This window comes from Vibrio sp. B183 (genome assembly GCF_000740665.1).
GTDB lineage: Bacteria > Pseudomonadota > Gammaproteobacteria > Enterobacterales > Vibrionaceae > Vibrio > Vibrio coralliilyticus.
The window spans coordinates 57,672-115,342 of sequence record NZ_JPQB01000010.1 but is presented as its reverse complement, the minus strand read 5'-3'; the positions used below and the strand labels follow the sequence as shown (position 1 = coordinate 115,342).

Sequence of the window (57,671 nt, the reverse complement as noted above, 5' to 3'; positions counted from 1 at the left end):
ATTCAGTCTCTCGAATCTTTGATGGGAGTGAGCTTGTTTTATCGCCGCGCTCGAGGGCTCGCCCTGACGCCTGAAGGGAGTATGTTCATTCCACTCGCGCAGGACATCATCAAGCGCTTACAAAGATCGGTGAGAGAAGTGTCCGAAAGTGCCAACCGTGTGAAACTGCTGGCACCAAGCTGTATTACCACCTGGTTACTGGCGCGCTTAGCTAATTTTCAGCAGGCTAACCCTGAAGTGAATGTCGAACTGACTTCAACTACTAAGCACCAGTTTCATCCGGACTTTGACAGTTTTGATATGGTGATCGTTTATGGTAAGCCAGTGCGAAGCAAGCAGGTCTCCCAAACCTTGTTGTTTGACGAAATTCTCGCGCCCGTTTGTTCTCCTCAGTTGTGGTCACAATTCGTTGAGCCAGATGAATCTATACACGACAATTTGGTTAATCGCTTTACTTGGTTACATGCAAACCCAGAGCAGTCTGACTGGATGCTTTGGTGCAACAGTTGTGACGAATCTACACTTAAAGGAAAAGGGAATCAGACGTTTGCTACGTTAGATCAGGCGATGAACGCGGCTCAGCAGGGGTTTGGGATGACCGTGGGGGACGTGACCTTGGCGGAGCTGGACATAAAGTCAAATCGCTTGCTCTGCCCGTTTGATAAACGTATCCGATCTGGCAATAGTTACTTTTTGCTTTCGGCTAATCAAGAGCCTAATGAATCGGTCAAAGCGTTATCTGACTGGCTGGAGCAACAATAAGGTAAGTTATGGAAATCTGTTTATTAGGGACGTCATCAGGGACTCCAACCAAAGCAAGAAATGTCTCTGCCACGGCTGTAATGGAAAGCAAGGGTAAAGGCTGGTTTCTGGTTGATTGTGGTGAAGCGACCCAACACCAATTGCTACATACGCCCTTGTCTCTTAATTACCTTAAGGCGATTTTCATTACTCACTTACACGGTGACCATTGCTATGGTTTACCGGGACTACTTGCCAGCGCTGGCATGAATCGTCGTTCAGACCCATTAATCATTATTGCGCCGAAAGGAATTCGAGAGTGGCTTGAAGCGACAATGCAATTTACTAAGCTTCACCTGCCTTACGATCTTCAGTTTGTCTCTGCTGAATCTTTACCCTCAATGACGATCGGCCAATTCACCATTTCATTGTGTGAATTAGAGCATCGCGTGCCTTCCTTCGCCTATTGTTTTACGGAAAGTACGATTAAAGCCTATCTAGATTTTGACAAGCTGGCACAGCAAGGTGTTCCTAGAGGTCCGCTATGGGGGCAATTAGTCAAAGGGCAAAATGTCGAACATGAAGGCAAAACGCTGATCAGCGAAGAGTTCACCTACTTAGAACATGGGCCAAGAAAGCTTGTTATCGCCGGTGACAATGCCGATCCTGAGTTGCTCAAGCACTTATGTGAAGAGTGCCATTTGCTGGTACATGAGTCGACTTATGCCGAAGCTTTCGCCAAACAGGCGAAAGAGTTTGGCCATAGCTACGGAAAGTTGGTTGCGGAGTTTGCCGAAGTCGCTGGTATCCCTAACTTGATTCTCACCCATTTCAGCCCACGTTATCAGCTTCACCCTGAAGCAGAGCTGTCAGTCGAGATTATTCGCTCAGAGGCTGAGCAGGTATACTCTGGCAACTTATTCCTTGCACAAGACTTACTGCGCTATCGAATCGACAAACAGGGTAAAGTGACGTTAGTCGATCAACCTATTTCATCACCACCTGATTGAAGTCTATCCAACCGTTAGCAAGCAGTGCAGGCGCTGTCACGGTGTTTGAGATATTGAGGTCCTGTTCTACATGAAAGAGTGGTTGATAAATGCCTTTTCTGATTAAGATTTTCTCAATCTTTTCAAACTGTTTGAGTCTCGTAGCTAACTTAGGTTGTGCCATGGCTTGAGTACATTTCTGTTTGATCCAATGTTGCTCTTTATCGGTCAGGCAGGCGGTAAGAGCACTGGTGTTAAATAGCCATCCTAACCAAGACATTTCAGTATCTTCACCGAACACTTCGCCACAAATGATGACATCCGCTTCAGATAAGGTACTGAGTTGGTCAAACACGGGGTATTCATGAACGGTCAGTTTGGCATCTATGCCTAACTTTTCTAGCGATTCAACAACTAACCGAGCGGTTTCTATATGGGTTGCAAGTTGGTAGGTGACGACAGAGAGAGGCGCTTCCGGCATAGGGAGCGAACGAATATGTTCTGTAATTAAATCTAACGCTGATGGTTTGAGTGACTCGGGAGAAGACATCATGCCGCTCGCTACAGCGAGCGCTTCACACTGTTGTGAATGCGGTGCGCCCATATGAGATAAAACCTCTTGCAGCACAGCCCGATGAGCTCGTTTGGCCATCCATCCATTACGATTCACGATGAATGTTGCGTAGACACAACCTTCCTCCCATTGATTTTGCGCACGGAATCCAGATGCGTTTCCTTCACGTATGTGGCTGCCATGTACGACATGACTGTTAAGGTCAAAGTTCTTAGCTTTATCACCAATGTTCCAGATCTCAATACCGTCTATCCAAGGTCTGAATCCGTGATAGTGCGGGTTAATGGTCATCAGTGTTCGCCACTCAGTTTGCTCTTCTAAGCAGAATGGGCCAGTTCCGACGATTTCACCTTTGATTGCTTTGGTGATGCCCATAGCAGAGTGTGCCAGCAGTTTAGGCAGTAGACTCGGCATTGAATGGCTGACAAAGTGAATAGATAGGTCATCGATTACTACGACGTCATCGATAAATGCGAACAGAACTTTGCAACCAGCGTCTGAGCTCATCAAGCGCTCAAAGTGAGCTTTGATATCCTGAGCCAGCAAAGGACTGCCGTCCTGAAATTTAAGCCCTTTGCGTAATGTTATTTCAAGTGTGTGGCCGATCAGTTTCCATGAGTGTGCCAGATCGGCTTGTATATCGAGATGATCGGTATTGATGGTGAGCAGATTGGCATACAGATAGCTTGCAAGGTGGATTTCTGTTCGCCGCGTGATCAGAACGGGATCTAGGCAATGGGTGCCGCGGTAGAAAGGGATCTTTAGTATATGTTTTGACGCATCTTTCGGCTGAAACTGAGCGAGATAGTTTTCCAAAAAATTATCACGATGTGAATCCTTGACCAGCAATAGAGCCTGCGCGACTTTTCCTTCTTCTAATAGACGAAAAGCTTGTTGCTCCAATCGTTCGTTTGGGCACTTCAATAGCTTTGCATTGGGTAAATTACCTCGGCCTACCCCCGGCTGCCACTCCAGGAAGCGTTCTTTAATCAATCGCTTAATGAGCAATTGGGCATTGCGTCTTGTGCAGTCCAGTGATTGGCTGAAATTGTCCAAGGACATTGGCCGCCACTGCTCAAACTGCAGATTATCACGGCAGAACGCGAGGGATTTCCAGTAACGCATAAAGGTGAAATTCCTTTTTCTTATTTCTATTTTTCTTCATCTTTTGATTCGGATAATAGTGGATTCTTATCAGGAAGAAAGGATTATTCGATGGAGACGTTATCTCACCCTCAAAATTCAGTGTGGAAAAATAGATCGTTTGTGGTGCTCTTTTCCAGCGCATTGTTCGTGGCGTTTAGTGCCCAGATTTATAATTTGGCATTGCCTTTGTTGGTGTATGAATTGACTCAGTCATCTCAGATGATGGGCTGGATGCGAGCAGTTGAATTCCTACCTAATTTATTGCTGGCGCTGTTTATTGGTGTATGGGTCGATAGAGTCGACAAAAAGCGCTGGTCTCAAATGATGTTGTTAGGCCAGTTGCTGATGGTATTGAGTTGTTATTTTGCGGTGGAATGGTTGGATAACCCGCTCTGGGTTCTTTTTCCGTCGGCGTTTTTCATGATGGCGTGTAATTACGGTTATCACAATGCACGCATGGCGATGATGAAAAACGGTATTCCTCATGAACTGCAAAATACTGCTATTGCGCGCATGAGTTCGCTGAGTAGTTTTATGGAAACGGTTGGGCCGGTACTTTCTGGTGCGTTGATGCTCTTGTCAGCGATTCATAATGTATTTCTTGGAGTGGCGGCGATGCTGGTGCTGGCCTATTGGCAACTGGAAAAGTTAGCTTTAGTGAAACCAGAGCCGAAATCGCATCCCCCCGTGCTAAAAGCATTGGCGGAAGGGTGGGCGATACTGCGTGCTGAAACCAATATGTGGTACATCACCTTGGCCGTGATGGTGATTAACACTACAGGTGCAATATTCTGGATTCAGTCGATCTTCTATGCGAAATCCACTCTCAGTCTGAATTCAGTTGAAGTGAGCTACTTGATTGCCGCTTCGGGTGTGGGTGGCTTATTGGGTTCATTTACCGCAGATAAAATACGTACCAAGTTTGGTTTAGGCCAGTTATTGATTGCCTCAATTGCGTTGGAAGCGTTTGGTTTCCTTATTCCTCTGGCGCTTCCTGGAGTGTGGAGTCTGGTCTTTGCCTTCTTGTGGATCTCTGCAATTGGCTTATACAGCTCGATCTGTATCTGGAGTTACCGTCAGGAAGCGTTCGATGAGCAATGCCTCGGTAGGCTGACGGGAATTACGGGTTCGCTGTTTAAGTTACTCATGCCGTTTGGTTTAGCAGCGTCAGGGTATATGGTTGCTAGCTTTGGTGAGCAAGCGGTGTTCGTTTCATGCTTTATACTTCAGCTCTTGGTCGCACTAATATTATTATTCAGCCGAGTTCGATTTATTCAATAATCATCATTGTTGTGTGGTTTATATTTTGAATGCAGTATGCTATTTACGTGATTATAAATATTATTTCACTCATTTATTTTTAATGATATTAATATTCAAATGATTATCCCTTTATGATGGTTTGTCGTTTAATCTCTTACTGCATTCAATAATTTACTGATTTTATTGATTGAATTGGAATTAGATAATTCTATCTATAATGGTTATTTGTATTATACAAATAACCATTATTCTTATCGTGATGTTGTAATCTATATATTTAACACTATTTGTTTTAAGGTTGAATTTAATTAATTTATTTTATGATTGATAAAATAAATGCTAATCATATTGTGCGCTTGTTTGGTTTATTAAATAATTATTAAGAATAGTGAGTATTAATTCTAATTGTTAATGATATGTTTCTCCCCGGCATTTATAAAATGCCACGATAAGGAGAATCATAATGAAAATAGCCAAGCGTTTTTTGGCAGTAGCCGTGGCGAGTGCGATGTCACTATCTGCACATGCCGGTGAGTCAGTTTATTTAAGCAAACCAATCAACTTTACATCATTTTCTGGGCTGAATTCTCAGCTTGGTGTCGACAATGCTTCCAGCTTCAAAATGGTAAAAGAAGTGAATCTGAAGAAGCGCGGCATCTACAAAGTTAAAGTCCAGCAAAACATCTGGGGAGTGCCTGTTTGGGGCCACTACCTAAACGCAACGCAAAGTGCCAAAGGCGGCGCCCTAAAAGCTGTTCAGGGCAAATACGTTAAGATGGCCGGCGTTGATCGTAAGTTCGTAAAACCTTCTTTAAACCGCGCACAAGCACTAGAGTTAGCGAGCAAAGATCTTAAAGCTGGTGTTGCTGCGAGCCCATCTTTAGCGAACGCAAAAGACGATCTTTATGTATATCAAGACGGTGATAAAACTCGTCTGATTTACGTAATCTCTTATCTGATTGAAGGTAAAGCACACCCATCGCGTCCGTTTACTATGCTGGATGCACACAGCGGTGAAATCATCGACCGTTGGGAAGGTATTGCCCATGCTCAAATCGGTACTGGCCCTGGTGGTAACGAGAAAACGGGTCAATACGAATACGGTACCGATTACCACTATCTTGATGTGACGGAAAACGGCACTGAGTGTGTAATGGAATCCGATAACGTTGTGACTGTGGATCTAAACGGTGCAACATCAGGTACAACGCCTTATTCCTACGAATGTCCGCGCAACGAGCACAAAGAAATTAACGGTGCTTATTCTCCACTGAACGATGCGCATTACTTCGGTAACGTTGTATTCGACATGTACAAAGATTGGTTTGATACAGCGCCGCTGACATTCAAACTGATGATGCGTGTTCACTACGGCAACGGCTACGAAAACGCCTTCTGGGATGGTCAGGCGATGACCTTCGGTGACGGTGAAAGTTACTTCTACCCATTGGTGAGTCTGGATGTGTCTGCGCACGAAGTCAGCCATGGTTTCACTGAGCAAAACTCAGGTCTTATCTACGCGAATCAATCTGGTGGTATGAATGAAGCCTTCTCAGATATCGCTGGTGAAGCTGCTGAATACTACATGAAAGGGACCAACGACTGGATGGTCGGTCGTGACATCTTCAAAGCAGACGGCGCACTGCGCTACATGGACGATCCTTCACGTGACGGTTCTTCTATCAACCACGCTTCTGATTACTACGATGGGCTGAATGTTCACTACAGTTCTGGTGTATTCAATAAAGCTTTCTATCACATCGCTACCACTCAGGGTTGGGATACTAAGAAGGCGTTCGAACTGTTTGTTCTGGCTAACCAGATCTACTGGGCAGAAGACAGTGACTTCTGGCAAGGTGCATGTGGCGTGAAAAACGCAGCAGATGACCTAGGTTATAACTCTGAAGACGTCGTAGCAGCGTTTGGCGTTGTGGGTGTTGAGCCATGTGCAGAGCCACCGCTACCGCCAGAACCAGAGTATCAGCGTCTAGAAAATGGCCAAGCCGTTACTGTTGCCGGCGGTACAGGTTCGAAGACCTACTTCGACATCGAAGTGCCTGAAGGTAAAGATAAGCTAACAGTCGAACTTGGTGTTTCAACTGGTGACCCAGACATCTATGTTGGCCTTGACTATGCGCCAAGCTCGCAGGAAAACATCTGTAAGAGTGAGTCGGTGACTGATGAAGTTTGTGTCATCGAAAACCCAACGGCTGGTCGTTACACCGTCAACGTATTCGGTTACTCAGAATATGCTGATGCAAACCTAAAAGCATCGTTTGATTCTGGTAGCACTAACGTTCCACCAGTCGCTTCATTCGATCACGTTGTCACAGGCAAGAAAGTTGACCTAACCAGTACAAGTAGTGATAGCGATGGGGACATTGTTTCTTACCAGTGGAACCTTGGTGACGGTAACTCTCAGTCAGGTGCAGTGGTTAGCCACACTTACGCGGCAGCTGGTGATTACGTTGTGACTCTGACGGTAACGGATAATGCAGGTGCTGCAACGACTACCAACAAGACCATCACAATTGAAGATACGGCAACAGACGCATTCCCACTTAAGCTGAAATTTGGTAACAAACAGCCTAACGGTAAAGCACGCGTTAAGCTGGCTTGGGAATACCTAACAGACGACTACTTTGTTGTGAAACGTAACGGCAAAGTGGTGGGTGCAACTGAATTTACTTCTTACGTCGATAAGTTCCGTCACAACGGCACGATTGATGTTGAGTACCAAGTATGTACCTCAGGTGACGTTTGTTCTGAAACGAAGCGCTACCGCTTCATCAAAGCCAACTAATCCATTCTAAAAACGACAGGGCTCCGAATGGAGCCCTGCTTTGTATCGAATTTACAAGGAACTCAGTTCTGCTATGAAAAAGACATTATTAGCTTTAGCTCTATTTGGGAGCGCTTCTGCCTTTGCAGCATCAGATGCCAACGTATTGAAAGATGGGGAAGTATGGATTACCACGGATGCTGATGCTCAGCATTTGATCACCCAGCATGGTGCAGCGGTATTTAGCGGCTTTGCAGCAAATCCAAATGCTGTGGTTGCCAAAATCAATGAGAAGCAGCTGGCGGCACTCTCCAGTCATATGCATGAAGCGAAACACCGTTGTGGTGGTTACATGGTGCATGAGGACAAGGCAAGCGCAATGAAAGCGGCGGGTATGCCACTGTCGATGAGTACGTTTGAGAAGCCGGTGATCAGCCACCACGATACGGTCGAGTCGTTGATTGCGCAGGTTGAGCCAAACAACATGGTTACTACCATTGAAAACCTAACCAGCTTTACTAACCGTTTTTATACCACTTCTACGGGTATTGCTGCTTCGGACTGGTTGCTAGAGCGCTGGCAAGAAGAGATTAAGGATGTACCGTATGCCTCAGCTCAGCAAATCTCACACAGTGATTACCCACAGAAATCGGTTGAAGTAACTTTAGTCGGTGCCAAGCATCCAGACGAGATCGTTGTGGTGGGTGGTCACCTAGATTCAACAGTTGGGTCATGGACAACCGAAGGTACAATATCTCCGGGAGCCGATGATGACGCTTCGGGTATTGCAACCGTGACAGAAGCATTGCGTCTTATGATTGCTAGCGGTATCCAGCCAGATCGCACCATCAAGTTCTACGGCTATGCTGCAGAAGAAGTGGGCTTGCGAGGTTCTCAGGACATCGCTCAAACGCTGAAAGGCGAGCAGGCGGATGTTGTCTCTGCTTTGCAACTGGATATGACCAACTACAACGGTTCGGCTCATGATATTACTTTCATCAACGATTACACAGACGCGAATTTAACGGAATTTCTCAGCGAGTTGATTGATACCTACGCGAGTGAAATTACTTATGATTTTGACCGCTGTGGCTACGCCTGTTCTGACCACGCTTCATGGCATAACGCTGGTTACCCGTCAGCAATGCCGTTTGAAACCATGTTCAATGATTACAACCCGCATATCCACACTGAGCACGACACGTTGGAGAACTCCGACCCAACCGCAAGCCATGCGACTAAATTTGCTAAGTTAGCCATCGCATACTTGGTGGAAACCAGTTTGGATGACGCAGAGTCGCCAGTGAAGGAGCTGGAAAACGGTACACCAGTGGAGAACCTGACATCCGGTTATTTCGATGAACAGTTCTTTGTTTTCCGCACTACAGAGCCGGGCGAAGTAACGATTTCCATTACAGGCCCACGCAGTGGCGATGCGGATCTATACGTGACCTATGAAGGTCCGGTTTCGAAAACAGAATATGACTGTCGTCCGTTCCAGAATGGCAGCAACGAACAGTGCGTGTTTAACAAACCAGCGGGTGAGTTCAACATTATGATTCGTGGTTACCGCAACTTTGATGAAGTAGATATTGTGGCTAGCTTTAGCCCTGAGAACACTCAGGATCAGAAGCAATAGTAAGGTAAAGAAGTCCACCAATTGGTGGACTTCTTTTGATGATGAATCGTCACCGGATTTCGGTTTAAAGCAAGTTAATGGAAGATCTGGCTACTGAATCTCATCATTTTGCTCTGGCCCATTAATTGGCGAAAAGATTCCTGATCGAGTTTGATCAAGGTTTCATGATCGCCTGCTTCAAAGTAGACGTAGTTCTGGCGAGTCAACACTTCATCATAAGTGGTCGACATATGGTAGGCGCTACCAACAGGTGGTATGGCACCATTCTCACAATCGTCGAACATCTCATAAATCTGTCGCTCTTTAACAAGGTGGAAATTGGCATTTAGCTCGTCATTTAGCCGAGACAAGCTGATCTTATTGTTGGCGGGTAAAACAGCCATCATGTGATGACCATCGTGATCTTCCAGAACGATGCCCTTTGCCAGACACACTAAAGGTATACCCGCAGCAACGCCGCTCTGAAGTGAGCTTTGGCTGTGGCTATGCCTGACTGTCTGGAACGGGATATCGTGTTCGCTTAGATATTGGTCTAATCGTGTTGCAATACTCATACAAACCTCCATGTGCCTGGGGCCCATGTTGAGTATAGGTAACGAACGCTTAAGTCACCATTTGCGCTTTTCGAATCGTGCGAAGGCTGCTTCGCCGTAAACCAATCTGTTGAATTTGGATCTATATTTATACTCATATGCAATTACATGGATGTAAGTTAAGTTGCTTAATAAGGCGCTGAAAACATATAGGTGTTATGAATTCATTGTTCGTATTTTTGTGTACGTTGCTGGTCCTGCTGATGCAGGTCGGCTTCTTGCTGCTTGAAGCTGGCACTGTACGACGAAAAAATACGGTCAATGTAGCGGCTAAGAATTTAATCGACTTAGCTGTGGTTCTGGGACTGTATTGGCTGGTTGGTTACGGCATTATGTTTGGTGAATCTTGGCAAGGACTAGCAGGCACTAATCAGTTCATGATCCCGAAATTTGATGCTATTGATGAGGGTGCATTTTTCTTTTATCAAATGGTGTTTTGTGCCACATCGGTTACGATTATTTCCGGTGCTATCGCAGAGCGAGGTAGCCTCAAGGGCTATATTGCGATTTCTGTTCTGGTTGCTGCCTTTATTTACCCTGCTGTGGGTCACTGGGTGTGGGCGGAACAAGGTTGGTTATCGCAATACGGCTTTGTCGATTTTGCTGGTTCGACAACGGTGCATGCGGTGGGCGGCTGGGCGGCGTTAGCCGCAGTGATTGTGATTGGACCAAGGTTGAACCGTTTCAAAGACGGGCAGGCCTTTAATCACAGCAGTTTGGTACAGACGGTCGCAGGTGTCGTATTCCTATGGATTGGATGGTTGGGATTCAACGCGGGCAGCTCGCTTGCATTCAGTTCGAATACTTTCAATATAATCCTCAATACCATACTCGCTGGTGCGATGGGTGGATTAACGTCCGCATTGGTCTCACTCCACTTGATTAAGCGAGTGCATGTTCCTCATTTCTGCAACGGTATTCTTTCGGGGCTGGTAGCAATTACTGCGAACTGTAACTTAGTCAATGCACCTAGTGCGGTTGTGATAGGTATGGTTGCTGCGCTGATTTATACCTTGACCAACCACTTGTTAATTCGAAAGAAAATTGATGATGCAGTTGGAGCAATCCCTGTTCATTTGGCAAATGGTATCTGGGGGGCCTTGGCTGTCGCTTTATTCGCACCTCAAGACGCATTTTCTGGACTACTGATAGCAGAAGATAGAACCAGCCAGTTACTGATTCAGATATTCGGTATTAGCGCGACCAGTGCATTCGTCTTTCCTATCAGCTATTTGAGTTTCTACCTGCTTAACAAAGTAATTTCTTTGCGAGTGAAGCAGGAAGAAGAGGTTATCGGTCTTAATATCTCTTCTCATGAAGCGGGCAGTGATCTCTATGATCTCGTCGCTGTAATGCAGCATCAGGAGGCGAGCGGTGATTTTACACAGCGAGTCGATTACGATCCGACATCTGAGATTGGAATGATTGCCCGTCAATACAATCGGGTGTTGTCACGCTTCGAAGAAGCATTAGTTAAGGTCACAAAAAAGCATCATTCTCTTGTTGAGTCGAACCAACGTATCAAGGATATGGAAGCTAGGCTAGAGAGAGATGAGAAGCTGTCGAATCTCGGTCAGGTAAGCTCTGGGCTTCTCAGAGAAATCAATGAACCTATCAGCTATGTCTTGAGCAACATTAATACGCTTAAAGACTACAATCGCTTTTTCAAAGTCTTAGTGACAGAGTACAAAACCTTTGCTGCGGTTGCGTCGGCACATCCTGTTGTTGCGAAGGAAGTGTTGAGCCGAATTGATCGAATTTGTGAAGAAGAAGATCTCGACTTTGTCTTCGAAGACAGCGATGAGCTTATCAAGGCAACGTCGGAAGGGGCTTTGAAAATTGACAGCATACTTTCTAATATCAAGACGTTTTCAGATTACAGTGATGAGCAATTCGATTTAAGAGATATTAACGTCATTTTGTCATCATCAATTGAAAGCCTCTCAGAACGTATTGAGTCGAACTGTCGGATTATTGAGTCTTACGATGCTGAAAATGCTTTAGTTTCATGTAGTGCACATCAACTTGAGCAGCTCTTTGTTAATTTACTGCAGAATTCGTTACAGGCAATTGGCCGTGAACTCGGTGTAATCAAAGTGATGACGAGCCTTTGTGACAAAGACGTAGTCGTTCATATTGTGGATAGTGGGATCGGTATTGCTGAAGAAAATCTGTCTCAAATCTTTGATCCCTTTTTCACCACTCGCATGGACATGAGCAACACAGGGCTAGGGTTATCTATTTGCCATGGGGTGGTGAATAATCATGGAGGCAAAATCGATGTAGTGAGTAAAGTCGGTAAAGGCACCAAATTCACTGTGCGCTTACCTATATCAAACCATCACTAGTGGCAGGGAGCTCTTATGGATGGAGACACCGCAGTAAAACTCATTATCGTAGATAGTGAAGTTCAAATCACTCGTGCACTGTCACGACTGCTAAGGAAAGACTTCAGTGTTGTGACATTTAATGACCCGATTTCGGCCCTGACATATCTCAATGACTACGAAGTCTCCATCGTTATTGCGGATTCCAATATGCCGTCCATGAGTAGTTCCAAATTCTTTTATGAGGCTAGGTACGTCCAACCTGGGGCTATACGTGTCGCACTTTCAAGTAATGCGGAACAGAATGATTTAACAGCGTTTATCAACGAAGGGGATGTTAGCTATGTATTACCTAAACCATGGGAAAACGAAGAAGTAAAGAAAACGCTGCTTCGGCTCAAGTCCCAGTTTGAAATGACGGGAGGCATAGAAAAATATGCGAAACATCAGGAAGCCATCAACGCTAAGCTTCTCCGAGATAATGAAAGCTTGCAAGGGCAGATAGAGGAGAAGAATAAACATATTAAACAACTCGATCTAAAGTACAAAAGTGCGAGCCATAGACACAAAGAACTGATGAATAATACGTTGAGTTTGTTGGTGAACGTGATCTCTGAAAGTGTTCATGTTGAAAAGCAAGATTTGCTGAGAATCGCTGAACACGTCAAGGAGCTTGCAGGGCATATAACGTCATCTGAAGTATCAAATGATCAAGCTTATCAAGCGGCTCTGCTCCATCTTATTGGCATGGTCTCTTGTCAGTCTAAACAGCAGTTATCTTCAGCGTACACAGCCCATCACATTGGCCCGTGTGGCTCAGGTCATAAAGCCGCTGATTTACTTCTGCATAATGCGTCATTCCAACCACTTCTCGCGGGAATCCAATATCAGGATGAAAATATGGATGGAACAGGGTTTCCTGAAGGATTAAAAGGAGAGCAAATCCCTGTATTGTCGAGAATTATAAGAGTGGTGAAGGATTACGATTATCTAACGGTCAATCACGTTGATAGAACAAAGCTTCGTTTGCCTGCGGTTGCTGAAAGTTTAATGAAAGAAAAATCTAAGAGTCATTATGATCCGCTCATTCTGAATACTTATTTTCATATTCTAGAAGATAAGCGCAGAAATAATACAAGTGCACTTGAATATTGCGTCAGTATTGGCGATCTAAAACCAGGGATTGAAATAAAGCGTGATGTCTCCCTGCCAAACGGCAAAGTCTTAATTAAGAGAGGGAGCAGGCTTAATCAGGAGATGCTAGATCGGTTGTTCGAGCTTGAAGAATTCGAAAGCCAGAATTTTGTTTATGTCATCTAAATTAATTTTTCTAATCCAATAAAACCATACCATTTAATAAATATTACATATATTTCTGTTCTTCCTTGAACCAACTTTCGTTCTGAACTTCCATATTTTTGCAGTGGTCTGATGAGATACTGAGTAGTAGCACAAGTATTTCCCTTAATAATTGTGATGGTTCTTTTTAAATTGAAAATGCGTCTTTTTTGATCATTTCCCTTACTTTTTTTATGGGTATGATGCGTATGCGCTTTGTTGCATTGGAGAGGTATATGAATTCTATTACAAAAAGAAACCAAGATATTACTAAGGTGCTCGATAAGCCCTTCACCATAAATGTTGACGGAAAACCCATTCCGGCGGTTGAAGGTGAAAGTGTGCTAAGCGCTTTGTTGGCTTCAAATATTCGTCAGTTGATGACAAATGACTACGGTGCTGAATCCGGCCCATACTGCGGGATGGGGGTATGTCACTGTTGTTTGTTGCACATTGATGGTCGCCACAAGCAGAGAGCCTGTCAGACTATCGTCAAGCCAGATATGGAGGTTGAGACCAGCCGAAACTTGGTACTAGAGCAAGGGGGTGAGATATGACTAAGAAAGTCGTGATTGTAGGTGGTGGACCGGCAGGTATGTCGGCAGCAACTGAACTTGCACGCTTTGGTATTCATTCCACTGTGATTGATGAAGCACCTAAAGCTGGTGGTGTTATTTATCGAGGACCATGGCGAAAAACGGCGGACATGCCCCATCTGGACGAAAAGCTGACCACTGCGATGGACAAGCTTCAAGAGGACTATCAAAGCAATGCGTCTTTCATTGACTTGCGAACTCAGACACGAGTCCTAGGGCCTTTGGGTGACAACAATCTATTGGTTACCCATGACCACGAACTGTCTAATATCGAGTATGACCATTTGCTATTGGCGACAGGGTGTCAGGAACGAAGCATCCCTTTTCCGGGATGGCAGCTTCCGGGTGTGATGCTTTTAGGTGCGATACAGCTTCAGCTCAAAAGTGGGCTAGTCAGACCGGGTAACAAAGTCGTGATTACAGGGAGTGGCCCGCTGTTAGTTCTGGTCGCTTGCCAACTACATAAAGCGGGTTGTCAGGTCGAAGCTATTTATGAAGCTGCGAAGTTTTCGTCGGTAGCCAAAGAAACGCTGGCGATGCTCAACCGCCCTCAACAAGCGTTGGATGGGCTATCGATGATGTGGTACCTCAAGCAACATAATATCCCGCTCCACTATGGATGGGGATTGGTGAAAGCAGAAGGTGTCCGCCAGCTCAATGAAGTAACCGTTGCGCCTTACGATGACAACTGGTTCCCAGATCACTCTCAAGCTGTGACTCATGTTGTGGATACGCTAGGGGTGGGCTATGGCTTTGCGGCTCGCTCGCAACTCGCTCAGCTTATCGGCCTCGATATTGAATATGACCACATGAGTGGGGCAATCCCTGCTGTCGATAAATGGCAGCGAAGCAGTCAGGAGAACATTTTCTGTGCAGGTGACAGCGCTAAAATTGCGGGTGCCGATGCTGCCATGCTGGAAGGTAAGATCGCCGCAAAAGCTATTGCTTGTGAACTTGGCAAACTGGGTAGTGCAGACGCAGAGCAGTACATTGCTGCAATGCGGCGTAAGTTGTCACGTCTCTATCGTTTCCGTCAGGCCTTTGATAATGCGGGCTTCCGCGAACTCGGCCTGCTCTCTCTACCAGAGGAGGATACCGTGATTTGTCGCTGTGAACAGGTGAAGAAAAAAGCGATAGATGAAGCGATAGCTCAAGGTTGCCGAGACATTGTGACCTTAAAAATGCGCACCCGCGTGACAATGGGGGATTGTCAGGGCAAAACCTGTGCCCACTATTGTTACGACCGATTGAAGAAAGAAGGATTCAGTCAGGAACAAGGCCTAGTTCGCCCTAGATTCCCACTCGATCCAATCCCATTTGCAGCGCTGGAGGAAGAGTAATGAAAGCGTATGATGTAGTCATTTGTGGTGGTGGTGTTATAGGTGCGTCCATTGCGTACTTCCTGAGCCGTCAGAAAGATCTCAAGATTGCTGTTGTTGATTTTAAATATCCGGGAAATGCGTCTCGTGCATCTGCTGGTGGACTATGGGCAATGGGTGAATCGACTGGGCTTGGCTGTGGCGTCATTCTATTTAAAACATTATCGAAGCAAATGCAGGAGTCAGGAGCAAATGAAGCACCGGAAATGAACCCGCATATTATGCCAGAACCATTTTTTGATATGGCGATGATGTCGAATGCGATGTATCCGGCATTATATGAAGAGCTGGTTGAAAACCACGGCGTCGACTTCAAATTTGAACGCACTGGCCTGAAGTTTGTGATGTTCGATAAATATGACCGTATGTACGCTGAACAAATCGCAGCAGCGGTGCCTAATCGTCACAACCATGTTCGTTGGGTTTCTCAAGAAGAATTGCATGCTGAAGAGCCTAACGTATCCAAAGACGCCATTGGCGCGATGGAGTTTGATTGTGACCATCAAATTAATCCGTATCGCCTCAATGAAGCGTATTTGGAAGCCGCGCGCCAGAACGGGGTTGAACTTTATCTCAATACTAAAGTGACAGGAGTTGAGAGGCAGGGTAATCGCGTTACAGCAGTGAAAACAGAACAGGGTGTTTTACCTTGTAAAATGATGGTCAATGCTGCAGGTGCTTGGGCAGAAACTATCAGCCAATGGGCAACAGGTTATAAGCTGCCAGTCTTCCCGGTTAAAGGGCAGGTGATCATCACAGAGAAGCTACCGAAGTTACTTAACGGCTGTTTGACGACCAGTGATTGTTACATCGCGCAGAAAGACAACGGTGAGATCTTGATTGGTTCTACGACCGAAGAACGTGGATTTGATACCAGCAATGATATTAAGTACATCAAGCAGTTAGGTCAGGGGGCGATGAAATCCATTCCTGCACTCAAGGACATGAACATCAAGCGCTGTTGGGCGGGGTTGCGTCCTGGCTCACCAGATGAGTTACCGATTCTTGGTCCGGTTCCGGGTGTAGAAGGTTACCTCAATGCATGCGGCCATTTCCGTACCGGTATGCTGACCTCAGCGATTACGGGTCGAATTCTCGATGAGTTGGTGAGAAGTTTACCGACTTGTGTTGATATTTCACCTTTCTCCTACCAGCGTTTCCTAAATAACGAAGGGGAAATGATCGGTAAATACCAACTGGATCATGCGCTATAGACAGGTTTGCTTTTGAATACGACATGAGCCAGCGACTACGCTGGCTCTTTTTTAGCTCAGCACGTCACTCACTGAGGCCATTTCAGGAAGCAGTTCTACACCGAGTACTTTGCGTGGTGTCGGCAACGGGCATTCAATGCCGAGAGTATAGATGGCTTCTTCTTGGTGGAAAGGGGCAATCAACTCCCCATTAGGTGTGCAAATCCGGCTGTCGCCACGATATTCTCCAACCAACTCTTCAGTCACATCTTCGCCCACACGATTGCAGGTCACTATGTAGTAACCATTTTCGAGTGCTTTTGCTCTCGCGACATGCAAGCTGTATTCGCCACCAAAGTTCGCTGGATGCAGCAGTACATCAATACCTTGCTTGGCATATTCGCGAGTGATTTCTGGAAACCAGAGATCAAAGCAAATAGCGATACCAAACTTCACTCCCTTGTGTTCGAAACAGGTTAGCTGGTCACCTCGTGAGAAGTAACGCTTATCGATATTGGTTTGGCTGACCTTGCGAAAGCGAGTTTTTAGCCCATGTTCATCTACTACAGCCACACTGTTATAAAACTTATCGCCGTGCTTTTCCGCCAGCCCCGCAACAACCAAGGTATTGTGCCGCTTAGCCAGATTCTGCAGTGTGGCTATCGTTTCGCTGTCAGAAAAGTCCTCACAAAGCGCATGAATTTCTTCTGTGGTGTTAAAAATGTAACCTGTCGTTGAAAGCTCAGGAAGAAGCAGAATTTCACCAACCTCTTTTTGGTTAGCGACTAATGAGGAAATATGGTCAAGATTGCGTGCTTTGTCTTTATAAAACACCTTGTTCTGAACCAGAGTGATCTGCATAGAATGGTCTCTTTGTTTGAAGAACGAAAAGGTTTGAGGAAAATCGCTATCTGCTACGGACAGACGTAACTGACTTCATTTTCACCGCATGGAAAACAGCTTTTTCTTTCTGGTCCGATATAGGCGTGGCACACTTCACCGGTTTCAATGTTGACTAGAAAAGAATGGTTCAGGCTACTGTAAAAGTAGTGAGTAAACTCCATGCCCTGATCGTTGAATGTTTCAACGGTATCGGGAGTATCATCCAACTGAAACATCAAGTCGAGATCGGTCACCCATTCATACGCTTTTTCCGTTTCGGTGGAGTGTGCTGTGGAAAGAAACATCAATCCTGAAAGTAAAACCACAAACTTCATGTCATTGTCCGTCACTGTGAGAGCTGAATACAGAGTACAGCCTAAATTAAGAGAAGGTTTGTGAATCAATATCTCATTCTGTTAATGGTGATGTTCCATCTGGCAGTCAAATTTGACCCAGCCGTGTTGCCTTTCTTCGTAAACAGAGAAACTTGGGGTCTGAAAGTCCTGCTCTTGGAAAATACCGACAGGTATGACAATGAAATCTCGGGCGGCACTGAGTTTGAGTGACATTGTCGTGCTGCACCTAGGGCAAAAAGAGTAGGTGACTTCATTACCTGAATCACTGATACGAGTGTATTCGACAAGATCACCGCTGAAAGAAACTTGCTCTTGATTAAATCTAGCCTGGACTCCGAAAACGCTCCCGGTTCTCTTTTGACATTCAAAGCAGTGACAGACTGACGTTCTGACTGGTTCACCACGACAAACCAGATTGACCTGCCCACAACTGCAATCAGCCATACGTATTTTCTGCTCGTGTTCCATTTTATCTCCTTGTCCTTGCTGCTAACATGACGTCACTATGTTCATGTATCTGATAAGACATACTACAAGATGAAAAAGCGCCTTTTACCAATTCCTCTGATTCTTTTGATTCCGATCCTCTTATTAATAGTAGTCACGATCGCTGGCCTGTACCGATTCAGTCTTTCTGATGAAGAGATCATGGCAAAGTTTCCTAATCAAGCTGCAAGCAGTGATGCGGTTATGCAGTCTGTTTTTGGTCTTTCGACTACAAACCCTTGGACGGTGAAAGTGCCCGAAAGTCAGGCTTATACGTTTATGGAAGAGCTAAACCCAACGAAAGGTCTGGCAAGTGGCACGTATGAAGATGGTGAAGAGCGTGGCGTCGTCACTGTTGATACAAGCAAGTTGCTTCAGATTACCCCCACGATGTTTGCCTCGATTATGACTGTCTCAAATCAGGGCTCCGGCGTGTTCTACTATCTAGCCACGTTTCACTATGATGATTTTAGAAAACGCATGATTTCGAAAGAAGCTCAATTTCTGGGGGACCGGATCGTCGTCGATGCACTAGAAAAACAGCAGCACAATATTAGCGTGAGTATTAAACAACGTGATGCTGATCAACCCATGTCACAAGAGCCTACCATTTCAACGACTATACTTTTCGAGTTGACTGGGCAGGATAGCCTGGAACGTGTCGAATAATCAGTGTTCAATACGGTATTGTGCATGGGGTACGGATTGCTTATTATTTGGCCTGACAAGTTATGAGATGGATTTGTTTTTGTCGTTAATGGAGTTAAACATGATCAATAAGCGATTCTTTAAAACTAAAGATGAAGTAGAAGTAACGTTCGAACTTGCTGCGGAACAAGTTGGACAGTCAGTGGCTATCGTAGCGGATTTTCTGGATTGGCAACCAACCGAAATGAAGAAGGTAGCTAAGAGTAAATCCTACAAGTTTAAAACGCGTCTGCCGAAAGACAGCGAATTTGAATTTCGTTATTTGGTTGATAATGAAAAGTGGATAAACGATCCGAATGCTGACCAATATCAGCCAAATGGTTTCGGCTCAGATAATGGCTTAGTTTCCACTTATCAGTAATCTGAATGCATGTGAAAGTGGGTGATTACTATCAACCATAAGTCATATTTATAAAGGCGCGTTTGCGCCTTTTTTGATCCAAACCTGACATTCCATAGGTGACAAGCTAGGCATAAATTCGTACCCTTAGGCCTTTCTGAAATTCAAGCAATAAGGTCAAACTGTGCAATCCAAAAGATTGACATCTCGCTTTCGAGAGCTCTCCAAGTCGAGAAAAATGATGCTTTTGAGCCTTCCTGTTGTTGCCGCATTGGTTTTATCTGCAACAAACAAAAGCAACCAGTATCAGCGCACTATTGATCTTTCGCTTCCTGAATCCAGCATTGTGAATGACTTGCTTACTGATGTTGAAGTCATTCATGACATGCCAAACTATGAGTACGTGATTCAGAAAGGCGACAATCTGAGTTCCATTTTCAGCCAGCTGGGCTTTGGTTATAGCGAGCTGATGAAGATTATGGAAACAGATCTTAACTATCTTGCGCTGGATACTTTAAAACCTGGAAATACTCTAAGATTTTGGCGAGATGCTGAAACTAAGAACTTAGCGAAAATGGAGCTTGAGTTCAGCATTGTGGAACGCGCTGTTTATAATCGTCACGATGATGGCAGTTATACCTTTGAGGATGTGAAGATTCCTGGCACTTGGAAAGAACAAGCGCTAGTTGGGGAAATCGCAGGTAGCTTCTCTCAATCTCTGCACCGATTGGGGTTAGGAAGTAGTGAGAACGAACAGATCGTATCGCTGCTCAAAGACAAGCTTAACTTTGCCCGCGATCTCCGTGCTGGGGATGTGTTTGAAGTGGTCTTGTCGAAGCAACATGTTGGCGAGCAACTAACGGGTAACAAAGAGCTTCAAGCGGTGAAAATCTATAATCGCGGTAAAGAAGTGACGGCTTACCTTCACTCTGATGGGCAGTACTACGATAAGAATGGTAATAGCCTGCAACGCGCATTCCAACGTAAACCGCTCAACGCAAATTACCGACTAAGTTCTAACTTTAACCCAACGCGGAAACACCCAGTCACTGGGCGAATTGCTCCGCACAATGGTACTGACTGGGCTGCGCCAACAGGTACGCCGATTGTGTCAACTGGTGACGGTGTGGTTGTCATGACCCGCAAACACCCATATGCGGGTAACTATGTTGTGATCCAGCACGGTAGCCGCTACAAAACGCGTTATCTGCACCTGAGTAAAATCCTCGTTCGAAAAGGGCAGAAAGTATCACGTGGTGAAAGAATTGGTTTGTCTGGTGCGACTGGCCGTGTGACTGGTCCTCATATTCACTATGAATTGATTGACCGTGGCAGGCCTGTTAATGCCATGACGGCTAATATACCAATGGCGAGCTCAGTTCCGAAAAGTGAAATGACCGCATTTAAGGTACGTCGAGATGAACTTGACGCGATGCTGCGACAACAAGAAATTCAACTTGCCAAACAAAGTGAACCTGAAACCACAGGCTAACCGCAAACATATCTAAACAAAAAGCTCCTTCGGGAGCTTTTTTTGTCTGTGACACACGCAAAGGCTGCATTACATAAATGTCATTGTTTTGCATTGAAAAGGTGATCAAGTCGAAACAAATGTAAATCGCTAATCAATAAAATTCACAAATTGATTTCCATCAAAAGAGTAAGGTCTTTGTGTGTTAACTTGCACGCCACAATAAATAAGATTCCCTCAATCATTAATTAAAAGAAAGCCCTACGTAAGGAAATCAACAATGAAAAAAACAGTATGTGGTTTGGCAGTCGTTGCTGCCCTTGTTTCCGGTAATGTTCTAGCTCACCAAGAAGGTGATTTTATTGTCCGTGCGGGTATCGCAACCGTAGCACCAAATGACAGCAGCGGTGATGTACTAAATAACGCAGGTTCTGAGTTCGGTGTAGATTCCAACACTCAGCTTGGCCTGACTTTTGGTTATATGCTGACTGACAACATCAGTCTAGAAGTACTTGCTGCGACCCCTTTCTCACACAAAATTTCAACTAACTTTGGTAACTTAGGTGACATTGCTGAGACAAAGCATCTGCCGCCAACCTTTATGGTTCAGTATTACTTTGGTGACGCGAGTAGTGAGATTCGTCCGTATGTTGGTGCAGGTATCAATTACACAGTTTTCTTTGACGAAGAGCTAAATGGTACGGGGACTGGTGCGGGTTTGAGCGATCTTTCCTTAGATGACTCTTGGGGCCTAGCTGCAAACCTTGGTGTGGACTACATGCTTAACGAAGACTGGTTCCTGAATGCTTCTGTTTGGTATGCCGATATCGATACAACAGCGACGTACAAAGCTGGCTCTACGGAGTTCTCAACAGACGTACAAATTGACCCGTGGGTATTTATGATTGGTGGCGGTTACAAGTTCTAATGACTGGTTCGACATTATAAGTTGAATGGTTTACGCAAAGCCAGTGACGCGAGTCGCTGGCTTTTTTAGTTGTGTTTATCGGCCTTCAAACCACTCATTAGGCACTTTGACGGCTACAACTCGACTTTGACAGCAAAGTGTGTTTCCAGAAAACAGCTCGCATTGGAGCTCTATTTTGTTGTCTTTCGCTTCAATGATAGAAGCGATAAGTTGAACGTCATCGTCTATGGGAACCGGTCTGAGGAATTTGACATCTAAACTTCCGGTTGCAAACCAAATCGCTTCACCTGATCCAATCTCTCTGCCCTGCATGTAATAACCTTTCGCTATGGCAGTACAGACACAGTGGCAATCAATGATGGTAGAGATGATCCCACCATTGAGGAAATGCAAAGGTCCAGCACTGTGATGAGCAGAAGGAGTGAAAGTACAGACAGATTCATTGTCTCCATTCCAGTAGCTTTTGATTTGTAGCCCCATCGTATTTTCGGCTCCACAGCCAAAACAATGGTTATTGGGGATCTGTTCCTGAAAGGCGTTGTTCTGCTCCATACCTGCTCCTGAGACGTTAGTGTTTTTAGATTTCAAAGAGTTATACACAGTCTAGTTAAGCAGGAGATGACCAGACTTCAAGCTTATCTAGCAATTCTGTGAAGGCTTGCTCAATACTTTTTCCTGCGGTATCAATCCTGATGACGTCATCAGGCCATGCTTCATAATGGCGATTTTCAACTTGTTCCCAATTTGGCAAGACAAGGTTTTTAACCGTGTTAGGTCGTGTTTGAACACGATGTTTATGCTCTTCTTTATCCGAACACCAAATTTCAATGTCGACAAAGCGGGCGTCTACACTGGTGGCGACATCACGCCATTCACGTCGTGTGAGTTCTATGGGGTTACAAGAGTCTGCAATCGCGCTAATACCTAGTCGAAGATTGTCTTCAATGATTCTGTAGCTGAGCCGATAGCCTTCGCCTTCTACCTTAAAGCTACATAGGTCTCGCAAGCCTTGTTCGACCGTATCAATACGCACATACATTGATGATGTATGTTGTGCGAGGTGCTGAGCAAGTGTTGATTTACCAGAGGCTGGTAATCCAGAAAAAATGTATAAAATTGGACGGTTCAAAGAGTCTCCATACCAGTGTGGGACTGGACGTGCTTAAAGCTTGTTAGCCAGCTTCTTAATGTATTCTTTTGCTAAGGTAGTGTCATCACGACTCAACCATTTGATGCAGTCGAATAACTCCCAAATAAGCCCTTGATCACCGCTAGTATAAGCTGGGAAGTCTTTATGCTTGGGTGCTGGCGCATCAGTAAGGCGGGAGGTGACGATATCTGATTTATCAAATAGTACCTTATAAGGTTTTGAGAGCATGAAAGGTTCTTCTAGATCGAGACAGTGAATCTCTGCACTGGTCATATCGTTGAAGATATATTTCTTGAAAAAAGCATGGTCATTGTGGAAGCCCTCGAGACAGTAAAAGATCTCTTTGTTGCTTTCAAATGCTCGGTAAGCTAGATCCGATTTTCTATGAAAACCATTGGTCGTGAAGACAATAACATCGGCATCAGAAACCCTGTCACCTGTCTCAGCGGCCAAGGAACCTAGCAATACCGCAGCAAGAACATCTTCGTGGTCAATAAAGGCGTGGTAGATCGAATCGACTAGAGCTTGTTGCAGTGGCAGATGAGATAAGTTGAGTTGTGGCATTAGCTGGGACATGTCTCTTACCTATTAGTAATGATGAGCAACTAAAATAAATCAATAATCCAACGAATACCACAATGTCACACGTAGGTATTTTCTGAAGTTTTCAATTTTTCATGATCGGTGTTCCATTATTTATTGTGGATAATGACATTAATAAATATTGAGGTATCTCGGAATAAATAAGCTTTTAAATTATTAATGAGTTATTTGATAATAATTTATTGGATATTTATGAATAGATATCTATTTAATTAATGATCTTAAGTTTATGAATTAAAAGATTAAATTAATATACGTCATGCGTTATATAAATGTTGATATTATTAATAGAATTTATCTCAAGTTTTGAGCGATAAATATCTCTCTTAGTGAGATCTTATACTCATTTAATTGATTTTGTGAATGATCTTAATTGAGTTGCATTTTATCTTTTGTGCGCTTTGTAAGCGTATAATTAAATAGGATGTAACAGAATGATAAACGGATATAAGCTTTCCGCGCTTGCTGTCGCTATGATGGCTTCAGCGTCGGTTTCAGTCAGCGTCAGTGCTGAACCAGTTCCAGCAAACTCGCCTTTCATCAAAGATGTGAAAGGTAACATTGTTGAAGATTACTCGCCTAAGCCAGTTAAACCTTTCGCATTGTTCTCAATGCGCATGATGAGCAACCCGTCAGATGATCGTGGAGACTGGTTTAATGCTTCTGCAAACTACTCTAGCCTGCAGGGTGTGGGTGCCGATTATGTTTATGAATCACTACTGCCACCTTTAAAGCCACAGCCTGTGATTGTTGCGGTTCTTGACTCAGGTGTTGATGTTGACCATGAAGATCTGAAAAACAAACTTTGGACTAACGAAGACGAAATTCCAGGTAACGGCATCGATGATGACGGTAACGGATATATCGATGACGTTCACGGTTGGAACTTCCTTGGTAACTCTCTGGGTGTCAATGTGGATCAAGACACACTAGAAGTGACTCGTGAGTACAAAAAATATCTGAAGCTGAAAGAAGGTAATCACTGGATCCCGCGTAAGAAGCGTGAATACTACAAGGGCGTAGAAGCAGACTATCTAGAATCAGTTGAATACAACCAGACTTCTCTTGATCAAGTGACGGCAGCGACTGAGCAAGCGAATCAGTACAAAGATCAAATCACTCAGTTGACGGATCACAAAGACTTTACTGTCGACGGCCTACAAATTTTACTTGAGCACTCAAACCCTGAAGTGGTTGCAGCCGCTAAAGGTCTGCTTGGCGTATTTGAATCTTGGTACTCGTTTGATTACCTAGAATCACGCAGAAGCCGCTACCAAGAGTCTCTGGACTACCACTACAACCTAGAGCTAGACACGCGTCGTGACATCGTGATGGATAACATCAACAACCCTTGGGAAAAGGGTTACGGTAACAATGATGTGAAAGGTCCAGTTGGTGCGCATGGTACTCACGTAGCAGGTATTATTGCCGCGGAACGTCGCAATGGTATTGGTATTGATGGCCTTGCTGATTACGCTCAAATCATGGCGGTACGTATGGTACCAAATGGTGACGAAAGGGATAAAGATATCGCTAACGCGGTTCGCTACGCTGTTGATAACGGTGCGAAGATCATCAACATGAGCTTTGGTAAGAGCTACTCGCCACGTAAGTACATCGTGGACCACGCATTCCGTTACGCAGCACGTAAAGGCGTACTGATTGTGCATTCTGCCGGTAACAGCCGCAACGATAACGACATCAAGCCAAGCTTCCCGAACCGTTTCGCTAAGCACTCTTGGTCTAAGCCAATCTCAACATGGATGGATATCGGTGCATCAGCGAAATATGCGGATGACTCACTGGTTGCAAGCTTCAGTAACTTTGGTCAGGAGACGGTTGATGTCTTTGCTCCGGGTTACCGTGTTCTGTCTTCAACTCCAGACAACAACTACGCAGCGTACAGCGGCACAAGTATGGCAGCGCCAGTCGTTTCTGGTGTAGCTGCAATGGTATGGTCGCACTATCCAGACCTGTCTGCCGTTGAGCTTAAAGAGCTGCTGAAGAGTAAAGCGCGTACTTACCCAGAACTATTGGTTAAGAAACCTTCTACTCCAGAAGAACTTGTACCGTTCAGCACACTGTCAATCTCTGGTGGTGTTGTTGATGCGGAAGCGATTTTCGAAGAGCTAGAAAGTCGTTAATAAGTTAAAGGAAAATGCTAAGGGCTACCATTGGTAGCCCTTTTTTTATTGCTTCATCGCGAATCAGCTGTTTTCTAAGTCGATGACTTTACAACGAATAGGTAAGATCGACATCGCTGCACCTGTTGACAGGCTGCGGGCAAAATCTATCGCTTTTGCTAAATCTTCAGGTTCGATTTTTAGTTCGTTTTTGATTCGTCCGTCATTGGTCATATCTGTATCAACAACGCTTGGACACAGGCAACACACTTGAACATTGTGAGGTAGTAGTTCCTGATAGAGAGACTGACTATAGCTTACCATTGCTGCTTTAGTGGCTGAATAAGCCGCAATTTTTGGTACAGGGGATAGCCCTGCGGTCGACCCTAGATTATAGATTTCCCCGAACCCTTGTTGTTTCATTTTTTCTGCCACGCCATTACAAATTGTAATGGTAGAAATGAGGTTGACGTTCACTAACTCAGACAACTGTTGGAACGTCAGATCAATATGACCTGCTTTTAGGACACCAGCACTGTTTACCAAGACATCAATGGACTCATGCTGCTCTAAAATCTCCTTAAAAGAATTGGCAGTGACTTCAGGCTGCGCGAAATCTAGGCTGTGAGTTTTGATGTTGAGATGAGGAAACTCTTCACTTAACTCATCAAACACACGGTTAAGAGTTGCTTCATGCTTTGCAATCAATACCAAGTTGTAACCTTGTTTAGCAAAGTAGTGCGATAGTGCTTTACCAATCCCTCGACTGGCACCTGTGATTAAAGCCGTTTTTGTCATTGACGATGTCCTGTTTTTGTTTGTGCATACTGTACAGCGATTCTCAGTGCGGCGTAAGCGATGTCTCAGAGGTCGTAGCAGATTCTTAATTTTTTCGATCTTATAAAGTAACTCGTCCAATTGTTAATTACTTGTAAAATCGTGATGACCTTCTACGAATGACATTTCTATGTGACACTTTTTATGCAGCTAATTGTCTACTCATGCAACATCTAAAGGCAATTAGGCGTGCTTGCCAAAACATAACAGGATGTGTGAGGAGGACAATTTGCGACATTCAGCGATAACTCAGCAGCAAGCTCCAGCACTGGCTGCGTTACTTGATAGTGACTACCGACTTAATTTTCAGGAGCTTATGGAACAAATTAAGTTGTCTAACAAACCACTGTCGCTTGCAACGATAAGATTCATACTTGAAAACGTGGCTTTGAATGACACCGAAATAAAGGCATTAGCCAGCTTTGATGAAGACAGTTACTGTCGAAAGCGACTATTTAAAAATGACCACTGTGAAGTGCTCATCTTGAGTTGGCTAAATGGTCAGAGAAGCAAAATTCATGACCACTTAAATACCGCCTGTGGCGTGCGTGTGCTGCATGGTGAAGCGACAGAGACCTTATTTGAAACGGCAGCGAACGGTCATATTTACGCGTCTCAATCCTCCCATTACCAGCAAGGTAGCGTGACTGTCAGCAAAGACAACGATATTCACCAGATATCCAATTTGCAGGCTGATGATGAGCCTCTGGTTACGCTGCATGTCTACTCTCCGCCGTTACAACAGTTCCATTTGTATCAGCTTGAGGGTGGCGAGCCAGAACTCCTAGGTTTGCAGCAAGATTCTTGGTTCTATGAAATTTGATATCGAACTGATGGCTAATGCGAAAGGCGAGCAATGTTGCTCGCCTTTTCATTTCTACCGATATTCTGAAATCAACATTGCCCGTGTATCTTCTTCCAGCGCTTCAAACATATGCGGTAAGTCTCCAGGGTACGAAATGTAGTCCCCTTCCTCTAGTTCATGAGGGTCCGATTGCAACCCGAGTTTCGCTCGGCCTTTGACAATAACCACGTGCTCTACCACACCGGGATGATGAGGTTCCGAGATAAATGGCTGACCGGGTTTAACTTCAATCCAATAGATGTCGCGGCATGCATTCGCTGGGCTGGCTGCGAGTAACACGGCTTGGTAATCCTTTTGCTCCGAAAACACGCTGACTCCCTTACCGTAGCGAATGACTTTGGTCGTTGGAGCTGGTGTTTCGATTAGACGAGAAAAAGGAATATCAAGGACAACGCAGATGGACCAGAGCGTCTCAATACTAGGGTTTCCAATGCCATTTTCGAGTTGCGAGAGCGTCGATTTTGCGATGTTAGCGCGCCTTGCGACCTCGGCGATACTTAAGCCAGCATTCAATCTTTCGGCATTAAGAGTGGCAGCGATTTGTTCGATTGGCGGTTTACTTTGATCCACAACGCTCTCTCTGGTCAGTGTGTTTCCGTTCATTATAAAAAACGATGGCATGATTTGACAAACGTTTTTCTGGTGTTCATTATAAAATTCATTCGTTCATTATAATGTTTGTTTTCGGTTGCATTCGGTGGTGGTAACCAATAAACGTCGAGGCTTTTATTATGGAATATCTACTCTCCGTCGCTTTGTTTGCCGTTTCATCTTCAGTGACCCCGGGGCCAAATAACATCATGGTGATGACATCTGGACTGAATTTTGGAGTAAAACGCAGCCTGCCGCTGTTAACCGGTATTTGTGTCGGATTTACTTTGATGTTGTTATTGGTAGGGCTGGGCTTTGGCGAACTTTTTTCTTTGTTCCCTCAGCTTTCTTTGGCGGTCAAAGTCATGGGAACGCTTTATCTTTTATATCTCGCATTGCAGATCGCCATGGCTGACAGTGTGAGTGCTGAGATAGGTCGAAATCGACCGCTTGGTTTTCTAAACGGAGCTTTGTTTCAGTGGGTCAATGCCAAAGCTTGGGTGGTGGCAATTGGAGCGATATCTGCATTTACGACAATAGGTGAAGGGTATATGACTCAAAACCTGACCATAGCTTCGATGTTTTTTATTGCCTCGTTCCCTTGTGTTGGCGTGTGGTTGGTGTTTGGCTCTTCGTTACGCCGATACTTAGACAAACCAGCCTATTTGAAAGCCTTCAATAAGCTGATGGCGTTGCTACTCGTCGTATCCGTCTTACCTGTGGTTGGAGAGATTATTGGGCAATTCTGAATGAAAAGCGCCAAGCGAAAAGCTCGGCGCTATGACGACTATTGATGAGAGGCGTGAAGCAAGTGCGAGAATCCGTTGCCTTTTAGGCTTCGCTCCATGAGAGCAATCACCTGGCGACTGGTTTCATGAGGAACGAAGTCCGAGCTCGATTTACCATCAATGATCAGCTGGGATAAATGAGAAGCTTCAAACTCAAATCCACCGCCTGCAGGTAAGTGTGAGATCTGGGTATGTTCACCTTTGTAAGTGACATCAATGACGGTTGGATTCCACCACTTATCTTGGATAACAATTTCGACCTCGGGCCCACGTATTGTCGCGACACGTTTTAGGTCTTGGCTGATTGAAGCGCCAATCTTCCCCTTGATACCGTGAGTAAACGTAAACTCTACAGTTTCATCGACCTTGGATTCATTGTTGTGCTTCTGATAGGACACCGAAGGCGGTTGGATCTCACTTTGCTTGAGCTGGCAAAGATCCGCGTATAGCCAGAGCGCATAAACGCCGACATCTAAAGTCGCACCGCCGCATAAATTAGGGTTGAAAATCTGCTGTTGAACATCAAATTCATGCCAGTTGCCGAACGCTGCTTCGATTGATTCTATCTCAATACTGTTTTTTTGAATGAAATCCCGTAGCGCTCGGTAAGCTGGGAAAGTCACTGACTTCATTGCTTCCATGAGCACTAGGCCTTGTTTATCTGCCAGTGCCTTCATGTCGTCCCAGTCTTGGGTGTTAGTGAAAGCTGGCTTTTCAACCAGAACATGCTTGCCGTGGTTCAAGAACAGTTCAACCATGCTTTTGTGAAACGGATGGATAGTCGCAATGTATATGGCATCAACATTTGGGTCTTCTGCCATGGCTTGATAAGAAGAATAAGCGTGCTCAGCCTGATATTGCTGGGCAAAAGCATCAGCGCGTTGTTCATCTCTGGCTGCGACGGCATATAGACAAGCGTTGTCGACATGCTGAGTGAGATCGGCGGCAAATCGATGTGCAATTTTACCCAGTCCGGCAATGCCCCAACGTACTTTTTGTTCTGTCATATTAATTTTTATCATTCTAGTATTTGTGAGGCTGATACTAGCGATGAGCACGGGTTTGCGTCAAATAGAAGTGGTTGAACTGAATAAGAAAGCCGCCTTGAGTGGGCGGCTTTTGCTTAAAGAGTTTAACTTATCAATCTGAGAGCTATTCAATTCCCAGTTGTTGATTGATGAGAGCAATCTCATTACGCCACAAAGCCTGAAGCTTTGGCTTTTGATGTTTGGTTTTTCTCGATACATCTTCCTCCAGTTTTGCTTCGAGCTCATAGAGTTTTTCAATCAATTGCTCTTCATCAGCAAGCCCGTCCGTTAGAGGTAAATGAGACGCTACTCTCGCTTCCTCGGTTGCTGTTTTATTTGAGGTAAGAGATGACTCTGAGCTCATTGCTTGATACAGCTGTTGCGGGTCTAGCCATTCCTCCAGAGAGTTACCCTTGATATACCAAAAGCGATTGCAGCTTGCTTCAATTAACTCTCTGTCATGCGTGACGAGTAATAGTCCGCCTGCAAAATTAGTTAGCGTTTCTGCCAGTTCTTCTTTGCCTTTGAGATCCAAGTGATTGGTTGGCTCATCGAGCAGGAGAAGGTGGTAGTTCGCCAGAGTTAACCCGATAAGCAACAAGCGTGAGCGTTCACCACCACTCAGTTGATGAACTTTCTGATTGTGTCTAAGGTACGGGAATCCAGCGCTGATCAACGCCATCTTACGCTTTTCTTCTGGTGCAGAAGTGAAGCTCGCCAGAGCGTCCAATAGGGTTTTGTCATCGTCCAGTTGCTTAAGGCTCTGATCGTAAAAACCAACGTTCGCCCTAGGATGGAAAACAATACCTTGTTCCACCGCTTCTTCCTGCTGGTAGCTTTGCCATAGCGTTTTCAACAAGGTTGATTTGCCCCCTCCATTTTTGCCAACAATGGCCACCCGATCGCCACTTTTCAATTGGTTAGCCACGATATTGAATAAGCATGGAGCTTCGGACGATGGGGAGACATCCAGATCGGATATTTGCAGTAAGCGGTCCGCTTTTAAGCGTTCGCCTTTTAACTCCAACTTCCAGGGGGCCCCAGACGTGAGTGTCGTCTGATCGTCTTTGAGCTTCTCGACTCGCTTTTCCATGTTCTTGGCTTTTCGCGACAAGTCTTCATTGTCGTAAACATGCCCCCAAACAGCGAGGCGTTTCGCGCTCTTCTCAATACGGTCAATTTCTTTTTGCTCCGCTTGATGACGCTGCATGTCAGCTTCATCACGTGCTTCAAGCATTTCCAAAGCTTCGGAGCAGGGCAGTTGAAAGAAGTGCAGGCTATTGTCACGCATTATCCAGGTGCAATTGGTGGTGTTGTCTAGCAATCTTCGGTCGTGTGATACAAGGACAAAGCTGCCGTTCCAACCTAGCAAGAATTGCTCTAACCACAGCAATGTCGTCAGATCGAGGTGGTTACTAGGTTCATCCAGCAAGAGTAGGTCAGGCTCCACGATCAATGCTCTGGCTAACAGCAAACGGGTATGTTGGCCTCCACTTAAGCTAGAAGTGATTAATGCCCAATGTGATGAATCGAATCCCATATCTGAGAGGATGAGTTCAGCACGCCAGCGCTGGCTGGTTCGCTCATTGCCAGGTAAACGATCGAGTACAGCATCAATCATCGACCGGTGCATCAGAGATTGTGGAAGATGCTGCTCCACGCATTCTAACTGGCAATGACTGGCTGTTGTAATGGTTCCGGAATTTGCCTGAATCCCGCCATGAAGTAGATTTAGAAGGGTACTTTTACCGCAACCGTTGTGACCGACTAAGCCGATTCGGTCGCCTTTTTTTAGGGTGAATGAAATGTCTTCAAGCAAAGGAGCTGAAGTCGTTTGATAAGAAATAGATTGTGCAGATAGTAAAGTGCTCATAACTTACTCAAGAATTACAGGCATAAAGATGCCTTTCGTCAAACATTGCTGACGATAACCCGGTAAGCCAGAGAGAAGAGACTCTAGTCTGTATGTATTAATCTTCGCTCAAGCAAAGGTTATCGCAGCACGATACCAGTAAAACTTGAGCTTGCGTGATTGCTGAAGAAGCGCGCGAAATGTAATTCACACTTAGTCATGGGGTTCCTCCTTATATTAGTTTGATGGGCCCAATGCCGAGATTGTAGGGGAGCTTCTCCTTTGTGGTCTAGTGTAATCTCTCGAAAACATAGCCTGTCTGGCAATATTTTATGGCCCATCAGAGTAAAAACTATTGGTTTGGTGATTTTTGGAAGTACTGCTTAGCCGTTATACCGTAATACACTTTATCGTCGAATCCAGATTCAACCTTGTAGTAGTCAATTTGGCGACCTTCAAAGGTAAAACCGCATTTCTCCATCGTTTTGTACGAACCTGTGTTAGCGCCATAGCAGTCGGCACTGACTTTGTGGCTACCTAACTCGTTAAATGCAATATCGGTGAGCAAGCGACAGGCACGAGTAGCGATCCCTTTGCCCCATGCGTGGACGGGAAGTTGATACCCGAGTTCGTAGTTACCTTCGAGAAACATCACCTTAGATAATCCGCACATACCCATGTAGTGGCCTTGTTTGTCCCGAATGACAAATGTTGGGCTGTCTGGCCAATTACTTTTGTTTATTGCGTGTTCAGTGTTTTCAATGATTGGGGTAAAAAACGCGTGAAACATGCTTTCCTCTGCGGGAGCAAAGAACAAGTAGGCGTTGACCTCTTGGTCGTTAAGCATTGGGATGATGTCGTTTAAATCGTCGCGTTGAATCAGTTTGATGTTTAGTGAGTCGCCAAAGGAGATTGATTCACCACGTTTTAGTTTTTTGTATGTCATTGTGTACCTCTCAATTTGCTCAGCATGGTAGATCAACATCTGTGCCGAAAATTGGATATTTGCGACAAGTGTTATTCGAAGTCCCCGTAGATGTCGATGGTGAGGTCTCGGTCTTTGAGGTACTTGGCCGGTGTGCGATTTAGCTGATGTTTGAGTTGGCGGATTAAATGTGATTGATCACTAAAACCAAATGCTTGTGCAAATTCAGCCCAGTCGGGCTCTGCATCTTGCTCATAGATAGACAACACAATTTCTTCCAGTTTCATCATCATAAGGTATTGCTTTACGCTTAGCCCTGTAACTTGTTTGAAGTGCCTTTCTAAGGTTCTTCTAGAACATGCACATTGGCCGGCAATCTGCTCGATACTCCAGTCGGATCGGCGATTTTCTACTATTTTGGTCGCTTGGTGTGTAATAGAGAAAGCGCGGTCTTTTTTGCGGTTTAGGTTGAGCTGATGGAAATGATGATGAAACACATCAAGCAGGTGTGATTTGTCATTCGATTGCCATAGCTGGTTGTGGAGTGCGGGCCCGAAAAACGTATCCAACCAAGTAGGCCAGCCGCATTGGTTAAGATGATGACCGACAGAAGAATTGAGTCGGTACAGCCCCTCGGGCCTGAAAGTGACACCGATACGTTTTAGTGGAGCAGAGTCGTCTAATGACAGTAACTGATCGCTCACCGAAAGTAGGTGACTCCCTTTACCTTCAAATTTAGTTATGCCGCTGTCGTAACTGTACTTTTGTTCATCCGGCGTAAAGAGCAAATGAACCCTTGGATTGGGAATGAGCCTTGGTTGTTGCGTGATGACATCGTCAGCCTCTAGCTCCAGATACCAGACTTGATGTATTAACCATTCGAAATCTTGCAGCGGTTGTTTCCAAGTAATCATGGCATATTTAATTCAGGGGTTTACTAAACAGTCTACGTGATAACACGGCAACCTAGCAAAGTGCTCTTACTTATCAGTGTGGTATAAAAAGTCAATCATTCCGGATAGTTAAGCATTTCGTGTGTTGATCCTCATATCAGTAAAACATGTCGTTTTAGTGACACTTAAACGATAAGCAATAAAATTCATATCAATAGTTATTGTAAATCTGTCTTAGATCTCAAATTGTTAACATTTATGTGTTGTTTTTTTAACCTAGTGCAAAGGCTCTCATCGGATGAGTTGAATAAAAGAGAGCCGAAGACTAATCCTATTTAACGAGCAAAAGTGGTTTCGATGTTTGGAATTTTGCTCGCTGATGACAAAGCAAATAACGCTAATTTCAGGACGAAAAGGTTAATAACATCATGAAAATAATGACAAAGATTGCCTCCATTGCAGTGGCAATTGCGTTTTCTAGTTTCACACATGCTGCCATAGGAAACTACAAGGTCGTGCTGATTCACGGCTTTCAATCGGATCAATTGCAGTCCAAACCTGATGCTGGTCAGGTTGAGCTGGAAGGTGAAGACTACTGGAAAGAGTACTGGCTTCAATACGCTGACGCTCGGATTGACTGGCCTGCTTATGAACGTGTTGAAGGCAAAATCTCCAGCGAATACGCTTGGCCTAAACTCCAAGAGCTGTCCCGCAATAGAACCTGCCAGTCAGGGTGTATTTTTGTGACGCACTCCGCTGGTGACCTTGTTGCACGATATCTGTTAGACAATCAGGAAAACTGGCTGACTAACGCTGGGTTAGAGCCTCTCAATGTTGTCGCTACTTACGATTTTGCTGGTGCTGGTGGCGGCTCTGAGCTTGGGGATATTGTGGTCAACATCATCGAAGGGGGAGGCTGGGCAAACAGTGCGATGCGCTACGCTATTTCACTGTGGCTGGGGGAAATGCCTAATCAGGAAAACTCAGGCGTACTCAATGACCTAAAAGTCTCCAATGCACGCCAGATAGCGCGTCTGTCAGAGCACCGCATCCCACGAATTCGGTTTATTGGGAACGGGACTGACTATTTCAAAACGACGTCGGTTTTTCTTCCCGGCAATGATGACGGTGTTGTGGCGGCACATTCTGCTTGTGGCGCAGCAGAGTCAGGAAGTTACGACAGCTGTTCAACAAGTTTAGCGATGAACGGCAAGATAGCTTCTCAAAGCAAAGGCGTCTCTAACTTTATGCCTGAGCACTATCCGTTGATCATGGGAGACGACTACAGCCACAGTGATGTTGTGGGCCCTAAACACAAAGGGGAAGTCACCTCCAGTGTGACGGATGTGACGCTAGCCAATGGCCAATCTGTCGGGGTTACAACTTACAAGGAAAACGGCTGGTGGGGAACCAAATACCTGTACGTACAAGGGTCTAACAAAGACACCATGTCTGAAATTGCGGTTGGCCTAAACTGATCGTATGCAGGGCTGGGTAAGATGTCTCAGTCCTGATTTTCTGGAGAACCTTATGAAGACTAAGTTATGGGTATTCAGCTTCATCACTGCGTTGACAGCAGCAGGCTTCATTTTTTGGCCAAATCCCGTTGAGACATCCGAATACGCCAAGCTTAGAGGAGCAGTGAGTCATGATACTGTCCCCCCTCCTGAAGCGGATAATCGCTTTATTGTTTCAAAGCAGGCCTCGATAGGCGGGGGACCCCCCATCGAGACGAAGGCTGTGGCACTGAAGTTAAAGCAAGTAGCCATCAAACATCAACAAATTCTTCATTACCCATCATACTCTCAACCGATAGTTAATGAGAGCAGTCCCTACTTGAACTGGAATGCATTTGAAGTGGTTGAAACTCCGATACTGGATGGTAAATCAACAGCTTCGTTGGGCGTTAAAAAGTTCCGGTACTTCTACCCTGAACCGATACTGGTTGAGCTCAAAACGCAGCAAGCCGCACTTGGCGCTTCATTGGATGTCGTTTCTGTTGCCACGCAGCAAATCCTAACGACATTGCCTGCGGATGAAATGCAGTGGCAAATCACGCCGGGTAACGATTGGCCAGAAGAACTGAGACTAATAGCACGTGTCGACTTTGAACGAGGAGAAGATATTGTTAGTGCCGATGTGCGTTTATATCATTCAGTAGCGAGCGTGGTGTCAGTATCAGAAGGATATGCTCAGGGGGCTGATATGAAGATTCCGGTTACGTTACAAATCGATAAAGAAGGCATATTCAGACTCCGCGCGAACCTCTATCAGCAAGGCGGTAAAGCCATTGCGTCTTTAGTTGAGAAGCAACGATTGTCAGAGGGTGAGCAAACAGTGGAGTTAAAAGCGTTTAAACGAGTCTTGCCTGAGGGCGAGATCGATCTAGAACTACGTGATGTGGTGATTGAACGTATGTCAGGTCACCCTGGAGAAAAAGCAGGTTATGGACAGAGCGATGCCGAGAGTTATCCAGTTGGTCGATTTGATTCCGGTACGCTGACGGATGAAGAGTACCAAATGACAGAGCAGGAAAAGCAGCAACTGGCTTTTCTGCAGCAACTGCTGTGAGGTATTTGGTTAATACACTGGATAGAAAGCAATTGTTGCAATACAATTGAACGATGTTTTATTGCTATAGAGCCGCTATGTTTCGTACTAAGTTCTTTCTTTTGTTTAGTTTCTGTTGTACCGCTACAGCCTGTGCAAGTACTGAGGATATCTCTTCAGATAAAGTGACAGAAGAACATATCGTTGAAGAAACAACGGATATCAAAGAAGTAACGACCGCAGACAAATCTGAGTCAAAAGTCAAGGGTATTGATGGACAAGCTCTGCTTGATAATGAGCCGACTCGGCAAATTCTAAGTTCACTGGAAAGTGTGACCGATACGCTCAATGTTCTGACTTTTGGCATCTTCGCTGGTGAACATCGTTAACCTAGACTCTTTGGCGCTTTACCGCTGACTTGTGTACACAGCTCATTAGAATCAGGTCTATGCTTTATTAACCGATATGCCAATAGCGGATGGTTATGCAGCTGCTTCAGACCTTTTTTCGTAAACTTTCTATTAGAAACCGACTCATGTTCGGTTATCTGCTACTGTTTTTGCTCGTCCTTAACATCGCTAATCTCTCGAATTACGTCTTGATGCGAGATCTTGTAGAAAAAGGCGTAGAGAAAGAGCTCACAACGGCAACTGAGTCTATCACCAATAATATTGCGACTACGGTCGATATTACGATCAGGAATTACTTGCGAGGTATCTCAGAGTTCAATCTGCAATATGTAGAGCAGCAGTATCGTCAATATCAGTCAGGCAATCTGTCTGAGCAACAAGCTAAGCAACGCGCCGCTAATTTCCTACTAAATCAACAAATCGGTGTTACAGGGTACCCTTATGTTGTCGACTCCGAAGGGATCATCCGAGTCCATCCAAAGCAGCCATTGCTTGACGTGAGCTTGATGAAGTACGAATTTATTCAGAAGCAAATAGCGGCCAGACAAGGTTATCTTGAATATCAGTGGAAAAACCCTGATGAGCTCGTTGAGCGACCAAAGGCGCTGTACATGGTGTATTTTGAGCCGTGGGATTGGATCATCACTTCATCTTCTTATCGTGAAGAGTTTGCCAGTTTGGTGGATATCGAAGATTTCAGTGAGTCTATATCCAAGCTTCACTTTGATGAAACTGGATATTCTTATGTGCTCAACGATCGAGGAGACGCCATTGTTCACCCTTATTACGATGGCAACTTCTATAACGTGCGAGACTCAAGAGGTCAGCTGTTCGTTCAACAAATGCTTAAAGAAAAAAACGGCACGATCAAATATACGTGGAAGAACCCACAAGAGCCGGAACATCGTGAGAAAATCGCAGTTTTTCGATATTTACCCGAGTACAAATGGTACATCGTCTCCTCTACTTATGTTCAAGAACTTAACCAGCCGCTGTTCGACCTTAAGGTTATTCATGCCATTGTGCTGTTAGTCTCCATTTTGCTCATCGTACCGTCTAACTTACTTCTCAGTCGTTCTATCGTATTGCCGTTGAAAAATGTCATGCAGTGGATAGGTAAGGCCTCTGATGGTAACTATAGCGTGCGAGTGGAAGATAATTCGGGCTCGAATGATGAGTTAGCTCAGTTGGCAAATTACTTTAATCACTTTCTCTCGGAGCTGGAAAAATCAAACCAAGAGCTTTATCAGGAGATTCAAGAGAGGGTCAATGCTCAGAGTAAGCTAGAAAATCTCAATGAGACACTAGAAGAGAAAGTCGCAGAACGAACTCTGGCTTTAGAGCAAAGCATGGAGCAATTGAAGAGAACGCAAGAGCAGTTAATCGAATCAGAAAAGCTATCGGCGTTGGGTGGATTAGTCGCGGGGATTGCTCATGAAGTCAATACACCATTAGGTATCGCGATTACGTCATCGTCGCTAATCCATGAATCAAATACCAAGCTCAAGGCTGCCTTCGAAGCTCAGTCTCTGACCAGCGAACAGTTTGATAATTATGTGACGCAGCAGGCACAGGCTATCGAATTACTTATGGATAACTTGAATCGGGCTTCTAAACTGGTGCAGAGTTTTAAGCAAACGGCAGTGAATCAGGTTTCTGAAGATTGCACGGACTTCGAGGTTACTGAAGTGCTTCAAGCGCTTCTCGCAAGCCTACATCCAGAGACTCATAAAGCTGGGGTCGAGCCAAGACTGATTGTTGAACCAGGCCTTACGATGTTCAGTTTATCTGGTGCGTTGACACAAGTATTTTCTCATCTGATTCTCAATAGTATCCACCATGCGTTTGAACAGCAGCCTAATCCTCGGATTGACATAGATGTGCGGCTTGAAGGCGACATGGTGGTGTTTCAGTTTGACGATAATGGTTGCGGTGTGGAACCAGAGCTACACAAAAAGATATTTGAGCCTTTCTATACCAGCCGAAGAGCACGCGGCGGGACAGGCATTGGCTTGAATTTGGTGTTTAATCTGGTGACTCAGAAGCTCAAAGGAATGCTGGAATTTACCTCTAACCAAGGTGTGAGTTTTACGATCCGATTGCCAAAGCGGTTATCGAAAGGTGATTGAAAATTGTTATTGCAGTAATTCTTCATATCCAAACTGACTTCTAGTATTAGAAAGCTATTTTGTGATTTTAATCATGTTGCTTATCAATTTGTTGAATATCTTTTTATTGATGAATTTGTTTAGGTTATTATCCTTAGTGATTGATTTCCAATCAATATTGCCAATGTCTTCGCGTGTTCAACAGTGTATTGATTAGAGCAAACCACTGTTGAACGTTTAGGCATCTGAAGATCACACCATAAAAAGAAAACAAATAATGATAAAACCCGCAAAATCCACCTTGGGCCGACTTGCTCAATTGGGGTTGGTACTTGGCGTCAGTTCACAGGCTCAAGCGGTCAACCTAACATGGAATAATCACGATTTTTTAAACGACGAATTTACTACTTACCACTGCCAGCCCGGCTATGATAACTCGCGTGATCCAGAGCAGTGTCTATGGAGTGAGCCTGAGCCAGTGAATGCCCAATGCGGTGAGGGCTATGCGTTTGACACAGAACTAAACCTGTGCGCCATAGTCCAACCAGCAGTGAGTTGCCCACAAGGTTATAAACTAAAGGGCGAAAACACCTGTCTAGAGTCAAAGGGAACGCTTGCTGTCTATTACTTCCCAGCAGATAAAATGACAGCATTGAAAGAGGGGGTTCGTCAAATAACACATAATGTGGGGCCGACGGACAACTTCTCTTATGGTGGCTGGGACTACCTATACGTAAGAAACTTAAAGAAAGCGCCTGGACCAATGTTTGAGGTTTGGGAAAATGAATATGAGAAAACAAGATCCTTGTCTCTTGTCAGGCGCTGCCCAGCCGATTTTACTCTGCAAGGTGATTCTTGTGTTAAGTCAACTAACGCTTGTGAGTTAGGTTTTGAACTCGTCGATTATGATGGCACACTCCAATGTGGCCGCACGGCAAAGGCGAGGCGCTCCAATACTGTAGATGATGCACTCGACAGTTTATATTTCAGCAAAGCCGGTAACGAAGACGCCGCCTTTCGCTATTTGGATAAACTTTATCGCATAGACGAATCCACCGGACAGTTTGTCAGCACACGCTTTTCTTTAAACGGTGATTTCGATTTTGGCAGCTTGTTTACTGCAGCCGATAGGGCCAAAGTGGGTCAAGCGATTACTGCTTTTGAGGCTGCGTACCAAGCGCATCCCGATCAATCCATTCTTGCTCACTATATTCTCGATGCCGAATTGCACGAAGTGACTGCAGCGGTCATGCAGGCGCAAGGCTTAATGGATAGTGCGCGCATGCAACTGATTTATGCACAGGGTAATGTCGTCGACGAATTGAACTTAAATCAGGACGCCTTTCAATTACTTGAGCAAGCTGTCACTGATTATCTTGTGCGTATCCGGTCGCAAGGTGATGTCCTTATCGCCTTAAGTCAGGGGCGACATCAAGCATTGCCTTTCGCGTACAATCCACAGAGTGGTGAAAAAACTCTGTATTCCTCAAGCCAAGAAGGTTTCTTTAAAGGCTTTAAGGATGTGCGCTTTATTTATGGAGCTATGGAAAAAGCCTCACAAGCTTTGCTGAGGCAAGCTCGTTACATGACGGCGCACGGCTATGACCATTCGGACCGCCAAACATTGATGGAAAAAATCACTCTTTGGCAGCAAGATTTTGCTCAAAAAGACGCTGAAATTCAGGCTTTGTTCGAGCAAGGTGAGCGCAGATTTGTTGAATCTGAGGTGGCAAAAGAGGTGGGGGTAGACAAAGATATTCGCTCAGCCCAAACCGCAGCCTTGAGGTTAGAACAAGCTAAAGCCTGGCTGCGTGGGGACAGCAATCTGCTTAACCTAGAAGATAACGCTTTATTTATTGTTAACAACAACCCAGAGTTTGACTCCTTCGACTGGTTTTTAAAAAAACTAAAAGCGCCATTGGGAGAAATTGAACGTTTAACAAAAAGTTATCATGCTGCAAAGGAAAAGCAGAATAACATCAGTGTGAGCGCAGATGCAGTCGCGGCTAATTTTAATCTTCGCTCAGAACAGTACCAACAAAAACTGTTTAATTTAACCGGTTGGACAACCAAACTCTGCCCAAGTAACCAAGATGTTTGCCACACCTCAAGCAATATTGAAAAAGGGCTCCTTAAGCCTGAAAAAGGCAGCTTATTGTACAATCAAGTCAGTACAATCCATGCGGCTAAACTCAATATCGACAAAATGTTCAGTGAATATGATGATAAGCTAAGTTCGATTGACATTGAAATCGATCGCATGCTGTTAGTGAGCGATGTGTTTAACACCAAGGCTGATCTGATTATTGATTATGGCGAAAAGCAAGAGCAAATTGCGGTAAAAATTGCCAAACTGCAAGCCGAGGCGGCCAAGAAAAAAGGCAAAATTGGTGCTTTTTCTGGTGCGTTAAACGCTGTAGTTGGCGCGGCAACAGGTAACTCAGTGTCTGCGATGTCAGGCGTGACTTCTATGATCAGCGCAACAGCAATGGCTTCAGCTGATGCGAGCATGGCCAATAGCATTGGTGCGTTGCAGGGGCTAAGTCAGCGCCTCGCGGCTGAAGAGCGAGCGAAGTTGACTCTACTTGATGGAGATATTGCTTCCATCAACAGCGCTGCATTGATTGAAAATATGTGGCTGGATATCAATCGACTCGAATACGATATTGCTTTGGCTCAACATAATGCCCAACTTGAGATACAGCGTTACCTTGGTTTGCTCAACGACACCTTATTTACGCTTCAGCAACAACAAAGTTTTAACGCTGGGCTAGCAGAACGTTATTTTGCCGATCCGATCCACTCAGAAGCATTAAGCCAAGAGTTATTGGCGGCAGAAAAAGCGCTCCTCGATACACAGCGTCAACTGTTCTACGCCACCAATGCGTTAGAGTATAAATGGATGGAAAGCTTTGAGTTTGAAGGGCATCGTGGTCGTGATGTGTTGTTCTCCCTCACATCGCAGAGGCAGCTTGAAGGCTATTTAGTCGCGCTTGAAGATTTTGATAATACCCAAAATATGGGCTCGACCTCTGTGCAGCAGCATACTGATGTCTTTTCGCTAAAACGTGATGTGATGGGATATGAGGATATATTCGATGAATATGGTGCTGAATTGGCTGTATACCCGAACCCTAACCCAGAAGTGGGTGGTAAAGTCACGGCAAGCGAGGCATTTCGTTATCAACTGAGTCAAGAGCGCTCACAGCGATACCCGAGTTATTTGGACATCTCGTTTGCGACCAATAAAAACGCGGGAGATACCTTGCTGTTCAGAGGACCAGAAGTGCTCGAAGGGGCTAAAGACAACAATTGCCTCATCGATACCGGAACCTACATGGACAAAATTGAGTCAATTGCTATCAACATCAAAAATGACTCTGGTGCTTCGAACAAAAGAGCTTTACCAGCAACGCTCTACTATGGTGGTGTGAGTTTATTTAGAACTCGAACTGTGGGTAAAGTGTTTGACCAGGGACTCTTGGCAGAAAATGAGTTCCTGAACTTCCCAGTGCAGTTCTGGAATACTACCCAAGAGCCTTATAGTTATCGAAATAGTTCTAAGACGTCGATGATGGCGCGTGTTGATCAAAATGTGCCACTGACCTTTAACACTGCATTTCAAGAGCGCAGTGTAGCTGCGACCAATTGGCGTTTAAAGTTGGCGGTAGGTAGCGAGAGCCGTCCTGTGTTGAATCTTGATCAAGTGACCGACATTGAACTTGTGTTCAAACACCGCTTTGCCGATAGGGACTTCCCTGAAGACTGTACACCTGATGAAGAGTGGGGGGATGAAGATTGGTAAACCCTGATTCACTGCCCATTGGCCAGTGAAAGCAAACAAACCAGCACGCTCGTGCTGGTTTCTTTATGACTGCAAAATGTAAACAGACTTTTCGGAAAAATTATGTACCGACAATTTATTGCAGCTTGTCTTGTGGTGTGCTCGTTTTCAGCGTTTGCGATGGACAAGTCTGCTTTAAAACCAAACCTTTTATCTCTGCCTACGGGGCCGGGTTCAATCGAAGGGTTAGGTGAATCTTTTGTGCCTGATCTCAATACAGGCACAGCCAACCATGAGTTTCAATTTGATGTGCCCAAAGGACGCGGCAACACGGCACCTCAGTTGTCGCTGACCTATAATAGCGGACTTGGCAACAGTATTGTGGGGTTAGGTCGGCGATTATCTGTACCATACATCCAGCGCCAGACAGACAAGGGGTTGCCTCGTTATACAAAAGATGGAAAGGATGAGGACAGATTCCTTACGGAGATAGGGCAAGAGCTGGTTGCTATTGGTGACGGTCAATATCGGGCCAAATTTGCCACAGGCTTTGTAGTGTATAGACGTCTAGAAACAGGGTGGCAAGCGCTCTACCCCGATGGTACGGAATATGTGTTTGGCCAAAGTCCAGTTGATACCGTTCAGTCTCAATCTGGTGAGGTGTATCGTTGGCATTTATCACAAGTAAAACACTTAAATGGCGACGTTACTCAATACCATTATCAATTTTTGGACGATACGCGACAAATCTACTTGAGCAAGATTGAATACAGCCAAAGTGGTACTCTGTCGATGCAGGTGTTATTTGAATATCAAAAGCGCCCAGATGAGTTGGTCGATTATCGCCCGTCGTTTGAGTTGATCACAAAACAGCGGCTGAAAAAAGTGACCATGCGCGTTGCAGGGCAAAATGTGCGCCACTATCAATTGAATTACGCCAAGCAAACTCCGTGGCGCACGCAGTCTCAGCTTAGTGCTATTGCGCAGCTCGATAGCACTGGCGAGCAAACTCTGATGGCTCAGCGCTTTGGTTATACCTCGGCATCACCAAGTGAGAGAAAAGGATACCTGCCATCACTTGCCACTGCTCAACTGAATTCACCTAGTACTGACTTTATCGATCTCAATGGTGATGGTCTGGCTGATATGATCGATACCAGCAGCGCGCGACATCGATATTGGTTGCACCAAGGCATTGATCAAAACGGTGAGCCAAGTTGGTCAAGCTACAAGAATATGGCAGTCAACCTGCATGCTAATATAGGCTCTCCGGCGATAAAGTGGGCCGATATTAATGGTGATGGTCATAGTAATCTGGTGGTTTATGACAGTGGAAGAACCGTTTATTACGCCATAGACGAGCGTGGAAGTTGGCGGAAAAATGGCCAGTTTTACCGGGCTGGTCTGGATTTGCATAGCTCTCATGTTCGAATGATGGACATCAATAATGATAAGCGCATCGATGTCGTTCGAACCGTGTCCGGCTATGGGGGTAAAGTCACCAGTATTTCAGTTCGGCTAAATCTTGAAGGCGACCGATGGAGTGACAACATTGCCTTGCCGTTTAACCGTTCTCAGCATAGCGCGTCTTTTGCTAGCGACCGAGTCTACATCGCTGATATGAACGGTGACGCCCTACAAGATATCGTCTATGCGACCAATGGAGAGCTGACTTACTTTCCGAATAGGGGCTTAGAAGGTTTTGGTCGAGCGATTCGTTTTGACCATATGCCAGCCAATCTGTTCCAACAGTCTGCGATACATTTGGCTGACATGAACGGTGATGGTCTGTCGGATGTCTTATACATTCAGGGCAACAGTGTACGTCTAATGCTCAATCAGGGCATGCAAAATGGCCGCTTTAGACTGGCAAATCACGTTAAATTTAAAGGTAAACGTGACATTCTTGAAGATGCGGTTCGATTCGTAGACATCAATGGTAATGGTTCAATCGATATTGTTTGGTATTCAAGAGGATATAGGAAAGGGAGCTACACCTATTTAGAGTTGTTTGACAGTGAGCAGCCGAATCAACTGAAAACTATTGATAATGGCATTGGTGGTCATACGGCGCTGTCTTATCAATCAATAGTCATGCAGCAGTCTCTATCGCAGCAAGCAGGAAAACCTTGGCAATATAATGTACCCATTCCCATGCAAGTGGTGAATAAGGTTGAGACTCGTGATGGTGCCAGTGACCAGACTATGGTGACTGAGCTCAACTACCGCAATGGTTATTATCACCATTTGGATAAAGCGTTTCGCGGTTTTGAATACACTGAACAGCGCGAACATGGCAATAGTGACGTCGCTACATTAGTCACCAAACATCAATTTCATCTTGGAATAAGCGATGAAGTACTGGCTGGTAAACTAAAGCATGCAGAAGCTAGCAATGGCTCAGGCCATGTTTTTTGGCAAGATGATTACACTTGGCAAGCGCGTCATTTGTACCATGGTCAAGGCGGCGAACCACGTAGTGTTAGTTTTGCAGCCTTAACACAAAGAAAGCATCAAATTATTGAAGGTGGGCAGTATTCTCCAGTCACCTTAACCACGCAATTTGACTATGACCAGCATGGAAACAAAACGCTGGAGCGTCACTTAGGTCGCTCTGATAAACGATGGCAAATTGCTCATCGGATTGAGTGGCAATACAGTGGTGACGAGCCTACTAACGTTGCGCAAAACAAAGTCAATTACCCGATAGAAAAGCGCATTATTGGCGACAATGGTGAGCTCATCTACCGTGAACGTTGGCTCTATGATGATGAAAGCTTCGGCATCAATGGTGGTCGTAGTATTGGTGCAGGTTCACTTACAGCGCACTTAGAGTGGCGTGACCCAAGCAAAGAAGAGAGTTATCGCTACACATTGCGCCAGCGTTATGACCAATATGGAAATGTCATCGCCAAGTTTGATCCTATATGGGACGAAGAGCACGGTCATGCCCGTTACTTTGAATACGATGACACCTTCCATGCGTTTGCGACGACAGAGACGATTGATACAGGAAGCACTCGTTTAACCACCAAAGCCAGCTATGATTATCGCTTTGGAGCGATGACTCATGTGATTGACATGAATGGTCATCGAACGGAGTTTGGCTACGATGATTTTGGTCGATTGACTAAGATTGCGCGGCCTGGTGATTCCTTGTCTGCACCAACACTGAGCTACAGCTATGGCGTTAATCACTCTCTTGCCAATGGCAGTATTAACTGGATACACACTCAGCAGAAAGGCGGTAAAGATGGCGCTTTGATCAATACGCGCCGTTATTACGATGGGTTAAGTCGCTTACGTATGACTCGCAAACAATCTAAAACGGGTGTCGATGTTTTAGATGGCGTAGATTACAGTCCTCGTGGCTTTGCTGTGAGTCGTTATCTACCTTATTCTGCCAGTGGGTTTGCCTATGTTCCTCAAGCCGATAAAACCAGAACACAGGTCAGTTACGATGCACTAGGGCGAGAACTTCGCCTTATCCATCCAATGACTTCAGATGAGCCTATGGCGAGCTATCGCGTGAATGAATATCGCCCGCTTGCTATTTGGCGACAGAATGAAAGCCAAACCTCTTCGCTATTTGGGCAAGGAACGCTGCTTGAGTATGATGGCTTAGCTACGGATACAAGTCCGCTAGGCCGCTTACGTCAGGTGAATGAAGTGGTTGGAGTCGATGAGAAAGGTGAAGAAGTCGGTGCTCAGACATACATTACCCGCTACGATTATGATCTTCTGGGGAACTTTACTCGCTTAACCGATAGCCGAAATAACCAACGTATTATGGATTACGACAGCCTTGGTAATTTGCGCTATGCGAGCGACCCAAACCGAGGGGAACGTTGGTCTTTTTATGACGCGCAAGGTAAGGTGACGGCCATTCGAGATGGTCGTAATCAAGAGCAACATTTCGTCTATGATGGGGCTTCACGTGTTACTCATACCTATTACAAAACCTTAATACCAGAGGATGTCGATCAGCTTCCTTCATTAACTGGTGCTCGCCTTGTGCATCACTATCAATACGATAGTGCCGAAGATGTCAATCAAACCAATCTTGCAGGGCAAGTAGCGAACATTCGTGATGAATCGGGTGAGTCACGTTTTGGGTATGATGCTCGTGGACGCCAAATTCTGCATCAACGTAAAGTAACAGGTGATGGGATTGACACACCGTTCTATCAAATCCGCCAGAAGTTTGATAGTGCGGACAGATTAACCGAATATACCTATGCTGATGGTAGTACGTTGAATTATTCCTATGATGTGTCTGGCAAACTTGCATCGATTGCTGATGTGCTTGATACGATAGAATACCACCCAAGTGGTCAAGTCAGCGTTTTGGGCTTCAGCAATGGAGTGACAACGCAACGTGAGTTTGATGCACGGCACCGTCTCGCCGATCAAATCTCATCAACGGCTAGGATGACGTTTGAACGCCGCCATTACAGCTATGGTCCTAATTCAGACTTAGCGAGAATAGAGGACAATCGTAGTGACGCAGAGAAACGCGCGCTTGCTACTCAACTGGCAACAGATATTGTCAACCTCAATCAGAGTGCGACCTTCCTCTACGACGCGTATTCAAGGTTGATTGATGCCGACTACGGCTCTCGGAGTTTCCAATATCGCTACGACCAAATCGGTAATGTACTGAGTAAAAACCTTGCGAATAGTGGCCAAGATAAACTCACTTCCTTTAGTTATGGTGGGCGTGAAGACGGTACTGGTCGTGAAGGCCGAAGAGGCTATCAAGCTGAATTTGCAGCTGGGCCTAATGCTCTGACTTCAAACGGTGAAAGCATAGGTTATGACAGTGTCGGCAACAGGTTGTTTGATGGCACCCGCTTATACCATTGGAATACAGATAATCGTTTAGTTGGCATTGATACCGACATTGGGCGAGCTCAATACGGGTATGATTTTGATGGTCAGCGTCGCTACAAGAAGGTCAGCCTAAATGATGGTAAAACATCGCAAGTGATCTACCTTGACAGCTTAAACGAGATTCGTAATGGCAAGCTGGTCAAATATGTTGAACTCAATGGTAAAAAAGTGGCGTCGAGCCACAAAGGTAACGCTAAATTTACCGCTGAGCAGTTCTATATTAATGATCATATTGGCTCAACCTCTTTGATACTTGATAGACAGGCTACAGTGGTTACTGCTCAGCGCTTTACTCCATTTGGCGAACGCTTGGCCCAGTTTGGTAAATCTAGTGCTACTCCTTACGGGTTTACCGGTAAAGAGCAAGACGATGAGTCTGATCTTGGTTACTTCTCCCATCGTTATCTCGCCCATTCATCTGCGCAATTTATTACTCCTGATCCTGTCTTTGCACAAAGTGAACGTTTTGAAAATCCGCAGCAGTGGTCTCCCTATAGCTACGCAGCTAATAATCCGATTCGTTACACCGATCCAAGTGGTGAAATCCCGATAGATACCATTTTTGATGGGGTCAATATCGTTTATGACCTTGGCAAAATTGGTGTTGGCTATGTGACTAGCAATCCCGTTATGGTTAATGACGGTTTGGTCGACTTAGCTTGCGACACGACAGCGATCCTAATACCCTATGTTCCAGCTGGCAGCTCGAAAGTCGCCCGCTTATCGTCAGATGTAGCTGAGGTTGCGGATAAAACAACTGTGGGTAGGTGGATGGCACCGGATGAGTTGGCGAAAATGCAACAAACTAGAAAGGTTCAAGAAAGCTACACTGGAACCACTCATGTTGCGAATCCTGCGGATGCAGAGTCCTTTATTAAACAGACAAAAGTTGGGAATGTATATGTTGAGTTCGATGTTCCAACTAGCTCACTTAAACAAACAAGTCCCGGTTGGGCTCAAATTGCTGGACCTAACTCTGTAGCAGGTAGATTAGCGGCTAAAAAAGGACGCCCAATACCTGAGATGCCAACAGCTGAAAATATTATTCATAAAGCAACTAAATTTAGGTGATTACAATGCTCAAAAAGGTCGCTAATTGGTTAGAGTCAAATGAAAATATATTCAAGGAGCATGGCTGTCAGTTTGAAGTGTTGTATTCTCCTGAAGAATCAAAAACTAAGTCAATGACAATAGATTTTGAGTATGAAAGCTACTATTGTCGCTTAATCTTCTGGGATACAGGTCGCGGTCATGCAGAATTCGTTGATATAGAAACAGAAGTTTCCATAATAGATCAAAGTTTCGACGTTTCAGAGCAATTAGAAACGCCAAAACCATTCGAGAACTTTCTGACTAAAATGGATAAGTACTAATAAACGGATGCTGGTCACGCAAGTGAGCAGCATCGTTTTGTTTAGGGGCTTGCTTGGTTCTGCCCATCGAGGGGTGATCTTTCAGCTTCCTCTCTTCCCGAGCTGCATAAGTTTCTTAAATGAAGCTATATTAGCTGCTTTAAAATCGATTTTAACAACTTGTACTCGATTCGATTACCAAAATACGGGCTCCAATTGACAGTCTATTTCATCCTGCGCCAGATTTGATAACCGCTTTCTTTGGTTGCCTAACCAAGTAAATGTGCAGCGACAGGGGCAGTGATAAAAGCAATCAAATCAAGTGCGGCAACTCTGTCTGCTAGTGTTGAGCCTAAATTCAAACGGACGAAGGCCATCACGATGCTGAATAGCAATCTGACATACGCTATCGTGGTACTCACTTGGAGTAAGCCATCAATTTGCAATTACTCAGCTACGAGTCACTTCCAGAATCCGTTTTTTTCGGCCATCCTGCCTTTTCATTCTCTGGTGCGAACATGGAGTGCACTACCATATGTTTTTTATCTACGGTGATATTTAGGCTCAATGCAAGTGAGATCATTTTCGCCAGCACACAATTGTAATGGCTAATTAGGGTGATGATATTTTGTCGTTAGTCAGGTAGTTTTATCCATACTTAAGTGTTTTTTTATGCAAAAAAAGAATAGATTTTCAGAAGGGATATGACCAAATCATACGGGGTATGCGAATAAATGGTGGTTAATCGGAGAGATTGGTGATCTGGTGCTGAACTTAGTTACCTAGGTTAAAGGTATTGAATGATATCAATACCCAGTGGTAGTCTCAGCAACAGTTCTCTCGCAGAGTATGGTGAAAGCAGGTCTTTGCTTTTGACCTGAACTGCCCAATAACCAAGGCGTATTTATGCAAAGTGCTGAGCAGCATCAGACGGGTTCCACTCTTAATCAACAAACCAGCTCATCTTCTCAAGGAAAAAGTAAGAATCTCGGTATTCTTCTAGAACTGATTAAATTCATTAGGCCGTATCAGTGGAAAGTTATCGCCGCGCTGGTGGCGTTGGTTTTCACAGCGTCATTGACACTGTCTGTTGGCCAAGGTGTGCGCCTGTTGATCGATGAAGGTTTTGCTCAGCAGTCGACGCAAGAGCTCAGTAGCGCCATTCAACTCATTCTTGCACTGACGGTGATGATTTCTATCGGCACTTTCTTTCGCTTCTACCTTGTTTCTTCAGTAGGGGAAAGGGTGAGTGCTGACATCAGGCTTGCGGTCTTTAACCATGTGATTACCCTTCACCCTAGTTACTTTGAAACCAATGGCAGCGGCGACATTATGTCGCGAATTACCACTGATACCACGTTGCTGCAAAGCATCATTGGGTCGTCGTTTTCAATGGCGATGCGTAGCGCGTTGATGTGCGTTGGCGCAGTGATCATGCTGTTCGCCACTAACATCAAACTGACGCTTATCGTTTTAGCATCGGTACCCTTTATCCTTGTACCTATTTTGTTTTATGGCCGACGGGTAAGAGCTTTATCCCGTCAAAGTCAGGACTCAATGGCTGATGTAGGTAGCTATGCAGGTGAAGCGATTGAACATATCAAAACCGTCCAGAGCTACAGCCATGAAGCCCAGGAAAGAGCGTCATTTGCTACGGAAGTCGAGCGAGCGTTCGAGATTGGCCGACAAAGAGTAAAGCAGCGCGCGATATTGATTTCGGGTGTGATTGTCATCGTCTTCAGCGCGATCTCAGGTATGCTCTGGGTAGGCGGTAGTGACGTCATTAATGGCACTATGTCGGGTGGTGATCTTGGCGCGTTTGTTTTCTATGCCATTATGGTGGCCTCTTCATTAGCAACCATTTCTGAGGTGTTGGGAGAACTGCAACGAGCGGCAGGGGCAACCGAAAGGCTTATTGAGATTCTGCAGGTCGAGAGCCACATTGTTGCTCCTAGTGATAAGGTGGTATCGACCCAACAACTCGCCAGCGAAGTGATATTTGATGATGTCACTTTCCATTACCCTTCGAGACCTGAACATGCCGCGATTGAGCACTTAGCTCTCAAGGCTGAAGAAGGAAAAGTACTGGCATTGGTTGGGCCTTCTGGGGCAGGGAAAACCACGTTGTTTGAGCTTCTGCAGCGCTTCTATGATCCGCAATCAGGGCAAGTGACTTTGGGGGGCATTGATGTTCGCCAAATGGATCCTAATGAACTGCGTCAGCAAATGGCTCTTGTGCCTCAACAACCTGCATTGTTCAGCAATAATGTCCTCCACAACATCCGTTATGGCTACCCAGATGCGACCGATGAACAGGTGATTGAAGCGGCGAAAAAAGCACACGCTCATGATTTCATTATGAAATTACCAGAAGGTTACGATAGCTTCCTTGGTGAGCGTGGAGTTCGCCTGTCAGGCGGCCAGCGCCAGCGTATTGCAATCGCACGGGCCATTCTCAAAGACCCGAATATTTTGTTGTTGGACGAAGCGACCAGTGCACTGGACAGCGAAAGTGAACACCATGTCCAACAGGCGTTAGAAGAGCTGATGCGCAACCGAACCACCATCATCATTGCTCATCGCTTGTCGACAATTCAGCATGCCGATCAGATTGCCGTGTTAGACCACGGCAAGCTTGTGGAGGTGGGTAACCATAATGAGCTACTGCAAAGCTGTGAGCTCTACCAGCGCTTGGTTGAATTGCAGTTTAAGCATATGGACCGATAACGCTTAGCCATAGGTGACGGCAGAAGACAAATACCTCTACAAACTCAAGGAAAGAATAATAATGAGCAGTCAATTGAAACAGCTTTGTCATACGATTTTACCCGGTAACAAAGAAGACACGCCGGCAGAGCACTTTGCCAAAATGGCCGCATGGTGTGAAGAACACAATGTGGCTCACGACGTTTATGGCGAAGGAGAAACCATTCAGGCGTTTGAACAAAAAATTGCGGACTTGCTTGGTTACGAGGCGGCGTTATTCGTGATTACGGGGACGATGACGCAGCCCACCGTATTGGAATTGGTCACTAAAGAGAAGCGCAACCCAGTGGTCGCAATGCATCCTTCCAGCCACATCTATATCCATGAAAGGCAAGGTTATCAGTTGCAAAATCGTTTCAGTATTCTTCCGATTGGTAACCAATATCAGACATGGTCACTGAAAGATCTGAAAGCATGGCCGGATGAAATTGCGGCGGTATTGTATGAACTGCCTATGCGTGAAATTGGTGGGCAATTGCCTGATTGGGAAAGTCTGGAGGAGATTAAGTCCTACTGCGCGACGAATGGCATTCATCTACACATGGATGGTGCAAGGCTTTGGGAAACCGCGGCCTACTATCAGAAAGAGCACCATCAAATCGCTAAAGGTTTTGATACGGCTTATGTTTCTCTTTACAAAGGTATCAATGGTTTAGGTGGTTCTATGCTGCTGGGCTCAAAGGAGTTTGTTGAGCGAGCATCGATTTGGATGAAGCGTCAGGGCGGCAATGTTTATCATCGTACCCCTTATGTGGTCTCAGCGGCCATGCAGTTTGATCAGAGGATTAAGCAGCTCCCAACTCTGTTTGAGCGCACCAAACAAATCTACCGAATCCTTGAAGAGTATCCGACGCTTGTCGCCAATCCGCTACAACCACAATCGAATATGCTGCATTTGATACTGCCGTTTAGTCATGAAAAAGCGTTAGAAGTACAAAAGCTGCTCGCCACAGAAAAGGGGATCTGGATTGGGCATCCGCAGGTAACAGGTCACCCACATCAGTCGGTTGTCGAGTGGTATGTAGGCGATAACCTGCTCAACATAAGTGATGAAGAGCTAAGAACTATCTTTGATGCGTTAATGAGTAGCTTCAGTTAGTTTAGTTTTAAACTAGGCGCTTTACTTTTCAATCTGAGAGTGCGCTAACACGCCTAGTTTGAAGCTTCATGTATTCTAGGCAGAGTCAGGAAAGAGGAATTCTATTAATGTCAAAAAGTTCAAAGCTTCACAATGAAGACAAACTGGTAAAGAAGGCACTGGAAATCGGTGAGAAAATGGCGAAGATGCAGGGGTTTGATTTGCCTAAGTCACCGCAGCCTGTCAGAGTGAAAGCGGTTTATCTGTTTTTGGTCGATGCCAAACAAATTGCTCCATTACCTGACAGTAAACTTGATGGTGCTAATATCAAGCACAGACTCGCGCTTTGGATTCATAGTGCATTACCTGATAACGACCCGTTAAAGTAAATGCACTCATGTGGCCTACATACCTATGCGTTTTGTGGGTTCACAGACATTTTGATGACACTGGAAATCTTATCTCGAAGGGCAACAGGTATGTTGCCCTTACTTCTCTTTGGATTCTTGAGCCAAGCCTTGTCGTAACTCTTGATGTAACGACTCGGGGTCTCTGCGCAGCTTGCGAATGAAATCAGAAGGGACTTCGGTTTTTGCATCGTATTTTTCGGACCAATCGATCATTGCCAGCATCATAGGCAGCAAATCGATGCCTTTATCGGTCAATGTGTAGACAAACTTAGAGCGCTTAACAGCATCGCGTTGTTTGCTGATCAACCCATTTGATTCTAGGTCGGCAAGTCGGCTGGCCAAGATGTTAGTAGAGATGCCTTCACCAGCCTCTAAAAACTCTTGATAGTAATGCTTACCTTTAAACATCAAGTCACGAAGAATCAGAAAGCTCCATTTGTCTCCAAATTGGCTCATGCCAAAACGAACTGGGCAACCTGACCATTCTTTAGTTTTCTTATCCACCATTCATTCATCGTACTCCTTTTAAAATTAACTTGCAAAATGAAAGTTAATTTCCTAGGTTTATTTTACTTGCAAAAAACAAGTTAAATTCAAGGAGGAAAAATGAAGCTGTACGCAATTGTAGGATCACCCAACTCTCGCAAGGTGTTGGCAGTGATCAATCATCTTGGGCTAGATATAGAAATCGAGTATCTGGATTTGTTTTCTGGTGAACACAAACAACCGGAATACGTAAGCTTAAACCCCAATGCGATGGTTCCAACGCTTGTTGATGGTGATGTTTCACTGTGGGAGTCTAATGCCATAATTCAGTATCTCGCTGAAAATTCGGGTATCAATGATCTATATCCAAATAAGCTCAAAGTAAGGGCAGATATAAATCGCTGGCTATGTTGGGAGCTCGCCCATTTCAACCAAGCTTTTGGGACCTTAGCTTTAGAAGCAGTTGCCAAACCCAGATTCTTGGGTGTGAAAGGAGATGACGCAGTCATTAATTGGGCCAAGCAGAATTTGGTTCGATTTTCTGAGGTATTGGAACGCCACCTAGAAGGGCGCAAGTTCATGGTTGGTGATGCAATAACATTGGCTGACTACGCAATAGTGCATGTAGAGTTCTTTAAAGAAAGCATACCTTTTGATTGGGATTCCTATCCAAACATAAACGATTACTTTGCCCGAATGCGCAATGAACAGCATTGGGCAGCTACAGCGCCAAGCAAAATTGAAGATATTGGTAGAGCAACTCAAGGGTAAACCTGAAAGCGACAATAGTTAAATCGTTGAATAAAAAGGCGAACCACTTGGTTCGCCTTTACACGACTAGTTAATATGGTTTCTAGTGAACAAAGACTGGAAGTTGTTCTTCGGTAAGGGCACTGTTCTTAGCAAAATTTTCGTAACTGGTTACTTTACTCACATCCCAGCTCGTTAGGTCTTGACCGAAACTAGTTGCGTCGCAGAACATCCAGTCCATGTTGGTCACGTTAGCGGTAACCCAAGCCCCAACATCTTGATTGAAGGCTTTGGCACCAGCAAATGTGAGTTCCATATTAGTCACACTAGACGTATCCCATTGGCCAATATCTTGATTGAAGTCTATTGCGTCGGTAAACGTGCGTTTCATATTAGTGACATTAGACGTATCCCATTGGCCTATATCTTGGTTAAATCTCGTCGCCATGTGGAACATCTCTTCCATATTAGTAACACTAGATGTATCCCACTGGCCTATGTCTTGATCAAAACTACGCGCAACGTCGAACATTGCCTTCATGTCTTGGACTTTAGATGTATTCCAACTGCCAATATCTTGGTTGAATTTCTCTGCATAGCGGAACATGCCCTCCATATCTGTAACATTAGAAGTATTCCAAAACCCAATGTTTTGGTTGAAGTTAGATGCGTGGGTAAACATGGACCGCATGCTTGTAACATTGGAAGTATCCCATTGACCAATATCGTGAACAAAAGATTTGGCTAGCTCGAACATGCCTGTCATATCTGTTACTTTTGACGTGTCCCATTGGCCAATATCCTGATTGAAAATGGTAGCTGTCTTGAACATATACGACATGTTTGTAACGCTAGAGGTATCCCAATTTCCAATATTTTGATTAAATGCTTTCGCTTGACTAAACATAGATCTCATATCGGTGACATTAGAAGTGTTCCAAGAACCTATATCTTGGTCAAAAGACTCGGCTCCACTAAACATGCTTGCCATATTGGTGACTTTTGAAGTGTCCCATCGGCTGATATCCTGATTGAAGCTGGAAGCATGATTGAACATATACCACATGTTTGTAACGTTTGAAGTATTCCAGTATCCAAGATTTTGATTAAACGCCTCAGCTTTATTAAACATCTGACTCATATCACGGACGCTTGAGGTATCCCAATAACCGATATCCTGATCAAAACTGGAGGCACCTCCGAACATTAACTGCATGGACGTCACATTTGAGGTATCCCAGTGGCCGATATCTTGATTAAAAGCCGCTGCACCATAAAACATGAGTTTCATATTAGTTACATTTGAAGTATCCCAATGCCCGATATCTTGATTAAAATTGGATGCATCTTCGAACGTGTATTGCATAATCTCTACGTTGGAGGTGTCCCAGTGTCCAATGTCCTGATTAAAAGCAGTAGCACCAGAAAAGGTGAAGTACATATTAGTTACATTTGAAGTATCCCAATCACTAATATCGCTATTGAAAGATTCGCGGTACCTGAAGAGATTTGCCAAAGATGTGACTTGACTGGTACAGAAACGGATATGGCCTTTTTCTAGGTTATCCAATAACGTCTTATCTTTGATTAGTTGGTTATCAACCACTACGTACACGTACCCTTTATCAAGAATCACTGAGTTTACGGGGGCGTCGGGGCACTTTACCGCGATATCGATTGCATACGCTGTGCTACTCATTCCAAGCAAAGCGCAACTTAGCAAAGCCTTTCTGGCGAAAGTTGATGTTTTCATTGTTATTTTTCCTGATAGATAGTTTTGAGTTGAAACAACACTAGTGAATAGACAAGGGTGTTTTTTCGAAAGAGTGTTCAGGTGAGAATCGAAAGTAATAAATAGACTTTAGATTTCATTATTCAATGTTTCTCTCAATATAAATTGAGTAGGATTATATTGATGAAATTCACTTTATAAAATAATGAGTTATGTGTTTTTATATGCAATTTGGTGAGTTTTAGCTCTAAAGCACAGAACTTATATATTTAAGTGATGATTGTGTTTTTAGTGAAATGTTGGAAGGGAAGAAAAATGTCATCTAATAATTAATCTTGTTGCTTTGTGAGTAGTGTTTGCTTATTATTCGCCCGCTTATTTAACTATCAACTAACTGTAAAGGAGAAAAAAATCATGACAAATACATCATTATCCTTTGCAGGTCTTGTCCTATAAGTAGCAGGAAGCGCTCTCACAAATCCCTTTTTAAGGTATTTGATTTCTGATAAAGCTACGCCCTGGTCAATTGACCTGCCAATACGTTTTTCGTTTTAAATCCTATTTAAAGGTATTGGTACTATGGGCAAATCCGTCCAAAAGATCACTGAAAACGTTAGCCTTATTGCGTCTACTGATACGTGGATTGAAGGGCTAGCAATACGACAACTAATTAAAACATCAAAATTAACGGGTATGCAGCGAGTAGCGGGCATGCCTGACTTGCATCCTGGAAGAGGTTATCCAATTGGTGCAGCATTCTTTACAACCAGCAAAATTTACCCTGCATTAGTGGGCAATGATATTGGCTGTGGTATGTCGCTTTGGCAAACGTCAGCAAAAGTATCCAAAGTTAACTTAGATAAGTTAGCAAAGAAGTTCGGGCATGTAGAACAGCCTCTAGACGACAGCTGGACAGAGCATGTTGCCGCGAGAAAATCAGAAAAAAGCATTGCCACGAATGCGTATGACTATGCACTAGGCACAATCGGTGGCGGTAACCATTTTGCTGAGTTTCAAGCAATTGAAGAAGTTTACCAACAACAAGCTTTAGATGAGCTTGGGTTAAACAAAAAACATCTACAGCTACTTGTGCACTCTGGCTCTAGAGGTCTAGGGCAATCGATTTTAGTTAATCATGTGACCACCCATAATCATGACGGTATCGAAGTCAGAGATGCGGTTGGTAATTTCGAAGATTACATGCAAAAGCATGATGAAGCGGTGCGTTGGGCTGAGCTAAATCGAGAACTCATTGCCAAGCGATTTCTTGACGCTATTCGTGCTAAAGGTAAGTGCGCTCTGGATGTGAATCACAATCTAGTTTCACCGAAAGAAATCGAGGGTCAGCGAGGTTGGTTACACAGAAAAGGATCGACCCCAAGCGACAAAGGCTATGTCGTAATTCCAGGTTCACGCGGAGATTACAGCTATTTAGTCAAGCCAATTGAAGGTGCAGATGAAAATATGGCGATCAGCCTTTATTCACTAGCACATGGCGCTGGCAGAAAATGGAAACGCGGTGAATGTCATGGCCGGTTGGGTCATAAATACAAGCGCGAGGACTTATATCGTACAGCTCTTGGCAGCCGTGTGGTGTGTGGTAATAAGGAACTTCTCTATGATGAAGCACCGCAAGCTTATAAAAATTGCGAAACCGTAATCAACGATATGGTCGATGCTGGGTTAATCGAGGTCGTTGCAAAATTGCGACCAGTGTTAACGTTTAAAACCAATGGAGATTGTTCATCATGATATTACTGCAATTATCGTCAGGACAAGGTCCTATCGAATGCTGTAAGGCCATTGGTTTAGCACTAAAAGCAATTGAAAAGGAATGTCGGGCTGAAAACATAGAGTTTAATGTCGTTGATACAGTTGCTGCCGATTATAAGGATTGTTTCAGATCCGCATTGATAAAGCTGGATTCACCATTTGAGGAGAGAGCCAAGCAACTGGCTTTCTCTTG

47 protein-coding genes and 1 pseudogene (2 of these 48 cut by a window edge) are annotated in these 57,671 nt (G+C 44.7%); 30 read left to right on the top strand and 18 right to left on the bottom strand.

The genetic code is table 11. The annotated features are described in order from the left end of the window. Both IX95_RS11460 and IX95_RS11455 read left to right on the top strand, forming a co-directional pair. Positions 1-762: the 3' portion of a LysR family transcriptional regulator gene (locus IX95_RS11460; protein ID WP_038160028.1), read on the top strand. Its footprint begins 114 nt before the window's first position; 762 of the gene's 876 nt are visible here — the last part of the coding sequence; its start codon lies beyond the left edge, outside the window; its stop codon occupies positions 760-762. A gap of 8 nt (positions 763-770) precedes the next feature. Next, positions 771-1,751, top strand: coding sequence for a ribonuclease Z (locus IX95_RS11455; RefSeq protein WP_038160024.1), 981 nt, complete (start codon positions 771-773; stop codon positions 1,749-1,751). Here IX95_RS11455 and IX95_RS11450 read toward each other — a convergent pair. After that, positions 1,729-3,429 carry an ABC transporter substrate-binding protein gene (locus IX95_RS11450; protein ID WP_038160022.1) on the bottom strand — a complete coding sequence of 567 codons (1,701 nt, stop codon included), beginning with the start codon at positions 3,427-3,429 and terminating at the stop codon, positions 1,729-1,731. The two genes, IX95_RS11455 and IX95_RS11450, sit on opposite strands and share 23 nt — an antisense overlap. A gap of 90 nt (positions 3,430-3,519) precedes the next feature. Here IX95_RS11450 and IX95_RS11445 point away from each other — a divergent pair, with 90 nt between their 5' ends. From IX95_RS11445 to IX95_RS11435, 3 genes are all read left to right on the top strand, one after another. Further along, positions 3,520-4,731: an MFS transporter gene (locus tag IX95_RS11445; RefSeq protein WP_038160020.1), complete on the top strand. Its 1,212-nt coding sequence runs from the start codon at positions 3,520-3,522 to the stop codon at positions 4,729-4,731. 445 nt (positions 4,732-5,176) lie between these two features. Beyond that, positions 5,177-7,516 (top strand): M4 family metallopeptidase, encoded by a 2,340-nt coding sequence (locus tag IX95_RS11440; protein WP_006961499.1) that lies wholly within the window; start codon positions 5,177-5,179, stop codon positions 7,514-7,516. Positions 7,517-7,589: 73 nt separating this feature from the next. Then, entirely contained in the window at positions 7,590-9,134 is a 1,545-nt protein-coding gene (locus tag IX95_RS11435; protein WP_038160014.1) for a M28 family metallopeptidase, read from the top strand. Between the two features lie 74 nt (positions 9,135-9,208). Here IX95_RS11435 and IX95_RS11430 read toward each other — a convergent pair whose 3' ends face one another. Then, positions 9,209-9,688, bottom strand: a complete 480-nt coding sequence (locus tag IX95_RS11430) for an aminoacyl-tRNA deacylase (protein WP_038160013.1) — start codon at positions 9,686-9,688, stop codon at positions 9,209-9,211. A gap of 197 nt (positions 9,689-9,885) precedes the next feature. Between IX95_RS11430 and amt the strand changes: the two genes are divergently transcribed. The 5 genes from amt (at position 9,886) to IX95_RS11405 (ending at position 16,581) form a co-directional block, all read left to right on the top strand. Further along, positions 9,886-12,075 (top strand): ammonium transporter, encoded by a 2,190-nt coding sequence (gene amt, locus IX95_RS11425; protein WP_038160010.1) that lies wholly within the window; start codon positions 9,886-9,888, stop codon positions 12,073-12,075. 15 nt (positions 12,076-12,090) lie between these two features. Beyond that, positions 12,091-13,374 carry an HD domain-containing phosphohydrolase gene (locus IX95_RS11420; RefSeq protein WP_038160007.1) on the top strand — a complete coding sequence of 428 codons (1,284 nt, stop codon included), beginning with the start codon at positions 12,091-12,093 and terminating at the stop codon, positions 13,372-13,374. 254 nt (positions 13,375-13,628) lie between these two features. Then, positions 13,629-13,949 (top strand): (2Fe-2S)-binding protein, encoded by a 321-nt coding sequence (locus tag IX95_RS11415; protein WP_021455536.1) that lies wholly within the window; start codon positions 13,629-13,631, stop codon positions 13,947-13,949. Next, on the top strand, positions 13,946-15,328 hold the full coding sequence (locus IX95_RS11410) for an FAD/NAD(P)-dependent oxidoreductase (RefSeq protein ID WP_019274339.1): 1,383 nt from the start codon (positions 13,946-13,948) through the stop codon (positions 15,326-15,328). Before IX95_RS11415 ends, IX95_RS11410 begins: the two co-directional genes overlap by 4 nt. Beyond that, complete coding sequence (locus IX95_RS11405; protein ID WP_019274340.1) at positions 15,328-16,581, top strand: NAD(P)/FAD-dependent oxidoreductase; 1,254 nt, start codon at positions 15,328-15,330, stop codon at positions 16,579-16,581. Before IX95_RS11410 ends, IX95_RS11405 begins: the two co-directional genes overlap by 1 nt. Positions 16,582-16,632: 51 nt before the next feature. On the opposite strand, the gene IX95_RS11400 is transcribed toward IX95_RS11405, so the two are convergent. The 3 genes from IX95_RS11400 to IX95_RS11390 form a co-directional block, all read right to left on the bottom strand. Further along, a complete protein-coding gene (locus IX95_RS11400; protein WP_038160004.1) occupies positions 16,633-17,421 on the bottom strand; it encodes a carbon-nitrogen hydrolase family protein in 789 nt (262 codons plus the stop codon). 53 nt (positions 17,422-17,474) lie between these two features. After that, a complete protein-coding gene (locus IX95_RS11395) occupies positions 17,475-17,777 on the bottom strand; it encodes a hypothetical protein (protein WP_038160003.1) in 303 nt (100 codons plus the stop codon). Between the two features lie 81 nt (positions 17,778-17,858). After that, positions 17,859-18,266, bottom strand: a complete 408-nt coding sequence (locus IX95_RS11390) for a GFA family protein (RefSeq protein ID WP_019274342.1) — start codon at positions 18,264-18,266, stop codon at positions 17,859-17,861. Between the two features lie 69 nt (positions 18,267-18,335). On the opposite strand from IX95_RS11390, the gene IX95_RS11385 reads away from it, so the two are divergent. From IX95_RS11385 to ompW, 4 genes are all read left to right on the top strand, one after another. Then, a complete protein-coding gene (locus IX95_RS11385; RefSeq protein WP_038160001.1) occupies positions 18,336-18,953 on the top strand; it encodes a hypothetical protein in 618 nt (205 codons plus the stop codon). 100 nt (positions 18,954-19,053) lie between these two features. Continuing rightward, entirely contained in the window at positions 19,054-19,353 is a 300-nt protein-coding gene (locus IX95_RS11380) for an isoamylase early set domain-containing protein (protein ID WP_006961487.1), read from the top strand. 217 nt (positions 19,354-19,570) lie between these two features. Further along, a complete protein-coding gene (locus tag IX95_RS11375) occupies positions 19,571-20,824 on the top strand; it encodes a peptidoglycan DD-metalloendopeptidase family protein (RefSeq protein ID WP_038160000.1) in 1,254 nt (417 codons plus the stop codon). 259 nt (positions 20,825-21,083) lie between these two features. After that, the gene (ompW, locus tag IX95_RS11370) at positions 21,084-21,731 is read left to right on the top strand and encodes an outer membrane protein OmpW (protein ID WP_006961485.1); all 648 of its coding nucleotides are present in this window, start codon (positions 21,084-21,086) and stop codon (positions 21,729-21,731) included. A 75-nt stretch (positions 21,732-21,806) separates the two neighbouring features. Here the strand turns inward: ompW and IX95_RS11365 are convergent, their stop codons facing one another. The 3 genes from IX95_RS11365 to IX95_RS11355 are packed head-to-tail and all read right to left on the bottom strand — an operon-like array spanning position 21,807 to position 23,457. Further along, positions 21,807-22,283 carry a PaaI family thioesterase gene (locus IX95_RS11365; RefSeq protein ID WP_006961484.1) on the bottom strand — a complete coding sequence of 159 codons (477 nt, stop codon included), beginning with the start codon at positions 22,281-22,283 and terminating at the stop codon, positions 21,807-21,809. A gap of 55 nt (positions 22,284-22,338) precedes the next feature. Further along, positions 22,339-22,860 (bottom strand): AAA family ATPase, encoded by a 522-nt coding sequence (locus IX95_RS11360; RefSeq protein WP_038159996.1) that lies wholly within the window; start codon positions 22,858-22,860, stop codon positions 22,339-22,341. A 33-nt stretch (positions 22,861-22,893) separates the two neighbouring features. After that, a complete protein-coding gene (locus IX95_RS11355; protein ID WP_038159994.1) occupies positions 22,894-23,457 on the bottom strand; it encodes a hypothetical protein in 564 nt (187 codons plus the stop codon). 461 nt (positions 23,458-23,918) lie between these two features. On the opposite strand from IX95_RS11355, the gene IX95_RS11350 reads away from it, so the two are divergent. Continuing rightward, entirely contained in the window at positions 23,919-25,628 is a 1,710-nt protein-coding gene (locus IX95_RS11350) for a S8 family peptidase (protein ID WP_038159992.1), read from the top strand. 63 nt (positions 25,629-25,691) lie between these two features. Here IX95_RS11350 and IX95_RS11345 read toward each other — a convergent pair whose 3' ends face one another. Beyond that, positions 25,692-26,405: an SDR family NAD(P)-dependent oxidoreductase gene (locus IX95_RS11345; RefSeq protein ID WP_038159989.1), complete on the bottom strand. Its 714-nt coding sequence runs from the start codon at positions 26,403-26,405 to the stop codon at positions 25,692-25,694. 268 nt (positions 26,406-26,673) lie between these two features. Between IX95_RS11345 and IX95_RS11340 the strand changes: the two genes are divergently transcribed. Continuing rightward, a complete protein-coding gene (locus tag IX95_RS11340) occupies positions 26,674-27,267 on the top strand; it encodes a cysteine dioxygenase (protein WP_038159986.1) in 594 nt (197 codons plus the stop codon). A gap of 54 nt (positions 27,268-27,321) precedes the next feature. Here the strand turns inward: IX95_RS11340 and IX95_RS11335 are convergent, their stop codons facing one another. Next, on the bottom strand, positions 27,322-27,879 hold the full coding sequence (locus IX95_RS11335) for a helix-turn-helix domain-containing protein (RefSeq protein WP_019275921.1): 558 nt from the start codon (positions 27,877-27,879) through the stop codon (positions 27,322-27,324). Between the two features lie 161 nt (positions 27,880-28,040). Between IX95_RS11335 and IX95_RS11330 the strand changes: the two genes are divergently transcribed. Further along, positions 28,041-28,649 (top strand): LysE family translocator, encoded by a 609-nt coding sequence (locus tag IX95_RS11330; RefSeq protein ID WP_038159984.1) that lies wholly within the window; start codon positions 28,041-28,043, stop codon positions 28,647-28,649. 38 nt (positions 28,650-28,687) lie between these two features. Here the strand turns inward: IX95_RS11330 and IX95_RS11325 are convergent, their stop codons facing one another. The 4 genes from IX95_RS11325 to IX95_RS11310 all read right to left on the bottom strand — a co-directional run bounded on the left by IX95_RS11325 (position 28,688) and on the right by IX95_RS11310 (position 33,407). Continuing rightward, positions 28,688-29,695: a Gfo/Idh/MocA family protein gene (locus tag IX95_RS11325; RefSeq protein WP_038159975.1), complete on the bottom strand. Its 1,008-nt coding sequence runs from the start codon at positions 29,693-29,695 to the stop codon at positions 28,688-28,690. 145 nt (positions 29,696-29,840) lie between these two features. Beyond that, a complete protein-coding gene (locus IX95_RS11320) occupies positions 29,841-31,589 on the bottom strand; it encodes an ABC-F family ATP-binding cassette domain-containing protein (protein ID WP_038159973.1) in 1,749 nt (582 codons plus the stop codon). A 331-nt stretch (positions 31,590-31,920) separates the two neighbouring features. Beyond that, positions 31,921-32,514, bottom strand: a complete 594-nt coding sequence (locus IX95_RS11315) for a GNAT family N-acetyltransferase (RefSeq protein WP_038159971.1) — start codon at positions 32,512-32,514, stop codon at positions 31,921-31,923. Between the two features lie 71 nt (positions 32,515-32,585). Further along, complete coding sequence (locus IX95_RS11310) at positions 32,586-33,407, bottom strand: helix-turn-helix domain-containing protein (RefSeq protein ID WP_038159968.1); 822 nt, start codon at positions 33,405-33,407, stop codon at positions 32,586-32,588. Positions 33,408-33,814: 407 nt separating this feature from the next. On the opposite strand from IX95_RS11310, the gene IX95_RS11305 reads away from it, so the two are divergent. The 7 genes from IX95_RS11305 (at position 33,815) to IX95_RS11275 (ending at position 48,504) form a co-directional block, all read left to right on the top strand. Further along, entirely contained in the window at positions 33,815-34,864 is a 1,050-nt protein-coding gene (locus tag IX95_RS11305) for a hypothetical protein (protein ID WP_019275927.1), read from the top strand. A 52-nt stretch (positions 34,865-34,916) separates the two neighbouring features. Beyond that, entirely contained in the window at positions 34,917-35,957 is a 1,041-nt protein-coding gene (locus IX95_RS11300; protein WP_038159966.1) for a hypothetical protein, read from the top strand. A 77-nt stretch (positions 35,958-36,034) separates the two neighbouring features. Beyond that, a complete protein-coding gene (locus IX95_RS11295; RefSeq protein WP_038159964.1) occupies positions 36,035-36,325 on the top strand; it encodes a hypothetical protein in 291 nt (96 codons plus the stop codon). 95 nt (positions 36,326-36,420) lie between these two features. Then, the gene (locus tag IX95_RS11290; RefSeq protein WP_235202622.1) at positions 36,421-38,475 is read left to right on the top strand and encodes a cache domain-containing protein; all 2,055 of its coding nucleotides are present in this window, start codon (positions 36,421-36,423) and stop codon (positions 38,473-38,475) included. 256 nt (positions 38,476-38,731) lie between these two features. Next, positions 38,732-42,259: a hypothetical protein gene (locus tag IX95_RS11285; RefSeq protein WP_038159961.1), complete on the top strand. Its 3,528-nt coding sequence runs from the start codon at positions 38,732-38,734 to the stop codon at positions 42,257-42,259. A 102-nt stretch (positions 42,260-42,361) separates the two neighbouring features. Further along, the gene (locus IX95_RS11280) at positions 42,362-48,202 is read left to right on the top strand and encodes a TreTu family toxin (protein WP_038159957.1); all 5,841 of its coding nucleotides are present in this window, start codon (positions 42,362-42,364) and stop codon (positions 48,200-48,202) included. A gap of 5 nt (positions 48,203-48,207) precedes the next feature. After that, entirely contained in the window at positions 48,208-48,504 is a 297-nt protein-coding gene (locus tag IX95_RS11275) for an immunity protein TriTu family protein (protein ID WP_038159954.1), read from the top strand. Positions 48,505-48,752: 248 nt separating this feature from the next. Here IX95_RS11275 and IX95_RS25880 read toward each other — a convergent pair whose 3' ends face one another. Then, positions 48,753-48,905 (bottom strand): hypothetical protein, encoded by a 153-nt coding sequence (locus IX95_RS25880; protein ID WP_443082994.1) that lies wholly within the window; start codon positions 48,903-48,905, stop codon positions 48,753-48,755. A gap of 28 nt (positions 48,906-48,933) precedes the next feature. Beyond that, positions 48,934-49,078, bottom strand: a pseudogene (locus IX95_RS27010) (Na+/H+ antiporter subunit E); the annotation flags it as partial. A 311-nt stretch (positions 49,079-49,389) separates the two neighbouring features. Between IX95_RS27010 and IX95_RS11265 the strand changes: the two are divergent. From IX95_RS11265 to IX95_RS11255, 3 genes are all read left to right on the top strand, one after another. Continuing rightward, positions 49,390-51,210, top strand: a complete 1,821-nt coding sequence (locus tag IX95_RS11265) for an ABC transporter ATP-binding protein/permease (RefSeq protein WP_038159951.1) — start codon at positions 49,390-49,392, stop codon at positions 51,208-51,210. A 61-nt stretch (positions 51,211-51,271) separates the two neighbouring features. After that, entirely contained in the window at positions 51,272-52,348 is a 1,077-nt protein-coding gene (locus IX95_RS11260) for a threonine aldolase family protein (RefSeq protein WP_038159949.1), read from the top strand. Between the two features lie 107 nt (positions 52,349-52,455). Next, a complete protein-coding gene (locus IX95_RS11255) occupies positions 52,456-52,716 on the top strand; it encodes a DUF5062 family protein (protein ID WP_021455562.1) in 261 nt (86 codons plus the stop codon). 99 nt (positions 52,717-52,815) lie between these two features. On the opposite strand, the gene IX95_RS11250 is transcribed toward IX95_RS11255, so the two are convergent. Further along, the gene (locus tag IX95_RS11250) at positions 52,816-53,244 is read right to left on the bottom strand and encodes a winged helix-turn-helix transcriptional regulator (protein WP_038159947.1); all 429 of its coding nucleotides are present in this window, start codon (positions 53,242-53,244) and stop codon (positions 52,816-52,818) included. Positions 53,245-53,343: 99 nt separating this feature from the next. Here IX95_RS11250 and IX95_RS11245 point away from each other — a divergent pair, with 99 nt between their 5' ends. Continuing rightward, on the top strand, positions 53,344-53,994 hold the full coding sequence (locus IX95_RS11245) for a glutathione S-transferase family protein (protein WP_038159934.1): 651 nt from the start codon (positions 53,344-53,346) through the stop codon (positions 53,992-53,994). 82 nt (positions 53,995-54,076) lie between these two features. On the opposite strand, the gene IX95_RS11240 is transcribed toward IX95_RS11245, so the two are convergent. Further along, the gene (locus tag IX95_RS11240) at positions 54,077-55,726 is read right to left on the bottom strand and encodes a BspA family leucine-rich repeat surface protein (protein WP_038159931.1); all 1,650 of its coding nucleotides are present in this window, start codon (positions 55,724-55,726) and stop codon (positions 54,077-54,079) included. A 558-nt stretch (positions 55,727-56,284) separates the two neighbouring features. On the opposite strand from IX95_RS11240, the gene IX95_RS11235 reads away from it, so the two are divergent. Then, positions 56,285-57,457 carry an RNA ligase RtcB family protein gene (locus IX95_RS11235; RefSeq protein ID WP_038159929.1) on the top strand — a complete coding sequence of 391 codons (1,173 nt, stop codon included), beginning with the start codon at positions 56,285-56,287 and terminating at the stop codon, positions 57,455-57,457. After that, positions 57,454-57,671, top strand: the beginning of a protein-coding gene (prfH, locus tag IX95_RS11230; protein ID WP_038159927.1) for a peptide chain release factor H. The gene runs 421 nt beyond the window's last position; only the first 218 of its 639 coding nucleotides appear in the window; the start codon lies at positions 57,454-57,456; the stop codon falls past the right edge of the window. The genes IX95_RS11235 and prfH overlap by 4 nt, the downstream gene beginning before the upstream one ends.

What these genes read in the sequence shown, in the direction of transcription:
- IX95_RS11455 (WP_038160024.1), top strand. Translation starts at nt 771, where the DNA reads ATGGAAATCTGTTTATTAGGGACGTCATCAGGGACTCCAACCAAAGCA.
- IX95_RS11450 (WP_038160022.1), bottom strand. Translation starts at nt 3,429, where the DNA reads ATGCGTTACTGGAAATCCCTCGCGTTCTGCCGTGATAATCTGCAGTTT.
- IX95_RS11445 (WP_038160020.1), top strand. Translation starts at nt 3,520, where the DNA reads ATGGAGACGTTATCTCACCCTCAAAATTCAGTGTGGAAAAATAGATCG.
- IX95_RS11440 (WP_006961499.1), top strand. Translation starts at nt 5,177, where the DNA reads ATGAAAATAGCCAAGCGTTTTTTGGCAGTAGCCGTGGCGAGTGCGATG.
- IX95_RS11435 (WP_038160014.1), top strand. Translation starts at nt 7,590, where the DNA reads ATGAAAAAGACATTATTAGCTTTAGCTCTATTTGGGAGCGCTTCTGCC.
- IX95_RS11430 (WP_038160013.1), bottom strand. Translation starts at nt 9,688, where the DNA reads ATGAGTATTGCAACACGATTAGACCAATATCTAAGCGAACACGATATC.
- amt (WP_038160010.1), top strand. Translation starts at nt 9,886, where the DNA reads ATGAATTCATTGTTCGTATTTTTGTGTACGTTGCTGGTCCTGCTGATG.
- IX95_RS11420 (WP_038160007.1), top strand. Translation starts at nt 12,091, where the DNA reads ATGGATGGAGACACCGCAGTAAAACTCATTATCGTAGATAGTGAAGTT.
- IX95_RS11415 (WP_021455536.1), top strand. Translation starts at nt 13,629, where the DNA reads ATGAATTCTATTACAAAAAGAAACCAAGATATTACTAAGGTGCTCGAT.
- IX95_RS11410 (WP_019274339.1), top strand. Translation starts at nt 13,946, where the DNA reads ATGACTAAGAAAGTCGTGATTGTAGGTGGTGGACCGGCAGGTATGTCG.
- IX95_RS11405 (WP_019274340.1), top strand. Translation starts at nt 15,328, where the DNA reads ATGAAAGCGTATGATGTAGTCATTTGTGGTGGTGGTGTTATAGGTGCG.
- IX95_RS11400 (WP_038160004.1), bottom strand. Translation starts at nt 17,421, where the DNA reads ATGCAGATCACTCTGGTTCAGAACAAGGTGTTTTATAAAGACAAAGCA.
- IX95_RS11395 (WP_038160003.1), bottom strand. Translation starts at nt 17,777, where the DNA reads ATGAAGTTTGTGGTTTTACTTTCAGGATTGATGTTTCTTTCCACAGCA.
- IX95_RS11390 (WP_019274342.1), bottom strand. Translation starts at nt 18,266, where the DNA reads ATGGAACACGAGCAGAAAATACGTATGGCTGATTGCAGTTGTGGGCAG.
- IX95_RS11385 (WP_038160001.1), top strand. Translation starts at nt 18,336, where the DNA reads ATGAAAAAGCGCCTTTTACCAATTCCTCTGATTCTTTTGATTCCGATC.
- IX95_RS11380 (WP_006961487.1), top strand. Translation starts at nt 19,054, where the DNA reads ATGATCAATAAGCGATTCTTTAAAACTAAAGATGAAGTAGAAGTAACG.
- IX95_RS11375 (WP_038160000.1), top strand. Translation starts at nt 19,571, where the DNA reads ATGATGCTTTTGAGCCTTCCTGTTGTTGCCGCATTGGTTTTATCTGCA.
- ompW (WP_006961485.1), top strand. Translation starts at nt 21,084, where the DNA reads ATGAAAAAAACAGTATGTGGTTTGGCAGTCGTTGCTGCCCTTGTTTCC.
- IX95_RS11365 (WP_006961484.1), bottom strand. Translation starts at nt 22,283, where the DNA reads ATGGAGCAGAACAACGCCTTTCAGGAACAGATCCCCAATAACCATTGT.
- IX95_RS11355 (WP_038159994.1), bottom strand. Translation starts at nt 23,457, where the DNA reads ATGTCCCAGCTAATGCCACAACTCAACTTATCTCATCTGCCACTGCAA.
- IX95_RS11350 (WP_038159992.1), top strand. Translation starts at nt 23,919, where the DNA reads ATGATAAACGGATATAAGCTTTCCGCGCTTGCTGTCGCTATGATGGCT.
- IX95_RS11345 (WP_038159989.1), bottom strand. Translation starts at nt 26,405, where the DNA reads ATGACAAAAACGGCTTTAATCACAGGTGCCAGTCGAGGGATTGGTAAA.
- IX95_RS11330 (WP_038159984.1), top strand. Translation starts at nt 28,041, where the DNA reads ATGGAATATCTACTCTCCGTCGCTTTGTTTGCCGTTTCATCTTCAGTG.
- IX95_RS11325 (WP_038159975.1), bottom strand. Translation starts at nt 29,695, where the DNA reads ATGACAGAACAAAAAGTACGTTGGGGCATTGCCGGACTGGGTAAAATT.
- IX95_RS11320 (WP_038159973.1), bottom strand. Translation starts at nt 31,589, where the DNA reads ATGAGCACTTTACTATCTGCACAATCTATTTCTTATCAAACGACTTCA.
- IX95_RS11315 (WP_038159971.1), bottom strand. Translation starts at nt 32,514, where the DNA reads ATGACATACAAAAAACTAAAACGTGGTGAATCAATCTCCTTTGGCGAC.
- IX95_RS11310 (WP_038159968.1), bottom strand. Translation starts at nt 33,407, where the DNA reads ATGATTACTTGGAAACAACCGCTGCAAGATTTCGAATGGTTAATACAT.
- IX95_RS11305 (WP_019275927.1), top strand. Translation starts at nt 33,815, where the DNA reads ATGAAAATAATGACAAAGATTGCCTCCATTGCAGTGGCAATTGCGTTT.
- IX95_RS11300 (WP_038159966.1), top strand. Translation starts at nt 34,917, where the DNA reads ATGAAGACTAAGTTATGGGTATTCAGCTTCATCACTGCGTTGACAGCA.
- IX95_RS11295 (WP_038159964.1), top strand. Translation starts at nt 36,035, where the DNA reads ATGTTTCGTACTAAGTTCTTTCTTTTGTTTAGTTTCTGTTGTACCGCT.
- IX95_RS11290 (WP_235202622.1), top strand. Translation starts at nt 36,421, where the DNA reads ATGCAGCTGCTTCAGACCTTTTTTCGTAAACTTTCTATTAGAAACCGA.
- IX95_RS11285 (WP_038159961.1), top strand. Translation starts at nt 38,732, where the DNA reads ATGATAAAACCCGCAAAATCCACCTTGGGCCGACTTGCTCAATTGGGG.
- IX95_RS11280 (WP_038159957.1), top strand. Translation starts at nt 42,362, where the DNA reads ATGTACCGACAATTTATTGCAGCTTGTCTTGTGGTGTGCTCGTTTTCA.
- IX95_RS11275 (WP_038159954.1), top strand. Translation starts at nt 48,208, where the DNA reads ATGCTCAAAAAGGTCGCTAATTGGTTAGAGTCAAATGAAAATATATTC.
- IX95_RS11265 (WP_038159951.1), top strand. Translation starts at nt 49,390, where the DNA reads ATGCAAAGTGCTGAGCAGCATCAGACGGGTTCCACTCTTAATCAACAA.
- IX95_RS11260 (WP_038159949.1), top strand. Translation starts at nt 51,272, where the DNA reads ATGAGCAGTCAATTGAAACAGCTTTGTCATACGATTTTACCCGGTAAC.
- IX95_RS11255 (WP_021455562.1), top strand. Translation starts at nt 52,456, where the DNA reads ATGTCAAAAAGTTCAAAGCTTCACAATGAAGACAAACTGGTAAAGAAG.
- IX95_RS11250 (WP_038159947.1), bottom strand. Translation starts at nt 53,244, where the DNA reads ATGGTGGATAAGAAAACTAAAGAATGGTCAGGTTGCCCAGTTCGTTTT.
- IX95_RS11245 (WP_038159934.1), top strand. Translation starts at nt 53,344, where the DNA reads ATGAAGCTGTACGCAATTGTAGGATCACCCAACTCTCGCAAGGTGTTG.
- IX95_RS11240 (WP_038159931.1), bottom strand. Translation starts at nt 55,726, where the DNA reads ATGAAAACATCAACTTTCGCCAGAAAGGCTTTGCTAAGTTGCGCTTTG.
- IX95_RS11235 (WP_038159929.1), top strand. Translation starts at nt 56,285, where the DNA reads ATGGGCAAATCCGTCCAAAAGATCACTGAAAACGTTAGCCTTATTGCG.